This is a genomic window from Miniimonas arenae (assembly GCF_006351005.1).
Lineage (GTDB): Bacteria > Actinomycetota > Actinomycetes > Actinomycetales > Beutenbergiaceae > Miniimonas > Miniimonas arenae.
Genome location: NZ_VENP01000018.1, coordinates 1 through 57,538, shown reverse-complemented (window position 1 = coordinate 57,538; position 57,538 = coordinate 1). Strand labels below are relative to the sequence as shown.

Genomic DNA, 57,538 nt, shown 5'->3' with positions numbered 1-57,538 from the left:
CGTAGCCCGTGGTGTCCCCGCCCCAGAACGGCGAGGACGCCGAGAGCGACTGCAGGTGCGCGAACACCGTGAGCAGCGCGCGCATGATCGGCAGCACCTTGTCGCGGTCCTCGATCCCGACGTGCACGTGCACGCCGTAGATGAGCATCTGCCGGCCCCACCACTGGGTGCGGTCGATGAGCGTGGCGTAGCGCTGCTTGTCGGTGACCTTCTGCTGGTTCCAGCGCGCGAACGGGTGGGTGCCCGCGCACATGAGCTCGACGCGCAGCGGGTCCGTCACCGCGCGGATCTCGCCGATCGCGCGCTCGAGGTCGCGCGCCGCGCCGTCGACCGTCTCGTTGACGCCCGAGACCACCTCGACGGTGTTGAGCAGGAGCTCCTGCTTCACGTAGGGGTGCTCGCTCGCCTCGGGCGGGCGGAGCGCGTCGAGCACGGTCGAGGCGACCTGGCGCAGGTCGCCGGAGTCGACGTCGACGAGCGCGAGCTCCCACTCCAGCCCGATCGTGCCGCGGCGTGAGGACGCGAACGGGATCCGCACGGGCTGAGCCATCAGGCGTCCCCTCTCTCGTCGGCGGGTCGGATGTCGGGCCGTTCGAGCGGCTCGGGGCGATCACCCACGCGCTCCACCACCAGCACGCGCTGCTCGCCCGCGACCCGGGTGAGCACGATCGTGGCGGATGCGCGGCCACGAAGCGAGAGCTGGCCGCGCAGTCTCGCGGGATCGAGCGCGCTGCCGCGCTTCTTGATCTCCAGCGTCCCGACGTCGCGCTCGCGCAGGTAGGCGCGCAGGCGCTTGAGGGAGAACGGCATCGCGTCGAGCACCCGGAACGCCGTGGCCCAGGGCGTGGGACGCAGGTGGTCGCCGGTGAGGAACGCGATGCTCGGGTCGATGAGGTGCGTGCCCGTCTCCTCGGCCACGCGGTGCACCACGCCCGCGCGCAGCACCGAGCCGTCGGGCTCGTACAGGTAGGCGCCGAGCGGACCCGTCGGCGCCGGCGTGACCGGCGCGCTCGGGTCGCCTCGCTCGGCCAGCACGTGCACGCCGTCGACGGCGAGCAGCAGCGCCGTCCGCCCCGGCCCCTCGGGCGCGAGGTCGCCGAACCACAGCCCGGTCTCCACGACGTCGCCCCCGACGCTCACCCACTCCGCGCGCGCGTCGACCGGGATGTCGCGGTGCGCGAGCGCGGGGGAGAGCTTGAGCCCGAGCATGCCCACCGGGTGCGGCCCGGTCGTGCGCAGCGCCAGCAGGCGCTCGACGGCGGGGCTGTAGTCCGCGAGCCGGTGCAGTCGGGCGCCGCTCGTCGTGCGCCGGGCCGGGTCGGCCCAGACGGCGTCGACGCCGGTGAGGTCGGCGTCGAACGCGTCGCCCTGCCAGACCCGCGCCTCGGGCAGGGCGCGCAGGTTGATCCCGGCGACCAGCGCCGTCGCGGGGTCCCGCTCGACGGCGAGCACGCGCAGCTCCATCCCCGCCAGCGCCATCGCGTCGGCGCCGATGCCGCAGCCGAGGTCGGCGACGTACGTCGCGCCGGCCGTGCGGAAGCGGTGTGCGTGCCGCGCCGCGACGGGGAGCCGGGTGGCCTGCTCGAGTCCCTCGGGCGTGAAGAGCATGTCGCGGGCGAGGTCGCCGAACTTGGCCCGTGCCTTCGCACGCAGCCGGGACTGGGTCAGCGCGGCCGCGACGAGGTCGGCGTCCAGGCCCGAGGCCCGCAGCGCGGTGCCGAGCGCGAGGCTCGAGGAGGCGTCGTACGGCGGCAGCTCCGCCAGCAGCGCCCAGCCCGCGGGCTCCAGCAGGGGGGCGATGCTCGCGGGGTCCACGGGGCGATCCTGCCCTACCGCCGGCGCGCGGCGGCACCCGCGGTGTGACACGCGTCTGGCACTCGCCTTGACCGAGTGCTAACGCGTTCCTAGAGTGGACGGCGGCACCGCAACCGCGAGGTTGTGGAACCAGGTGCGACGGACACGCTCGGCCGACCCCCGCGACGGCGGACGGGCCGTGGGCGGCGCGCCTCACCCATCGTCATCTTTCATCACGGAAGGGGAGGTCCGACGTGTCGGTCTCCATCAAGCCGCTCGAGGACCGGATCGTCGTCCAGACGCTCGAGGCCGAGCAGACCACGGCGTCCGGTCTGGTCATCCCGGACAGCGCCAAGGAGAAGCCCCAGGAGGGCAAGGTCCTGGCCGTTGGCCCCGGTCGCGTCGACGACAAGGGCGTCCGGATCCCGGTCGACGTCGCCGTCGGCGACATCGTCATCTACAGCAAGTACGGCGGCACCGAGGTCAAGTACTCGGGCCAGGAGTACCTCATCCTCTCGGCGCGCGACGTGCTCGCCGTCGTGGAGAAGTAGGGCTCGACCCGCACTCGACGGGGCCCCGGACGCATCGCGCGTCCGGGGCCCCGTCGCGTCCGGGTGCGCCCCGTGTGGCCCGCGCCACCCGGGCGTACGAGGGTCGCCGACACGCGGGCGACTACGATGACCAGGTGACGGTCACCGACGCTTCCCCCGCCTCGTCCACCCTCGCCAGTGCGCCGCTCGGCGCCCCCGCCGCCGAGTCCGTCGAGGACAAGTTCTCCTTCGTCGGCCTCACCTACGACGACGTGCTGCTGCTCCCGGGCGAGACGGACGTCATCCCGTCCGACGCCGACACCACCACGCGCCTCACGCGCGAGATCTCGATCCGGATCCCGCTGCTGTCTGCGGCGATGGACACGGTGACCGAGTCCCGGATGGCCATCGCGATGGCACGCCAGGGCGGCATCGGGATCCTGCACCGCAACGTGCCGATCGCCGACCAGGCCGGTCAGGTCGACCTCGTCAAGCGCTCCGAGTCCGGCATGATCACCGACCCCGTCACGGTCGGCCCGGACGCGACGCTCGCCGAGCTCGACACGCTGTGCGGCCAGTACCGGGTCTCGGGCCTGCCCGTCGTGGAGCCCGACGGCACGCTGGTCGGCATCATCACCAACCGCGACCTGCGCTTCGTGCCCCGCGAGCGGTTCGCCGGCACCCGCGTGCGGGACGTCATGACCGCGTCGCCGCTGGTCACCGCACCCGTCGGGATCGCGCGCGAGGATGCCGCCGCGCTGCTGGCCAAGCACCGCGTGGAGAAGCTCCCGCTCGTCGACGAGCACGGCCTGCTCGCGGGCCTCATCACGGTCAAGGACTTCGTGAAGTCCGAGCAGTACCCCATGGCGTCGAAGGACTCCGCCGGCCGCCTGCTCGTCGGTGCGGCGGTCGGGTTCTTCGGGGACGCCTGGGAGCGCGCGACGGCGCTCGTCGAGGCCGGCGCGGACGTGCTCGTCGTCGACACGGCGAACGGCCACGCGCGCCTCATGCTCGACATGGTGCGCCGCCTCAAGTCCGACCCGGCCACCCGCGACGTCCAGGTGATCGGCGGCAACGTCGCGACCCGCGAGGGCGCCGCGGCGCTCGTGGCGGCCGGCGTGGACGCCGTGAAGGTCGGCGTCGGGCCCGGCTCGATCTGCACGACCCGGGTCGTCGCGGGCGTCGGCGTCCCGCAGGTCACCGCGATCTACCAGGCGTGGCTCGCCTGCCGCGAGGCCGCCGTCCCCGTGATCGGCGACGGCGGGCTGCAGTACTCGGGCGACATCGCCAAGGCGCTGGTCGCCGGCGCGGAGTCGGTGATGCTGGGCGGGCTGCTCGCCGGCACCGACGAGAGCCCGGGCGACCTCGTGTTCGTCAACGGCAAGCAGTACAAGCGCTACCGCGGGATGGCGTCGCTGGGCGCGATGCAGTCGCGCGGGGACAGGCGCAGCTTCTCCAAGGACCGCTACTTCCAGGGCGACGTGCCCGACGACGAGGTCATCACCGAGGGCATCGAGGGCCAGGTGCCCTACCGCGGCCCGCTCGCGGCCGTCGCGCACCAGCTCGTCGGCGGACTGCACCAGTCGATGTTCTACGTCGGCGCGCGCACCGTGCCCGAGCTCCAGCGCCGCGGCAAGTTCGTCCGGATCACCCCGGCGGGGCTCAAGGAGTCCCACCCGCACGACGTGCAGATGGTGGCCGACTCGCCGAACTACGCGCGGCGCTGACGCTCCGCGGCGGGTGCTGACCCGCGACCACAAGCTCTGCAGCCTCTCCTTACGACCGCAACGGTGACCTGGCTCACGCCCACGCCCACGCTGGTCACGACCGACGACACGTCGGACCCGTCGGAGAGGACCGGGGAATGACCAGCACCATCACCAGCGCCACTGTCGGCGCTGCCAGCACCAGCACACCCACATCCGCCGCTGCGCCGACGCTCGCGTCGCCGTCGGCCGCCTACACGCTCACGCTGCGCGTGGAGCTCGCGTTCGACCCGGGCACCCTCGGCCGGCTCACCACCGCGATCGGGACGACCGGCGCCAACCTCGGGCGGATCGACGCCCACCATCGCAACGGCCTCGCCGTGACCCGCACGATCGACGTGCTGTGCCGCGACGAGGCGCACGGCACCGAGGTCGTCGAGGCGGTCTGCGCGGTGCGCGGCGTCACGCTGCTCGACGTCGCGGACAAGACGTTCGCGCTGCACGAGGGCGGCAAGATCCGGGTCACGCCGTCGTTCGCGCTAGAGACGCGGGACGACCTGTCCATCGCGTACACGCCGGGCGTGGCCCGCGTGAGCGCCGCGATCGCGACCGACCCCGAGCGCGTCTGGGACTACACGATCAAGCGCAACGCGGTCGCCGTGCTCACCGACGACTCGTCGGCCTCGGCATGCTCTACATCCCGCTCGACGGCGTGCTCTCCGTCCTCACGCCGGGCTACGTGCTGACGTGCGCGGCCGTCGTGCTCACGATGGCCGCGACCGGCTTCTTCGTCGGCCGGTGGCTCGGGATGTACCCCGTGGACGCCTCGCTCGTGACGGTGTGCCACTCCGGGCTCGGCGGCACCGGCGACGTCGCGATCCTCTCGGCCTCGCAGCGCATGGTGCTCATGCCGTTCGCGCAGATCTCGACCCGGCTCGGCGGGGTCACCACGGTCATCGCGGCGTCCTCGCTGCTCGTCATGACGCTCTGAGCCGCCGGTGAGGGCGGCCGCGAGGCCGCCGAGGCCGCCGCGAGCGCTGCGGTGCGGTCACGGGGAGACCCCCGTGACCGCACCGCAGCGCTCGCGTCAGCGCAGGCGGTAGACCAGCTCGGGCCGGCCTGCCCGGCCGTACACCGGCACGCGCTCCACCGACCCGATCTCCACGAGGTGCTCGAGGTAGCGGCGCACCGTGACGCGCGACGCGCCGACCGCGTCCGCGACCGCCTGGGCGCCTGCGCCCTCGGGCGCGTCGCGGAGCGCCTGGCGCACCACGGTGAGCGTCTCGCGCGAGAGACCCTTGGGCAGCACGGACGCGCCCGTGTCGCGCAGCGTCGCGAGCGCGGCGTCGATCTCGCCCTGGTCCGTCACGGCGCCCTCACGGGAGGCGAGCGCGCGGTAGGACGCGTAGTGCTCGAGCTTCTCGCGCAGCGCCGCGAACGTGAACGGCTTGATGAGGTAGTGCACGGCACCGGAGCGGACGCTCTCGCGCACGGCGTCGACGTCGCGCGCGGCGGAGATGACGATGACGTCGGGGGAGGAGGGCTGCGAGCGCATCGCGCGCAGCACGTCGAGCCCGCCCATCGCAGGCATCGACAGGTCCAGGAGCACGAGGTCGACGTCGTCGCGCGCCACCCGGGCCAGCACCGCACGGCCGTCGTGCACGGTGCCGATGCACTCGAACCCGGGCACGCGCGCGAGCAGTGCCGCGTGCGATTGGGCCACCAGGACCTGGTCGTCGGCGACCAGCGTACGGATCACGTGTCCTCCCTCGGGACGGGCAGTCGTACCTCGATGAGCGTGCCGGGTCGGGCGGCGGGTCCGGGGGCCGAGGCGTCTCGACCGGTCCGCTCCGAGGGGGCCTCGGCCGCGCTCAGGTGCCCGACGGCGTCCGTCACCTCGATCGTGCCACCGCACCGGTGCACCGTCCGCTCGACGAGCGAGAGGCCGATCCCGCGCCCGTGCGGCCGGGCGGGCGAGCCGGTCTTCGTGCTGAAGCCCCGCTCGAAGATCCGGGTGCGCAGCGCCGGCGGCACGCCGGGGCCCGAGTCGGCCACGCGCAGCACGAACACGCCGTCGGCCACGTGCCCCGCGATGCTCACGCGACGTGGCGCCGGGGCGTGGGAGGCGGCATCGAGCGCGTTGTCGACGAGGTTGCCCACGATCGTCACGAGGTCCTGCGAGTCGAAGACGCCGGCGGGCACGTCCAGCTCGGCGACGACGACCGCCACGCCGCGCTCGGCGCCCTGCGCCGACTTGCCGAGCACGAGCGCGGCGAGCGCGGAGTCCGCGACCTGGCCGACCACGGTGTCGGTGAGGGCCTGGGAGGACCGGGCGCTCGCCGTCGCGAACTCGATCGCGTCGTCGTAGCGGCCGAGCTCCACGAGCATCGCGACGGTGTGCAGGCGGTTGTCCGCCTCGTGCGAGCGGGCGCGCAGCGAGTCGGTGAACTGGCGCAGGTTGTCCAGCTCGCCGCTCGCCCGGGCGAGCTCCGTGCGGTCGGCGATCGTCGCGATCCAGCCCATCCGGCGCCCCTCGCTGAGCGCCTCGGTCTGGCTCACCACGAGGGTGCGCCCGCCGATCGCGAAGAGCTCGGCGTCGGCCGGACGACCCGAGGCGAGCAGCTCGGTGAGCTCGGCGTCGAGCCCGAGGCCGGCCAGCGCGGTGGCCGGGGTGCCGGGCGGGACGGGAGCGAGGTCCAGCAGCGTGACGGCCTGGTCGTTGGCGACCACGACCGTGGCGTCGTTGGCCATGAGCACCAGGCCCGACCCCACGGACTCGATGAGCGCGTCGTAGTAGCTGTGCAGGCGGGCCAGGCCCTGCGCGCCGAGTCCGAACGTCTGCCGTCGCACCGTCCGCGAGAGCCACCACGCGGCGGCCACGGAGACACCGAGCCCCACGAGGAGCACGACGCCGAGGTCGACGAGCGAGTCCATCACCCGGGCGTGCACCGCGCGCAGCACGACGCCGGTGGAGACCAGGGCGACGATCTCGCCGTCGGAGTCGCGCACCGGGGCGACCACGCGCACCGAGCGCCCGAGGGTGCCCTGCGCGTCCTCGACCGTGACCTCGCCGGCGAGGGCGCCGTCGATGTCGCCGATGAACGTGCCGCCCACCATCGCGGGGTCGGGGTGGGTGTACCGCGTGCCCTGGGTGTCCATCACGACGACGAAGTCGACGCCGGTGTCGCGGCGGATCTGCTCGATGCGTGCGCCGAGCGCGTCCGCGGGGTCCGGCCCGGTGACGCTTTCGAGGACCCAGGGGTCGTCGGCGAGCGTCATCGTGACCGAGCGCGCGACCTCGACGGCGCGGGTACGTTCGGCCGCTCGCGCGTTCTGGACGGCGGCGAGACCGAGCGGGACGAGGGCGACGAGCAGGAGGAGGAGCTGGGCGACGAACACCCGGGTCGCGAGCGAACCGCCCCTCGGCGTGCGCGTCCGGACCCGCTCCGGGCGGACGCCGGACGGGGAGGACGTCGTCGTCATCGGCCCAGTATCGACGCCCGCCCTTGCCGAGGGCAGCCCGGGCGAGTAGGGATGGGGTTGCGGTCGTTGTGGTCACGGGATTCGGGACGTAGGTCCTTCGCCGTCTCGCGGCGTGATCACAAGACTTGCGGTGACAACTCGCTTCATCGAGGAGGATCCATGAGCGCTCCCGCAACGACGCCGGCCGCGCAGGTCGCCCCACCCGCCCGCAAGGGTCTGCCCCGCTGGGCCCTGTTCCTCATCCCGGTGGCGGTGGGCCTGATCATCTGGGCGATCGGCGCACCCGATGCGTTCGTGTCCTTCGTGACCGATGCCGTGGACAAGACGACCGGGGAGCCGAAGTACGACCCGGAGGCGGCCGCGCACGCGTGGGCCCTGCTGGCGATCTTCGTCGCCACGATCCTCGCCATCATCCTCAAACCGCTGCCGATGGGCGCGCTGTGCATGATCGGCATGGCGGTCATCGCGGCCGGCGGGACGCTGAGCATCGGTGACACGCTCTCCGGCTTCGCGAACACCACCATCTGGCTCATCGTGATGGCGTTCTTCATCTCCCGCGGCGTGGTCAAGACGGGGCTGGGCCGGCGGATCGCGCTCTTCTTCGTCGCGAAGCTCGGGCGGCGACCGCTCGGCGTGGCCTACGGGATGGCGCTGACCGACCTCGTGCTCGCGCCGGCGACCCCGTCGAACACCGCCCGCGCGGGCGGCATCATCATGCCGATCCTCACGTCGATCTCTAGGCAGTACGGCTCGGAGCCGAACGGGCCCTCGGCCCGCAAGGTCGGCGCCTACTTCATGCAGACCGCCTACATCGTCAACTGCGTGACCTCGGCGATGTTCCTCACCGCGATGGCGGGCAACCCGCTGGCGCAGGAGCTGGCCGCCGGGCAGGACATCACGATCACGTGGGGCAACTGGGCGCTCGCGGCGATCGTGCCGGGGCTCGTCTCGCTGATCGCCGTGCCGTGGGTGCTGCTCAAGGTCTTCCCGCCCGAGGTCAAGGAGACCCCCGAGGCCGCGGCCGAGGCGCAGCGCCAGCTCACCGAGCTCGGCCCGCTGCACCGCAACGAGTGGATCATGACCGGCACCATCGTCGTGCTCCTGCTGCTGTGGACCCTCGGCGGACCGCTCATGGACATGAGCGCCACGACGGCGGCCCTCATCGGCCTGTCGGTCCTGCTCCTGGTGAACGTGCTCACCTGGGAGGACGTCAAGAAGGAGACGCAGGCCTGGGACACGCTCGTGTGGTTCGCGGCGCTCGTCATGATGGCCACGTTCCTCAACACCCTCGGCCTCATCCCGTGGGTGAGCTCGGAGATGAGCGCGCTCACCGGCGGGCTGCCGTGGATGGTCGCCTTCGCGATCCTCACGATGGTCTACTGGTACAGCCACTACCTGTTCGCCTCGAACACGGCCCACATCTCGGCGATGTACGCGGCGTTCCTCGCCACCGCGGTGGCCACCGGAGCCCCGCCACTGTTCGCGGCCCTCGTGTTCGCCTTCATCTCCAACCTGTTCGCGACGCTCACGCACTACGCGGCGGGTCCCGCGCCCGTGCTGTTCGGCACCGGGTACGTGCCGCTCAACCGGTGGTGGACGAACGGCCTCGTGATGAGCGTCGTGCTCATCGTCATCTGGACCTCGGTCGGCACCGGGTGGATGGCCCTCATCGGGATCCTGTGAGCCCGAGGCTGACACACCTGGACCGCCTGGCACGGGCGCACGTCACCTGACACGATCGAGTCGGACCCGGACCACGAGCCGTCCGGACACGGAGAGGAAGAGGAACAGTGGCGGAGATCGAGTACCGCATCGAGCACGACACCATGGGCGAGGTGCGTGTCCCCAAGGACGCGACGTACGCCGCGCAGACCCAGCGCGCGGTGGAGAACTTCCCGATCTCGGGGACGGGCCTGTCCCGGCACCACATCGCCGCCCTCGCGCAGATCAAGAAGGCGGCCGCCCGCGCCAACGCCGACCTCGGGGTTCTGGACGCCGAGGTCGCGGGGGCGATCGCCGCCGCGGCCGACGAGGTCATCGCAGGCGGCTACGACCGTGACTTCCCGATCGACGTGTTCCAGACGGGCTCGGGCACGTCCTCGAACATGAACACCAACGAGGTCATCGCGACCCTCGCCACGCGCTCGCTCGGTCGCCCCGTGCACCCCAACGACCACGTGAACGCCTCGCAGTCCAGCAACGACGTCTTCCCCTCCTCGGTGCACATCGCGGCGCTCGAGGCCGTGACGACGGTGCTCCTGCCCGGTCTGGAGACCCTCGCGGCCTCGCTGGAGGCCAAGGCCGAGGAGTTCGCCGACGTGGTGAAGTCCGGCCGCACGCACCTCATGGACGCCACGCCGGTCATGCTCGGCCAGGAGTTCGGCGGGTACGCCACCCAGGTGCGCTACGGCGTCGAGCGGGTGCGTGCGACGCTCGGCCGCCTCGCCGAGCTGCCGCAGGGCGGCACGGCGGTGGGCACCGGGATCAACACCCCGGCGGGCTTCCCGCAGAAGGTCATCGCCTACGTGGCCGAGCAGACGGGCCTGCCCGTCGTCGAGGCCACGAACCACTTCGAGGCCCAGGGCGCGATGGACGCGTTCGTGGAGACCTCCGGCGCGCTCAAGACGGTCGCCGTGAGCCTCACCAAGCTGTGCAACGACCTGCGCTGGATGGGCTCGGGACCGCGCGCCGGCCTCGGCGAGATCGCGCTGCCCGACCTCCAGCCGGGCTCCTCGATCATGCCCGGCAAGGTGAACCCGGTCCTGCCCGAGGCCACGCTGCAGGTCTGCGCCCAGGTCATCGGGAACGACGCCGCGATCACCTACGGCGGGGCGTCCGGGCTCTTCGAGCTCAACGTCATGATCCCGATGATGGCGCGCAACCTGCTCGAGTCGATCACGCTGCTCGGCAACGCCTCGCGCGTGCTCGCCGAGCGCTGCGTCGACGGGATCGTCGCGCACGTCGAGCGCTGCCGCGCGCTCGCGGAGTCCTCGCCGTCGATCGTCACGCCGCTCAACCGCCTCATCGGCTACGAGGCGGCCGCGAAGATCGCGAAGAAGTCGGTCGCCGACAACTCGACGATCGCCGACGCCGTCCGCGCGCTCGGCTACGTCGAGCGCGGCGAGCTCACCGAGGAGCAGCTCGCGACGGCGCTCGACGTCGCCGCGATGACCGCACCGCGCAACTAGCACCGCCCACCCCGCGCACCACCCGCCCCACCCCGAAGAGGAGAGCACATGCAGACCGTCAGGGTCGACGTCGCGATCGTCGGAGGTGGTGGGGCGGGCCTGCGCGCCGCCATCGCGGTGGCGGAGCGCTACCCCGACCTGTCGATCGCCCTGATCTCGAAGGTGTACCCCATGCGGTCCCACACGGTGGCCGCCGAGGGTGGCTCCGCGGGTGTGGTGGGGGAGGGCGACTCCCTCGAGAAGCACTTCAACGACACGGTGGCGGGCGGGGACTGGCTGAGCGACCAGGACGTCGTGCAGTACTTCGTCGAGCACGCGACCGAGGAGATGTACCAGCTGGAGAAGTGGGGCATCCCGTGGAGCCGGCGTCCGGACGGCCACGTCAACGTGCGCCGGTTCGGCGGCATGAGCCAGCCGCGGACGTGGTTCGCCGCGGACAAGACCGGCTTCTACATGCTGCACTCGATGTTCCAGACCTCGCTCAAGTACCCGCAGATCGTGCGGTACGACGAGTTCTTCGCACTCGAGGTCGTCACGGACGACGAGGGCGGCACCGAGCGGGCGCGCGGCGTGCTCGCGTACACGATGCGCGACGGCTACCCGGTGCTGTTCGAGGCGGGCGCGGTGGTCATCACCACCGGCGGTGCGGGGCGGATCTACGGCAGCAACACCAACGGGGCGATCTGCACCGCCGACGGCATGGGCATGGCCTACCGCGCCGGGGTGCCGCTGCGCGACATGGAGTTCGTGCAGTACCACCCGACGGCGCTGCCCGGCTCGGGCGTCCTGCTCACCGAGGGCGCCCGCGGCGAGGGCGGCATCCTCGTGAACAAGGACGGCTACCGCTACCTGCAGGACTACGGCCTCGGCCCCGAGACACCGCTGGGCCACCCCGAGAACAAGTTCATGGAGCTCGGGCCGCGCGACCGCGTGTCCCAGGCCTACTGGCACGAGCTGCAGAAGGGCCGCACGCTCGAGACCGCGCACGGCCCCGCCGTCGGGCTCGACCTGCGCCACCTCGGTGCGGCCTACATCCACGAGCGGCTCCCGCTCATCGTCGAGCTCGCCGAGCAGTACCTGGGCCTGGACCCGGTCAAGGACGTCATCCCCGTGCGGCCCGCCGTGCACTACACGATGGGCGGCATCCGGGTCGGGCTCGACGCCTCCTCGTCGCTGCCCGGCCTCTACGCCGCAGGGGAGTGCTCGTCCTCAGGGCTGCACGGGGCGAACCGGCTCGGCTCCAACTCCCTCGCCGAGCTGTGCGTGCTCGGCAAGGTCGCGGGCGAGCAGGCGGGCGCGTTCGCGGTGCTCGACCCGGTGCGGCCCTCGATCGGCGTGCGCTCGCGCGCGGCCGACGTCGCCGACCGGTATGTGGCGATGATGGGCGCCGGCACGGAGGACCCCGCGGCGATCCGCCGCGAGATGAACGCCGCGATGGACGCCGGGCTCGGCATCTACCGCACGGGCGACGGGATGCGCGAGGCGGTGTCGCGGATCGCGGCGCTGCAGGAGCGCTACGCCGACGTCCGCGTGTCGGACACCTGCCCCGTCTACAACACGGACTGGACGCAGGCGATCGAGCTCGGGCACATGCTCGACGTCGCGCACGCCATGGCCGCCTCCGCCCTGGCGCGCGAGGAGTCGCGCGGCGCGCACCAGCGCCTCGACGGCTTCGACAAGCGCGACGACGAACGCTTCCTCGCGCACACGCTCGCCACCCGCGACGCGCAGGGCCACCCGGTCGTGTCCTACGAACCGGTCGTGATCACGACGTCGCAGCCCGCCACCCGCGCGTACGGTGCGGCCGGGCAGGCGCCCGGCAAGGCGGCGACCGCTGAGACCCCGACGATCCCGAAGGAGGCGTGATGGCTCACAGCGAGGCCGGCGGCGTCATGACCGTGGAGGTGCAGCGTTACCGCCCCGACGTCGACGACACCCCGCGGCTCGTGTCCTACGAGGTCCCCTGGACCCAGGACACGTCCGTGCTGGACGCCCTCAACTACATCAAGGACGAGCTGGACTCCTCGATCACGTTCCGGTGGAGCTGCCGGATGGCGATCTGCGGCTCGTGCGGGTTCATGCTCAACGGCGAGCCGAAGCTCGGCTGCGAGCAGTTCTTGCGCACGTACGCGCCCGGCCCGCTGCGGATCGAGCCGTTGGCGAACCACGCCGTCGAGCGCGACCTCGTGGTGGACCTCGAGCCATTCATGACGAAGCTCGCCGCCGTCGAGCCGTACCTGCACCCGGATCCGACGGGGACGCCCGAGCCGGGCAACCTCCAGACGCCCGAGCAGATGACCCGCTACGGCCAGTTCGCGGCGTGCATCAACTGCATGCTCTGCTACGCCGCGTGCCCGCAGGTCGGGCTCGCCACGGACTTCCTCGGCCCGGCGGCCATCACCGCGGCGGTCCGCTACAACAAGGACTCCCGCGACTTCGGCAACGCGCAGCGGCTGCCGCTCCTGGACCAGGAGGACGGCCTGTGGCCGTGCACGTTCGTCGGCGCGTGCTCGACGGCGTGCCCCAAGGGCGTCGACCCGGCCGCCGCCATCCAGCAGGCCAAGTTCGCGGCGACGATGGACTGGGCCACCGAGTTCGTGATGCCGCACCACGGCGCACCCGGAGCGAAGGACGGTGGTCACGCATGACCGGAGCACCGACCTCGAGCCCGACCGGCCCGAGGCCCGAGGACACCCGACCCGCGCCGGCGCGCACCCTGGACGTCGGACGGCTCGCGCAGGCGGACCGCGTGGCCCGGCGGCGCGAGGAGGGCACCGGCGCCGGGGACGGCACGGTGAGCCAGCGCAACCCCTACCGCCCGACCATGAAGCGGACCTGGTTCCTCGCGACCAAGGAGTACCGCGCGTACTTCCTGCGGGAGGGCGCCGCCGTCGTCGTCGGCCTGTTCGTGCTCAACCTCATGCTGGGCATGGTCTCGATCGCCGCGGGACTGGACTCCTGGACGTGGTGGGTGGACCTGCAGCGCAACCCGTTCGTCCTCGTGCTCAACGTGCTCGCGCTCGCCGCCGCCGTGCTGCACACCGTGAGCTGGGACCAGCTCACGCCGTCGATCATCAAGGTGCAGCGAGGCACCCGGTTCCTCGCGGACGGCTGGATCATCGCGCAGCAGGTGCTGCTGCTGGTGATCTTCGCCGCGGTCATGGTGGCCTGGCTGGGAGGTGCGTGGTCATGAGGCGCTGGGCGGGGCGGACGAACGAGCCGCTGTTCTGGGGTCTGTTCGGCGGCGGCGGCATGGTGTCGGTCTTCCTCATGCCGGTGCTCATCGTGATCTTCGCGTTCCTCGTGCCGTTCGGGGTGTTCGGGGGCGCCGAAGGCACCTACGAGACGATGCACGGCGTGCTGACGAACTGGTTCGTGGCGCTCGTGCTGTTCGTCGTGCTCGCGCTCGTGCTGTGGCACGCCGCGCACCGGTTCTTCCACTCCCTGCACGACCTCAAGATCCACCCGCCGGAGATCGTGCGCGTGGTGATCTACGGCGTCGCGCTGCTCGCGCCGGCGATCGGGTACTCGCTGTTCCTCGTCGAGGCCGCCACGTCCTGACGCGGGTGGCGCGTCCCACGCGTAGCGGTGCCGGGCGGCGTGCGCCGGGACCTCCGGCCGTCGTCCGGCGTGGCGCGGCACCGATATCGTCGGACTCATCGTCCGCGACCCAAGGAGGCCCTCGTGTTCGAACGTCGCCGGATCATGGCGGCTCTGGAGGACGCGGTGCTCGCACCCTCCATCCACAACTCCCAGCCGTGGCGGTTCCGGATCGTGGGCGAGGAGGTCCACGTCAGCCTGGACGCGTCGGTGACGCCCCGGTTGGTCGACCCGTCGGGCCGCTGGGCGCTCGCGTCGATCGGCGCCGTCGTCGCCGGTCTCGAGATCGCGCTCGCGGCGCGCACCGGCCACGCCAGCGAGACCACCTTCTTCCCCGAGGGCACCGAGGCGCCCGGCGGACCCACCGCCGGGGGTCAGGCGTGGGACGGCGCGACGCTCGCCGTCGTGCGCACGGGCGACGGCGAGCCCGGCGACGCGAGTCGGCTCGCCGCCGCGATGCCCCAGCGCCACACGACCCGGGAGCCGCTGCGCGCCGGGGGCCCCACGGACGAGGAGTGGGCGTTCGTGCTGGAGTCCGCGGTCCCTCCGAGCGGCCCGGCCGCGCGGTCGGGGCTCCGCGCCGAGCGCGCTGAGAGCGCGCTCACGATCACGCTGGTGGAGCTCACCGCACGCGCGGACGCCGAGCGCGTCGACGACCCGGCGTACCTCGCCGAGGTCCAGGCCTGGATCGACCGCGAGGGCCGCGTCGGGATCCCGCACCAGTCCGCGGGCCCGGCCGACTCCGCCCACCACTACCCGGGGCGCGACTTCGCGCAGAGCCTGTCCGGACGGGCCGGTGAGGCGGGGGAGAAGGAGTTCGAGTTCCCGCCGTCGCTGCTGCTGGTGACCACGAGCGAGGACGGTCCGCTGGACCAGGTTCTCGGCGGGTACGGGATGCTGCGGGCCATGCTCGCGGCGACGTCGCTCGGTCTCGGCACCGGCGTGCTCGGCCAGGCGCTCGAGGAGCCCGCGTCGCACGCCGCGGTGGACGCCGCGGCCTCGGGGTCGCTCGGGCACCGCGCCGTGGTGCACCAGATCCTGCGGCTCGGCCACCCCGACCAGCCGCTGTCGCCGGGGCACACCCAGCGGCGGCCGGTGAGCGAGGTCGTGCTGCGCTGAGGGCGGGGCGGTGGGCGGTTCAGCCCGCGACCAGGTCAGCCACGGGCCGGTCGACGCGGTGGGCCGCGGCGGCCGCGCGAGCCCGCGCCACGATGTCCGCGACGACGTCGGCGGGCAGCGCGTACGCGCCCTGCAGCGGCCAGCTGCCGTCCGCCGGCGGACGCTCGAACCCGTTCTCCAGCAGCCAGGCGTTGAAGCCCTGCGCCCAGCGCCAGTGCGCGCGGACCTGCCGCTCGTGCATCGCGACGAGGTCCACCTCGGCCAGCTCGGGGAAGCGGGCCACGAGCGCGCCCAGCACGTCGAGCGTCGCCTCGACGTCGACGTCAGCGGCGTGCAGGTCGCCCGAGGCGACCACGCCGTAGAACTGCGCGAGGTTCTCCAGGCGCCGCTTGCCGGGCCGGTAGCGGTCCAGCGCGCGGTCGAGCACGAGCGGGTCGATCGCGGGTCCCGGCGTCCGGCCCAGCCGCTCGGTCACGGTGCGCAGGCCGTGCCGCGCGAGCTCGTACTCGAGGATCGTCAGATCGAAGGCGGCGTTGTACGCGACGACGGGCACGCCGTCGGCCATCGCTCCCGAGATCGCGACGGCGAGCTCCTCGAGCACCTCCGCGGGCGGACGGCCGTGGCGGCGTGCGTACTCGGTGGTGATGCCGTGGATGGCGCTCGCGGCCTCGGGGATCTCCACGCCGGGGTCGATCACCCAGGTGCGCGTGCGGGACAGGCCGTGCAGGCCCTCGCGGATGACGAGCGCGGCGGTGACGATCCGGTCGTTCGTCACGTCGACCCCGGTGGTCTCCGTGTCGAACCCGACCAGTCGGCCGGCCGCCCAGCCGACCGCGCGGCCCTCGCGCGCTGCACTCGTCACCGTCATGCCCACACTCTCGCACCGGCCACCGACACCGTGGGGACGACCCGCCCGGTGCGTGCCGGAGCGACCCACTAGCCTGGGTCACCGTGAGCAACGAGATCGAGATCGGTCGCGGCAAGCGCGGACGCCGCGCGTACACCTTCGACGACATCGCCGTCGTCCCGAGCCGGCGCACGCGGACGCCCTCGGACGTCTCGGTCTCGTGGCAGATCGACGCGTACCAGGTGGATCTGCCCGTCGTGGCGGCCCCGATGGACTCCGTCATGAGCCCCAGCACCGCGATCGAGCTCGGTCGCCTCGGCGGCATCGGCGTGCTCGACCTCGAGGGCCTGTGGACCCGGTACGAGGACCCCGAGCCGCTGCTCGAGGAGATCGCGACCATTCCCGCGGGCGACGCGACCCGGCGGATGCAGGAGCTGTACTCCTCGCCGATCGTGCCCGAGCTCGTCACCGAGCGGATCCGGGAGATTCGCGCCGCCGGCGTCACCGTCGCGGGTGCGCTCTCGCCGCAGCGCACGCAGGAGCACTGGCGCACGGTCGTCGGGGCGGGCGTGGACCTGTTCGTCATCCGCGGCACGACCGTCTCGGCGGAGCACGTGTCGACGTCCGCCGAGCCGCTCAACCTCAAGCGCTTCATCTACGAGCTCGACGTCCCCGTGATCGTCGGCGGCGCCTCGACGTACACCGCCGCCCTTCACCTGATGCGCACCGGCGCCGCAGGCGTCCTCGTCGGGTTCGGCGGCGGCGCCGCGATGACGACCCGACTCAGCCTCGGCATCCACGCGCCGATGGCCACCGCCGTCGCGGACGTCGCGGCCGCGCGCCGCGACTACCTCGACGAGTCCGGCGGCCGGTACGTCCACGTGATCGCCGACGGATCGGTCGGCCGGTCCGGCGACCTCGTCAAGGCCATCGCCTGCGGCGCCGACGCCGTGATGCTCGGCGCCGCGCTCGCGCGCTCGACCGAGGCGCCCGGCCGCGGCTGGCACTGGGGGAGCGAGGCCCACCACCCCGACCTGCCGCGCGGCGTGCGGGTGCGGGTCGGCACGGTCGGCACGATGGAGGAGATCCTGCACGGCCCCGGCGGCCGGGCCGACGGCACCCTCAACCTCATCGGCGCGCTGCGCAAGGCGATGGCGACCACGGGCTTCTCCGACGTCAAGGAGTTCCAGCGGGTCGAGGTCGTCGTCTCGCCGTACTCCCCGCGCTGAGACGCGCGGGCGACGCGGCGCGGGGATCGCGTGCCCTGGTGACGGCCGCCGAGGGGTGACTCGCGGCGCAGGGTGCCCGGAAGGTGCAGCTCATGGTGCGCGCCGGCACCCCGCGGCGACGCGCTACGGGCATCTGGGGTACGAACGGCAGGACGTCGAGGTCCACGGCCGCTGACTGGCCGGCTCACGGAGTGATCGCCCCCGACACCGTGGGGCGCTAGCACGGTTCCCTTCCGCGACCGCTGAACCCTGGCCTTGCCCGTTTCTGTCCGAAACGGACCGGACGACCCCACTTTCGCGGGGACTCTTGACGCCTGTGCGCTATACGGGCAGACTCGGACACGCGACAACGAGAGTCGGACCGAATCGGCGCGAAGCAGCGCCAGCCGAAGGAGCCCAGCGATGGACGAGCAGCGATGATCGTCACCCTCACCCCCAACCCGAGCATCGACCGCGCCTACGACCTGGACCACCTGCTCGTCGGTGAGGTCAACCGCGCCGCCGCGGTGCACGTGGACGCGGGCGGCAAGGGCATCAACGTCTCCCGCGCGCTGCACGCCGCGAGCATCCCGACCCGTGCGGTCCTGCCCGTGGGCGGGCCCGACGGCGAGCTCCTCCTCGCGCTCCTCGCGCAGCTCCGCGTGCCCACCGTCCCTGTCCCCGTCGAGGGCGCCACCCGCTCCAACATCACGCTCGTCGCCGGCGACACCACGAAGGTCAACGCGCCTGGCCCGAACCTCGACGACGCTGCTCGCGACCGGCTCCTGCGCGCCGTCGCGGACGCCGTCGCCCCGGGCGACGTAGTCGTCGCCGCGGGCAGCCTGCCCGCGGGCGTGGCCCCCGACCTCTACGTCCGCCTCGGCGGGCTCGTGCGCGAGCGCGGCGCGGGCCTCGTGCTGGACACCTCCGGGCCGGCGCTGCAGCAGGCGGTCGCCGCCGGCGGGCTTGCGCTCATCAAGCCGAACGACGAAGAGCTCGCCGAGCTCGTCGGCCGCGAGCTGCCCACCGTGGGGGACGTCGTGACCGCCGCTCGCGAGCTCGTCGCCACCGGCACCGACCGGGTCCTCGTGAGCCTCGGCGCGCACGGCGCGCTCCTCGTGAGCGCCGACGGCTCGTGGTGGGCCGGCGGACCCGCGCTCGTCGCAGCCTCGACGGTCGGCGCGGGCGACACCACGCTCGCGGGCTACCTCGCGGCCTGCACCAGCGGGCACGGCGCCGACTCGCGCACCGACCTGGCCGCCGACCCCGCCCACGCGCTGCGCACCGCCGTCGCGTGGGGCCGGGCCGCCGTCCAGCTTCCTGGCACCGCGGTGCCGACCCCCGATCTCGTCCGGGCCGACGAGGTCCGGATCCTCACGACCCCCGATCCCACCACCCCCATCAAGGAGATGTGACATGGCAACGCCGCTGATCACCGCCGACCTCGTGGCCGTCGACCTGGACGCGACCGACAAGGAAGCCGTCGTCGCCGTCCTCGCCGACAAGCTCGCCGCCGCCGGGCGCGTGAGCGACGCCGCCGCCTTCGCGGCCGACGTCAAGGCGCGCGAGGCGCAGACCGCCACGGGCATGCCCGGGAAGATCGGTCTCCCGCACGCGAAGTCCGCCGCTGTGCTCGCCCCGAGCCTCGCCGTCGCGACCGTCCCGAACGGCGTCGACTTCGGCGGGCCCGACGGCGCGGCCACCCTGGTCTTCCTCATCGCGGCGCCCGCCGAGGGTGCCAACGAGCACCTGCAGATCCTGGCGAAGCTGGCCCGCAAGCTCGTGAACCCCACGTTCACCGGGTCGCTGCGCGACGCCGGCGACGCCCAGTCCGTGTCCGACATCGTCAACGAGGCGGTCGCCTGATGAAGTTCGTTGCTGTCACCTCCTGCCCCACGGGCATCGCCCACACCTACATGGCGGCCGAGGCCCTCGAGCAGACCGGGAAGGCGGCCGGCCACGAGGTCGTCGTCGAGACCCAGGGCTCGATCGGCTCCGACCCGATCGACCAGGCGGTCATCGACGCGGCCGACGGCGTGATCTTCGCCGCCGACCTCGAGGTCAAGGGTCGCGAGCGGTTCGCCGGCAAGCCCACGATCGACGTGGGCGTCAAGCGCGCCGTGCACGAGCCGGCGAAGGTCGTCGCGGAGGCCGTGGCCGCCGTCGAGTCCGGCGTCGTGACCGCGCCCGCCGCGGGCGCCGTCTCGGGCGGCCCCGGCACCAAGGTCGACAAGAACGCCAGCACGCTCACCAAGGTGCGTCAGTGGCTCATGACGGGCGTGTCCTACATGATTCCGTTCGTCGCCGCGGGCGGCATCCTCATCGCGCTCAGCTTCATGCTCGCCCAGGTCGCGTGGGGTGGTGCGGAGGGCGCCATCGAGGTCACCAAGCTCGACGCCGCCACCGTGTTCGCGAGCTTCGACCCCACCTCGCTGCAGGAGTGGTCGGTGGTGCTGCTCAAGACCGGCCAGCTCGCCTTCGGCTTCCTCGTGCCGGTGCTGTCGGGCTTCATCGCCTACGCGATCGCGGACCGGCCCGGCCTCGTGCCCGGCTTCGTCGGCGGCGCAGCGGCGGGATTCGTCGGGGCCGGCTTCCTCGGCGGTCTCGTCACGGGCTTCGCGGCCGGCTTCCTCGCGCTGTGGATCAGCCGCTGGAAGGTCCCGAAGGGCCTGCGCGGCGTGATGCCGGTGGTCGTCATCCCGCTGCTGTCCTCGTTCGTCATCGGCATCCTCATGCTCGTGGTGATCGGGCGGCCGATCGCGTCCGCGATGGAGGGACTGTCCAGCTGGCTCACCGGTCTGTCCGGCGGCAGCAGCGTGCTGCTCGGCCTGCTGCTCGGCGCCATGATGGGCTTCGACCTCGGCGGCCCGGTGAACAAGGTGGCCTACGCGTTCGCCGTCACCGGCCTGGCGACCGAGGGCCTCGCGGCCGACGCCACGCAGTACAAGATCATGGCTGCGGTCATGGCGGCCGGCATGGTGGCCCCGCTCGCGATGGCGCTCGCCACGACCGTGCGCAAGAACCTCTTCACCGAGATCGAGCGCGAGAACGGCAAGGCGGCCTGGCTGCTCGGTGCGTCGTTCATCTCCGAGGGCGCGATTCCGTTCGCGGCGGCCGACCCGTGGCGCGTCATCGTCTCCTCGGTCGTCGGCTCGGCCGTCACCGGCGGGATCACGATGGCCTTCGGGTCCACTCTCGTCGCCCCGCACGGCGGCATCTGGGTCCTCCCGCTGATCGGGAACGCGTTCGGGTTCCTCGTCGCGCTGGTGATCGGCACCCTCGTCACGGCCGCGATCGTCATCGTGCTCAAGAGCATGCGCGACGCCCGCGCGGTCGCCGAGGAGGAGGTCGTCGACCCGATCGCCGCCACGGCCTGAGCCCAGCGCTCATCGCGACGCCGCCCCTGCTCCGTCGGGGCGGACCCCCGGTCGCGTCGGTGCGTCGACGCGTCAGCCCCCGGGGGAGGAGGGTCCGGGTCCGCAGGTGCGGACCCGGACCCTCGTGCGTCCCGAGCCCTCGTGCCGCCCGCACCCCCCGGGACACGGCGGACCCGGGCCCTAGTGCCCGACCCCCTCGGGTCCGCAGCCCCTACGGTGGACAGTAGGGGTGCACACCACCCCTACGGTGAACAGGGGCGACCGGCGCCCCCAGGCAAGCCAGGTTCGGAGGACCGATGGTCGAGCAGGACCGCATCATCAGCGCCATCGAGGACGCCACGTACGCGTCCTCGATCCACAACAGCCAGCCGTGGCGGTTCACGGTGCTCGGCGACGCCGTGGCCGTGAGCCTCGACCCCGACGCCACCCCCCGCACGGTCGACCCGTCGGGCCGCTGGGCGCTCGCGTCGATCGGGGCCGTGCTCGCCACGCTCGAGATCGCGCTCGTCGCCCGCACCGGGCTCGCTACGAGCACGGAGCTGCGGGTGGGGGACGCGCCGAGCGACGGCGAGCTCGCCGGGGGCCAGGCGTACGGTGGCCGTCCGCTCGCCATCGTGCAGGTCGGCGACGACGCGGCCCCCGCGGCCGTCAAGGCGCAGGCGGAGCGCCTCGCCCCGACCGTCCGCGAGCGCTTCACGACGCGCGCACCGCTCACCGGCGGCGCCCCGACGCAGGCCGAGTGGGCCGCGCTCAGCGCGGCGGCCGGCGCGTCCGAGCTCGTCACCGGCACGCCCGCACCCGAGCCGCTCGTGCGCACCCTGCTCGCCCTCACGGCCGAGGCGGAGGTCGCACGCCAGGACGACCCCGACTACCTCGAGGAGATCGAGCGCTGGGTCGACAACGAGTCCCACACGGGCATCCCCTCGGCGGCCATCGGACTGCCCGACGCGGAGGGCAAGATCCCGCTGCGGGACTTCACGCAGACCCCGATGGGCTCGGCGGCGAGCGGTGAGGCGACCTTCTTCGAGGACCCCGCCGCGCTGCTCGTGCTGACCTCGGCCTCGGACGCCCCGGTGGACCAGCTGCTCGGCGGCTACGCGATGCAGCGCGTCATGCTCGAGGCGACCGCGCTCGGGCTCGGCATCGGCGTGCTGGGCCAGGCGCTCGAGGAGCCCGACTCGCGCGAGAAGGTGGACGCCGCGGTGTCCGAGGCGCTCGCCTCGCCCGAGCCGGTCGTGGTGCACCAGGTGCTGCGGCTCGGCCACCCGGCCGGCGAGCTGGCCCACGTGCGGACCCCGCGTCGGCCGGTCAAGGACGTCATCCTCGGCTGACCGGCGCGCGCCCGGCGGACGCACCCACGAACGTACGACGGCGAGGAGCGCAACCCGCTCCTCGCCGTCGTACGTCTGTGTCCGCGTGTGCGTCTGCAGCGGAACCGCCGCTACACGACCGCGAGCACCTGCCGCGTGATCTCGAGCTCCTCGTTCGTCGGCACGACGGCGACCGTCACCGGAGACCCCTCGCGCGAGATCACGGTCGGCTGCTTCACGCGACCGGCGTTGCGCTCGGGGTCCAGTTCGATGCCGAGGTGCTCGAGCCCCTCGAGCGCTCGCGCGCGCACGACGTCGTCGTTCTCGCCGATGCCGGCCGTGAACACGACGACGTCGAGGCCGCCGAGCTCGGCGAGGTAGGACCCGATGTACTTCTTGAGGCGCTGCGCGTAGACGGCGAGCGTGAGCTCGGCGTCGGCGTCGCCGGACGCGCGCAGCGCGTGCAGCTCGCGCATGTCCGTGACGCCGGACAGGCCGCGCACGCCCGAGCGGCGGTTGAGCAGGTCGTCGATCTCGTCGACCGACATGCCGGCGTTGCGGTGCAGGTGGAACACGACCGCCGGGTCGATGTCGCCCGAGCGGGTGCCCATGACGAGCCCCTCGAGCGGCGTCAGGCCCATCGAGGTGTCGATCGCCGCGCCGCCCCGGACCGCGGACGCGGACGCGCCGTTGCCCAGGTGCAGCACAATCGTGCGCAACTCGGCGAGGTCGCGGCCCAGGAACGCGGCCACCTCGGTCGAGACGAACTTGTGCGACGTGCCGTGCGCGCCGTAGCGGCGGACCTGGTGCTCCCGCGCGACTTCGCGGTCGATCGCGTACGTCGCCGTCTCCGGCGGCAGGCCGGCGAAGAACGCGGTGTCGCAGACCACCGCGTGCGGCACGCCGGGCAGCAGGCGGCGCGCCACCCGCACGCCGGTGAGGTTGGCCGAGTTGTGCAGCGGCGCGAGCGGCACGAGGGACTCGATGGCGGCCTCGACGGCGTCGTCGACCACGGTCGCCCTCGTGAAGAACGTCCCGCCGTGCACCACGCGGTGCCCGACGGCGACGATCCCCGCGTCCTCCAGGTGCGGTCCGAGCTCGGCGAAGAGGCCGAGCACGGTCTCGAGGGCGGCGGTGTGGTCGGCCACCGGCAGGGTCCGGGTCGCCTTGTAGTCGCCGACGACGTGCTGGACGTTCGACCACTCCTCCCCGACCCGGTCGATGATGCCGGAGGCGAGCGCCTCTTCCGAGTCGGCGTCGACGAGCTGGTACTTCAGCGACGAGGAGCCGGAGTTGAGGACGAGAACGGAACGGGCGGTCATGCGGTGGCCTCCTGGAGGGCGGGTGCGTCGGCGGCTGCCTGCGCGGCAGGTTCGCCGGATCCCTGGGCCTGGATCGCGGTGATGGCGACGGTGGTGATGATGTCCTTGACGGTCGCCCCGCGGGACAGGTCGTTGACGGGCTTGTTCAGGCCCTGGAGCACCGGTCCGACGGCGACGGCGCCGGCCGAGCGCTGCACCGCCTTGTACGTGTTGTTACCGGTGTTGAGGTCGGGGAAGATCAGCACGGTGGCCTTGCCGGCGACGGGCGAGCCCGGCATCTTCGAGGCCGCGACGCCCGGGTCGACCGCCGCGTCGTACTGGATCGGCCCCTCGACGACGAGCTCGGGTGAGCGCGTGCGGACGATCTCCGTCGCCTGGCGCACCTTGTCCACGTCCGCGCCGTGCCCGGACTCCCCGGTGGAGTAGGACAGCATCGCGACCCGGGGCTCGACGCCGAACTGCACCGCGGAGCGGGCCGAGGAGATCGCGATGTCCGCGAGCTGCTCGGCGTTCGGGTCGGGGTTGACCGCGCAGTCGGCGTAGACCAGCACCTTGTCCGCGAGGCACATGAAGAAGCACGAGGACACGATCGAGACGCCGGGAGCGGTCTTGATCGTCTCGAACGACGGCTTGATCGTGTGCGCCGTGGTGTGCTGCGCGCCCGAGACCATGCCGTCGGCGAGCCCGAGGTGCACCATGAGCGTGCCGAAGTAGGAGACGTCGACGATGATCTCGCGCGCCCGCTCGACCGTCATGCCCTTGTGGGCCCGCAGCCGGGTGTACTCCTGGGCGAACGGCTCGAGGTGGTCCGACGTCGCGGGGTCGAGCACCGTGGCCGCGGAGATGTCGAGGCCGAGGGCCGAGGCGCGCGTGCGCACCTCGGACTCGACGCCGAGGATCGTCAGGTCGGCCACGCCGCGGGACAGCACGGTGGACGCCGCGCGCAGGACGCGGTCGTCGCCGCCCTCCGGCAGGACGATGTGCCGGCGCTCGGCGCGGGCGCGCTCGTAGAGCGTGTGCTCGAACATGAGCGGCGTGACGACGTCGGACGGTTCGACGTCGAGCGCCTCGAGCACGGCGTCGCCGTTCACGTTCTGCTCGAACGTGCGCCGCGCGAGGTCGACCTTGCGCTGCGAGCCCGAGCTGATGAGGCCACGCGTGCCGGCCACCAGCTTGGCGGCTGTGAACGTGCCGAGCTCGGTCCGCATGATGGGCAGCCGCCGGCCGAGGCTGGCGACCAGACGCTCCACCTGCGGCGCGAGTTCGAAGCCGCCGTTGAGCGCGACCCCGGACAGCGTGGGGAAGTCCCCGGCGCTCTGCGCGGCGAGCAGCGCCACGATGGCGTCGGACCGGTCGGCCGGGGTGAGGACGAACGAGCCCTCCTTGAGCCGGTCGAGCAGGTGGTCGATGCCCATGGCACCGACCAGCATGTGCTCGGCCTCGCGGTCCAGCAGGCCCTCCTCGCCCGAGACGAGCGTGCCGTCCAGGGACTCCATGAGGTCGCGGACCGACGGCGCCGACAGGAGCGGGATCTCCGGGAGCGTCCACACCGGCACGTCGCCGGACAGCTCGTCCGCGACCTGCGCGAGCTCGTCCGGCTCGCACCGGTTCGCGACGATCGCCGCGACGTGGGCGTGGTGCGCGTGCACCTCGCTGCTCGCGACCTCGGCGACCTGGCGGACCTGGCCGGGCGTGCGGCCCTGGCCCCCGACGACGAGCAGCACGGGTGCGCTGAGGTTGGCCGCGATGCGGGCGTTGAACGCCAGCTCGGTGGGCCCGGCGACGTCGGTGTAGTCCGACCCGACCACGACGAGCACCTCGCACCGCTCGCTCAGGGCGCGCGCCTTGGTGAGGATCGTGTCCATGGCGGCGTCGGCGTCGGCGTGCACGTCCTCGTAGCGCACTCCCACGCAGTCGGAGTACGGGAAGTCCACGCCGTCGTGGCGCAGGAGCATCTGCAGCACGGCGTCGTCGTCGGAGGAGACCATCGGGCGGAACACCCCGACGCGCTGCACGCGGGTGCTGAACAGGTCGAGCAGGCCGAGCGCGACGGTCGACTTGCCGACGTTGCCCTCCGGGGAGAGCACGTAGACGGAACGGGCGCTCACTCGTTGTCACCCCCGGTCGCGACGGTGGCGTCGACGGCGCTGGAGTCGGACTGGTCCTGGGCGTCCGGCCAGACCCACTGGGAGACCTCGGGCAGGTCCTCGCCGTGCGTGCGGGTGTAGGCGCGAGCCTCGATCCGCTTGTCCTCCATCCGCTGGCGCAGCGCGGCGTGCCGGTCGGCCAGACCGGGCACCCGGTCGATGACGTCGATGACGAGCTTGAACCGGTCGAGGTCGTTGAGCATGACCATGTCGAACGGCGTGGTCGTGGTGCCCTCCTCCTTGTAGCCGCGCACGTGGATGTTCGCGTGCGTGGTGCGGCGGTAGGTGAGGCGGTGGATGAGCCACGGGTAGCCGTGGTACGCGAAGATCACGGGCACGTCCGTACCGAACACGGCGTCGAAGTCGCGGTGGTTGAGCCCGTGCGGGTGCTCGGTGTCGTCCATGAGACGCATGAGGTCGACGACGTTGACCACGCGGATCTTCAGGTCGGGGATGTTCTTGCGCAGCAGGTCCGCCGCGGCGAGCACCTCGAGCGTGGGCACGTCGCCCGCGCAGCCGAGCACGACGTCGGGCCGCTCGCCGTCGACCTCGCTGCCCGCCCACTCCCAGATGCCGAGGCCGCGCGTGCAGTGCGCGATCGCCTGGTCCATCGTGAGGAACTGCGGCGCGGGCTGCTTGCCCGCCACGACGACGTTGACGTAGTCGCGGCTGCGCAGGCAGTGGTCGTAGGTGGACAGCAGGGTGTTGGCGTCCGCCGGCAGGTAGACGCGCACCACCTCGGGCTTCTTGTTCACGACGTGGTCGATGAAGCCGGGGTCCTGATGGCTGAAGCCGTTGTGGTCCTGACGCCACACGTGGCTGGACAGGAGGTAGTTCAGCGACGGGATGGGTCGGCGCCACGGGATGTCGGACGTGACCTTGAGCCACTTGGCGTGCTGGTTGAACATCGCGTCGATGATGTGGATGAAGGCCTCGTAGCAGCTGAACAGGCCGTGCCGACCGGTCAGCAGGTAGCCCTCGAGCCAGCCCTGGCACTGGTGCTCGGACAGCATCTCCACGACCCGGCCGCGCAGCGCGAGCAGGTCGTCGGTGTCGCCCTCGTGGTAGTCCGCGTTCCAGACCTTCTTCGTCACCTCGAACACGTTCTGCAGGCGGTTGGACGCGGTCTCGTCGGGGCCGAAGATGCGGAAGTTGTCCGGGTTGAGACGGACCACCTCGCGCAGCCACTCGCCGAGCACCTTGGTGTTCTCGTGGATGCCGGAGCCGGGCACGGGGACCGGCACGGCGAAGTCGCGGAAGTCCGGCAGGCGCAGGTCCTTGGTGAGCAGGCCACCATTGGCGTGCGGGTTGGCGCTCATCCGCAGCTCGCCGGCCGGGGCGAGCGCGGCGATGTCCTCATCGAGCACGCCGTTCTCGTCGAACAGCTCCTCGGCCTTGTAGGACTGCAGCCAGTCGGCCAGCACCTGGAGGTGCTCGGGGGTGTCCCGGGCGCTCGCGAGCGGCACCTGGTGCGCGCGCCAGGAGTCCTGCGCCTTCTTGCCGTCGATGTAGGCGGGGCAGGTCCAGCCCTTGGGCGTGCGGAAGATGATCATCGGCCACTCGGGCCGCGTCTCGTCGCCCGCGGCCGCGCGCTCCTTGATCGCGACGATCTCGTCGAGCACCTCGTCCAGCAGCGCGGCGAACCGGCCGTGGATGGACGCGAAGTCCTCGTCGTCGAAGCCGGCGACGAACTCGTGCGGCTTGTGGCCGTACCCCTTCATGAGGGAGTGCAGCTCGTCGTCGGAGATGCGCGCCAGCACCGTCGGGTTGGCGATCTTGTACCCGTTGAGATGCAGCACCGGCAGCACCACGCCGTCGGTGGCGGGGTTGAGGAACTTGTTGGAGTGCCAGCTCGTGGCGAGCGGCCCGGTCTCCGCCTCGCCGTCGCCCACGACGGTGAAGAGCAGCAGGTCCGGGTTGTCGAACGCGGCGCCGTAAGCGTGCGAGAGCGCGTAGCCGAGCTCACCGCCCTCGTGGATCGACCCGGGCGTCTCGGGCGCGACGTGGCTCGGGATGCCGCCGGGGAAGGAGAACTGCTTGAACAGCCGCTGCAGCCCCTCCTCGTCCTGTGTGATGTGGGTGTACGTGTCGCTGTACGTGCCCTCGAGGTAGGAGTTCGCCACCAGGCCGGGGCCGCCGTGCCCGGGGCCGGTGATGTAGACGGTCGACAGCGACCGCTCCGCGATGGCGCGGTTCATGTGCGCGTAGAGGAAGTTCAGGCCGGGCGTGGTGCCCCAGTGGCCCAGCAGACGCGGCTTGACGTCGTCACGCGTCAGCGGCGTGCGCAGCAGCGGGTTGGCGATGAGGTAGATCTGGCCGACCGACAGGTAGTTGGCGGCGCGCCACCACTTGTCGATGCGTTCCAGCGTCGCGGGGTCGAGCTCGGAGTCGGGGCGGCTGTGCCACCCAGAGGTCGTCGTGTCCGAGGGGGGCGTCTGCACCGTAGCCATGGGGCCTAGCCTGCACTGTTTCGCTCCCCGGGGCGAGGGTTGTTCGTCCCGCGCGCGAAACCCGCCGATGCGGTAGCTCCTAGGCGAACGGTGGCGCGGCTCACATCCCGTCGCGTGGCTGCGGCCCAGCGGAGGCACGACGGCGTGGCGCGCCTCACAGCGCCGGGCCGCCCGGCGCCCGGCCGGAACGTAGGCTGGAGGGGTGAGTCAGCCAGCCCCGCCAGGCGCGCCGTCGCGCGAACCGGGGGTGCGCTCACCCCAGCCGCCCAAGCCACCGCGCCCCTCGTGGCGCGAGCTGCTCGCCGCCGCCGGCACCCGGCGGATGCTCGGGCTGCTGGCCCTCCTCGTCGTGGCGGCCGTGGTCTGCGCGCGGCTCGGCGCCTGGCAGATCGACCGTGCGTTCGAGCGCGCCGAGGCCGCCCGGGCGTCGGAGGAGGCCGCGACCAGCGGCGCCGACCCCGTGCCGCTCGCGTCCGTCTTCGAGCCCGGCGCCCACCTCATGGGCGTGCACGTCGGCGTCCCCGTCACCGTGACCGGCACCTACGAGCCGCAGGAGGGGGTCCTCATCCCCGGCCGGGTGGTCGACGGCCAGGAGGGGTACCTCGTGGTGACCCCCCTGCGGACGGACGATCCGGACTCGCCGTGGCTCGCCGTCGTGCGCGGGTTCGTCACCGATCCCGCGGACGTGCCTGCGGCGCCCGACGGCGAGCTCACCCTCGTGGGCGGGCTCGACGCGGGCGAGGCGTACGTGCCGCGGGCCGGCCTCGCGGCCGGCGAGCTCGGCTCGATCTCGCCCGCCTACTTCGCGGGGGAGTGGGGGCTGCCGATCTACAACGCCTACCTCGTGCTCACCGACGCTGACGCCCCGATGGAGACCGTGCCGCGGCCGACGCTGGACGACGGCGGCGGCGTCGATCTGCGCAACCTCGCCTACGCCGTGGAGTGGTACGTCTTCGGCCTGTTCGCGCTCGTGGTCTGGTACCGGCTGGTGCGCGACGAGGCGCTCGCGCGGCGCGAGGACGGCGAGGACGCCCGGCCGTAGGCCCTACTCGCTCTGCCAGGAGTGCCAGAGCCGCGCGTACGCACCCCCGGCCGCCACGAGCTCGTGGTGCGACCCGATCTCCGTGATCCGGCCGCCGTCGACCACGGCCACCCGGTCCGCGTCGTGCGCGGTGTAGAGGCGGTGCGCGATCGCGACCACGGTGCGGCCCTCGAGCACCCCCGCGAGGGAGGACTCCAGGTCGCGCGCTTGGCGCGGGTCGATGAGCGAGGTCGCCTCGTCCAGCACGAGGGTGTGCGGGTCGAGCAGCACCAGCCGCGCGAGCGCGATCTGCTGGGCCTGCGCGGGCGTCAGCTCGTGGCCGCCCGAGCCCACGCCCGTCTCGAGTCCCTCGGGCAGGTCGCGGACCCAGCCGAGAGCGTCGACGGCGAGCAGCGCCTCGTCCATCTCGCGCTCGGTCGCCTGGGCGCGGGCGAGGCGGAGGTTGTCCGCCACGGTGCCGACGAACACGTGGTGCTCCTGCGTGACGAGCGCGACGTGACCGCGCAGGTCCTCCAGCGGCAGGTGCACGAGCGGCACGCCGCCCACCGTCACGCGCCCCGCGGTGGGCGGGTGCACGCCGGCGAGCATGCGGCCGAACGTCGACTTCCCGGCGCCCGAGGGTCCGACGATCGCGAGCCGCTCACCGATCGCGAGGTCGAGGTCGATGCCGTGCAGCACCGGCACGCCCTCGCGGTAGGCGTACTCGACGTCGCGCGCGACCATGTGCTCGTCCTGCGGCTCCTCGTCGGTCGCCGTGCGGTCGGGCGCGACGTCGCTCACGCCGAAGATGCGGGCGAGGGAGACGGTCGCGACCTGGATCTCGTCGACCCAGAAGATGAGCTCCCAGACCGGGCCCATGAGCTGCACGGTGTAGAGCGCCACCGTCGTGACGGCGCCGATCGTGACGTGCCCCTGGGACGCGAGCCAGCCGCCCCACAGCAGCACCACGACGCTCGGGATGCCGAACGCCATGTCGACGGCGGGGAAAAGCACCTGACGCAGCGTGAGCGTCCGGGACTCCTTCTCCACGATGCGGTCGATGTCCGCCTCACCGCGAGCCCGGCGTCGGGCCGCGAGCGCGAGCGCCTCGACGGTGCGCGCCCCCTCGACCGACTCGGTGAACGTGCCGTTCATCGCGGCCCAGGCCGCCGACTCCTCGAGGTAGCGCGGGGTCGCGCGGCGCAGGTACCACCGCACAGCGCCGATGAGCAGCGGCAGCGCGGTGAGCAGCGCGAGCGCCGTGACCCAGCTGACGAGCACGGTGGCGACGACGGTGAGCGCGATGGTCGAGACGGCCACGAGCACCCGGGGGATGCCGAACCGGATCGTGTGCTGCACGCGGTCGACGTCGTTCGTGGTGCGGCTGACGAGGTCGCCCGTGCCGGCCTTCTCCACGGTCGACAGCGGCAGCGACGTCACGGTCTCGATGAACTGCTCGCGCAGCTCGGCGAAGACGCGCTCACCGAGCACCATCGAGGCGCGCTGGGCGTAGCGCACGGTGACGGACTGGGCGACGACGGCGACGACGAGGATCGCCACCGCCTGGTCAAGCGCCGACACCGGGCTGCCCGCCACGACCCCGTCGATGATCCGGCCGAGCAGGAACGGGCCGGCCAGGCCGGCGCACGCGGCGGCGGCCTGGAGCGCGGCCATGCCGACGAAGCCGCGCAGGTGGCGGCGCATCAGCGCCGCCGACTGCGTGCGCAGCTGGGCTGCGTCGGCGACGGGAAGCGTCGTGCTCATCGGGTCTCACCTGCCATCGCGGGGTCGGGTTCGGTCGCGCCGTCGCGGTTGCCCGGCGTCTCGGCCGGGCTGTCGTCGACGCTGCGGTTGACGATCCGGCGGTAGGCCACCGCGGCAGCGGCGGGCTCCCCGGTGAGGTCACCGCGGGCGGCGCGTTCGGCGTCGTGCATGAGGGAGTGGTGGGTGCCGCGGGCGCGCACCCGAGGGCCGTCGAGCAGGACCACCTCGTCGGCCTTGTCCAGCACGAGCGGGCTCGCGGTGACGACCACCGTGGTGCGGCCCTCCCGCGCCTGGTGCAGCGAGGCCGCGATGCGCTCCTCGGTGTGGGCGTCGACGGCGGAGGTCGGCTCCACGAGGACGAGCACGTCCGCCTCGGTGAGCAGGGCGCGGGCCAGCGCGACGCGCTGTCGCTGCCCGCCGGACAGCGACCGGCCCTTCTCCTCCAGCCGGCCGGCGAGGCCGTCCGGCACGGAGTCGAGCACGTCGCCCGCGTCTGCCACCGCGAGCGCGGCCGCGACGCGGTCGAGGTCGGGTGCGCCGGTGGCGCGCACGTCGAGCTCCTCGGCGAGCACGCCGGTGAACAGCGTCGGGGTCGCCTCGGAGACCACGACGCGCTCGCGCACGCGGGACAGCGGCACCTCGCGCAGCCGCACGCCGCCCAACGTGGGCGACGGCGCGGGGTCGGAGTCGTCGAACCGGCCCAGGCGGGTGGCCACCTCGGCGCTCGCGTCCGGGTCGGCGCTCACGAGCGCGACGAACGTCCCGGGTGCGACGGCGAGACCGCTCGCCGGGTCGACGAGATCGCCCCGGCGCGGCAGCGGCCGGTCGGTGGTGCCCTCGTCGCTCGTGCGCGGCGTGACCACCAGGACGCGCTGCACGCGCGCGACGGCGATCCGCGCGCGGGTGAGGATCGAGACCCCCTGCGTGGCCGAGCTGAGCGGGTTGGTGAGGTACGCGGCGTAGCCGTAGAACGCCACGAGCTCGCCGGGCTGGATCTCGCCCGCGACGGCGAGCCGCGCGCCGTACCAGATCACGCCCGCGAGGAAGAGCCCGGGCAGGAGGGTCTGGAGGGAGTCGAGGATCGACTGCGTCCCCGCGACTCGGACGCCCGCCTCGCGCACGCGCTGGCTCTGCTGTGCGTACCGCGCGGTGAAGACGTCCTCGCCGCCGATGCCGCGCAGAACGCGCAGGCCCGCGACGGTGTCGGAGCCGAGCGTGGTGAGCCGGCCGTTCTGCTCGCGGTGCTCCGCCTGGCGCTTCTGCAGCGGTCGCACGACGAGCGCGAGCAGGCCCGCGACGAGCGGGATGCCGAGCAGCACCGCGACGCCGAGCGGCACGGAGCTGGACATGAGGATCGCGGCCACGACGACGTACGCGACGAGGCTGCCGACGAACCGGCCCGCGAAGGCGTAGACCTCCGCGATCCGAGGCGCGTCCGACGCGACGGTCGCGAGCACCTCGCCGGTGGGGACGGTGCGCCGCAGGGACTCTCCGCTGCGGGTCACGGTGCGGTCCAGGAGGCCGACGGTGCCCAGGCACGCGCGCAGCCAGGCGGCGACGTCGGCGCGGTGACTGATCGCGCCGTTGGCAGCGCGGATCACCCACACGCCGAGCAGGACGCCGCACCAGGTCCACAGCTCCGGCCCGAAGCCGTGACCGAGGCCGTCGTCGATGGCCCGGCCGAGGATGTAGGGGGCGATCGCCTGGGTGAGCGCGTTGACGATGCCGAACCCGACGCAGGCCGCGAGCAGCGCGGGTTGCCGGGCCGCGACCCAGCCGAGGTAGCGGCCGGCGCCGCGGGTCGGGGCGCGGTCGGGGAAGGGGCGGTGGAGCTCGAGCACGTGACCACGCTAGGTGGGTCGGGGGCCCCTCACCAAGCCATTTCGAAACGATTCGAGGATTCTGGTGCCCCGATGGTCTTGAGATGGTGCGAGCCACACGTGCGGACGGTCCGGCGTTGACCTGCCCGTGACTCGCTCAGCCGATCGCGACGAGCAACGGGTCCTCCGCCTGCGCCCGGGCGAGGTCCGCGTCGATCGCGGCCTGCGCGACCGCGGCGGCGAGGACCGCCGTCGGCGCGCCGGTGGCGCCGGGCACGGCCGTGGTCAGCGCCTCGCCCAGGGCCGCGTCCTGGGCGGTCCGGGCGGCCTGGATCGCGGAGCGGGCCGCGTCGACGTCGGCCGGCACGCCGCCGCGCAGCGCCTGCGCGTAGGCGTCGTAGAGGTCACCGAGCTCGGTGTTCTGCTGCGCGAGCAGCGCGCACACGTCGGCGAGCGTGGGCACCGGGCAGACGGAGCCGTAGAGCGTGGCGCGCGAGCGCGCGGGTTCGGCGTACGCGGGGCCGATCGCGTCGGCGACCGCGGCCCACTGCGCGGTGTCGGCGGGCAGGCACCCGGTGTCGGCGACCGAGCACGCCCCGAGAAGAGCCTGGTAGGTCGCGAGCCCGGCCTGCTGGTCGAGGGTGACCTGGGCGAGGTCGGGGTGGCCGGCGCACCACGTCGCCTGCGCCGCGGCCGCGTCGGCCACGGCGCCCTGGTAGGTGGTCAGCGCCGCGGCGTCGGAGGTGACCTCGGCCGCGAGCTCGTCGTAGCCCGGCGTGCTCTCGCGCAGGTCCGCGGGCGGGGCGGATGGACCGGCGAGCGCGGCGACGTCGCTCGCCGTCGTCGCGGCGCGGTCGCACTCCGCGCGCAGCGCCGCGACCTGGTCGGCCGTCTCGTTCGCGGCGCCCGTGGCGAGCGGCGCGAGTCGCACCGCGGGATCGGGCAGCGAGGTCACGACGTCGCCGGACCAGGCGGTCACGTCGGAGCGCCACTGCGCCGCGAGGTCGCGCTGCTCGGCCTGGTCCCGGCTGCGGACGACGAGCACGACCGCGAGGACCACGACGAGGAGAGCAGCCACACCGGCGGCGATCCACGTCCATCGGGAGCGGAGCTTGCGAACGCCGTGCGTCGGCTGTGCTGGCACGCGGACATCCTGACAGGCGAGCGCCGGGATCTTGCCACAATGGGTGAACCTCCCGTGGAAGGACCGTGATGACTGCAGTGCCCGCGCCGGCCGACTCGACCGACTCGACCCGCCCCGCTCCTCAGCCCGCCTCGACCGCCCCCAGCACACGCAGCGCGTTCACCCGGTTCAAGGTGATGGCGTTCGTGACCGGCTCGTTCCTCCTGCTGCTGTGCGTGGAGATGCTGCTCAAGTACGTGCTCAAGGTCGACTGGGTCGACTCCGCACTCGGCTGGGTGCCGTTCGTGCACGGCTGGATCTACCTGATCTACGCCGTCACCTGCCTGCAGCTGTGGAGCCAGGCGCGGTGGTCGTTCGGGCGCCTCGTCGTCATGGTGGCGGGCGGCGTCGTTCCGGTGCTGTCGTTCGTCGTCGAGGGCCGCGCCGCGCGCTGGCCCGTCGCGACCCGGCGCGCATGACCGCGCCTATCCTGGACGACGTGACGCAGACCCCCGCGCCCCCCGCGCACCGTCCCGTCCTCGTCGTCGACTTCGGCGCCCAGTACGCCCAGCTCATCGCCCGCCGGGTGCGCGAGGCGCGGGTCTACTCCGAGATCGTGCCGCACTCCACCTCGGCCGAGGCGATGCTCGCGAAGGACCCGGCGGCGATCATCCTGTCCGGCGGGCCCGCCTCGGTGTATGCCGACGGTGCACCGTTCGTCGACCCCGCGCTGTTCGAGGCGGGGGTCCCGGTGCTCGGCATCTGCTACGGCTTCCAGGCGATGGCCAAGGCGCTCGGCGGCGAGGTCGCCCAGACCGGCCTGCGCGAGTACGGCGGCACCGAGGTCGCCGTCTGCGAGGCCGGCGTGCTGCTCTCGGGCACCCCCGAGCACCAGACGGCGTGGATGAGCCACGGCGACGCCGTGCACCGCGCCCCCGACGGCTTCGACGTCCTGGCCACCTCGCCCGGCTCACCGGTCGCGGCGTTCGAGGACACCACGCGGCGCCTCTACGGCGTACAGTGGCACCCCGAGGTCAAGCACTCCGCGCACGGCCAGGCCGTGCTCGAGCACTTCCTGTACGACGGCGCAGGGCTGGCTCCCGACTGGACGCCCGGCAACGTCATCGCCGAGCAGGTCGAGGCGATCCGGGCGCAGGTCGGGGACAAGCGCGTCATCTGCGGCCTGTCCGGCGGCGTGGACTCCTCGGTCGCGGCGGCCCTCGTGCAGCGCGCCGTCGGCGACCAGCTCACGTGCGTCTTCGTCGATCACGGGCTGCTGCGCAGCGGCGAGGCGGAGCAGGTCGAGCAGGACTTCGTGGCCGCGACAGGCGTCAACCTCGTCGTCGTGGACGCGCAGGAGCGCTTCCTCGAGGCGCTCGCGGGCGTGACCGACCCGGAGACCAAGCGCAAGATCATCGGGCGCGAGTTCATCCGCGTGTTCGAGCAGGCCGCGCGCGACGTCGTGACCGCCGCGGGTGCGCACGGCGAGGAGGTGGAGTTCCTCGTGCAGGGCACGCTCTACCCCGACGTCGTGGAGTCCGGCGGCGGCGAGGGTGCGGCCAACATCAAGAGCCATCACAACGTCGGCGGGCTGCCCGAGGACCTGCAGTTCTCGCTCATCGAGCCGCTGCGCACCCTGTTCAAGGACGAGGTGCGCGCCGTCGGCCTCGAGCTCGGCGTGCCCGAGGCGATCGTGTGGCGCCAGCCGTTCCCCGGTCCCGGCCTCGGTATCCGGATCATCGGCGAGGTCACCCGCGAACGGCTGGACACCCTGCGTGCGGCGGACGCGATCGCGCGCGAGGAGCTCACGCTCGCGGGCCTGGACCGCGAGATCTGGCAGTGCCCCGTGGTGCTGCTCGCCGACGTGCGCTCGGTGGGCGTCCAGGGCGACGGCCGCACCTACGGCCACCCGGTCGTGCTGCGGCCGGTGTCGTCCGAGGACGCGATGACCGCGGACTGGACCCGGCTGCCGTACGACGTGCTGGCCCGGATCTCCACCCGCGTGACCAACGAGGTCGCGGACGTGAACCGGGTGACCCTCGACGTCACGAGCAAGCCGCCGGGGACCATCGAGTGGGAGTGAGCGCGCGGCGATGAGGATCGCGCACGTCAGCGACTGCTTCGCGCCCCGGGTGGGTGGCATCGAGACGCAGGTCGGGGACCTCGCGGCGCACCAGGTGGCCGCCGGGCACGAGGTGCACGTGCTCACCGCGACGGCCGCGAGCCCCGGGGCCGCCGCGCGGTGGAGCGGGACGGGCACGGACTCGCGCGGGGTCGTGGTGCACCGGCTGGCGTCGCGCTGGGTCGGGGGCCTGCCCGTCAACCCGCGCGGAACCACGTTGCTGCACGAGGTCATCGAGGAGCTCGCGCCCGACGTGGTGCACGTGCACGCCGGGGTCGTCTCACCCTTCGCGTACCAGGGCGCCCGCGTCGCGCGCGCGCTGCGCCGGCCCCTTGCGATCACGTGGCACTGCATGCTCGACGGCGTGGAGCCCCTCGTGCGCCGCGGCGCCGACGCGTTGGGCTGGGACGGTGAGAGCGCCGCGCTGTCGGCGGTGAGCGAGGTCGCCGCCGAGCGCGTGGCGCGGTCGTTCCCGGTCGAGGGTGCGCCCGCCGAGGTGGGCGTGCTGCCCAACGGGCTCACGATCTCCGACTGGCGTCCCAGCGGTCCACCGCGAGCGGCCGACGGCGTGCTCCGGCTGGTCGCGACGCAGCGGGTCGCGCCGCGCAAGCGCACCCGGGTGCTGGTCGACGTGCTCGCCGACGCGACGGCGGAGCTCGGCCGCGGCGCGGTGTCCCTCACCGTGGCGGGGGACGGGCCCGACGCAGGCGCAGTTCGTCGGCACGCGCGGCGGCGCGGCGTCGCGGACGCGACGACGCTGCTGGGCCGCGTGCCGCGCACCTCGCTGCCGCAGCTCTACGCCGGGCGTGACGTGTTCGTCTCGCCCGCGCGGCTGGAGGCGTTCGGGATCGCCGCGCTCGAGGCGCGCACCGCCGGCCTGCCGATCGTGGCCCGAGCCGGGACCGGGGTCGCCTCGTTCGTCGCGGACGGCACCGACGGTCTCCTGGCCGACGACGACGCGGGGCTCGCGGCCGCCGTCGTACGCCTCGCGCGGGACGACGCGCTGCGCGAGGCGATCCGCGACCACAACCGCACCGTGGCGCCCGCCGCGGACTGGGCGGACGTGCTGTCCGCCGCGGAGCGCGAGTACGCCCGCGCGCGCCGGCTGCTGCCGTTCGTGCCCTGACTGTTTGCCGATGTCCTCGTCGCGGTTGCTGCCCCAGGATGGTGCGACGTCGTCGTGCCAGCCGCTCGCCGTCGAGCGCGCGCGTCGACGGCGACCGGGAGGGACGGCGCGCGTGCACGCGTCGACTCATCGGGCGGTGCGAGCGGCTCGGCGGCCGGCGTGGCTGTCGCTGTCGGTGGTCCTGCTCCTCGTGTCCTGCGCGGCCGTGCCGCTCAACGCGGCGAAGGCCGACTTCGACGACCGTGAGCCTCTGCCCCAGTGCGAGGAGATCCGGGTCGACCTGACCGAGCTGCCCGCGTTCTCCCAGGCGGGCCTCGACTGCCTCGACGACGGTGCGGCGGGCGCGGGCGCCGAGCTCCGCGCGAGCTTCGGGGAGACGGACGGCCCCGTGATCTATCACGTCCGCGCACTGCCCGGCGGCGACGTCGAGGTCTTCGTGCAGCAGAACCCCCATACGAACACCCACGAGTGGAAGCACTGCGCGCTCGATCGGGATGCGCTCTCGTCTCCGGACGCGCTCCTGCGAGGTGTCGAGGGGTGCCGGAGCTGAAGGTCTCCTCCGGCGCGGGACGGTGAGTGCGTTGCCGTGCCGGTCCCGTGCGGTGGGCGGCCTCAGGCGGCGCCGGGGGTGGCTCGGGTCACGTCGCGGTTGGTGGCTGTGATGGTGGTGGCCCAGGCGAGGTTGAGGGGCCCGCCGTTGACGGGGTCGAGGGGCAGGTCGCCGGGTCGGGTGGGCAGGGGGACGGGTGGCAGGGCCGCTGCGAGGTGGCCCTGCTCGCCGTCCTGGTTCTGCTCGGCTCGTGCGGCGGCTGCGCTCATGGCGCCGGCCCAGCCGGTCGCGGTGGTGGGTCCGCTGGTGGCGACGACGCGGCCGTTGGGGTCGGTGAGGGTCACGCCGCGGCCTTGGTGGTGCAGGTGCAGGGCGTAGGTGTCTTCGTGGAGGAGGCGGTGGTGCTGGCTGCAGACGAGGACGAGGTTGTTCAGGGTGGTGGGTCCGCCGTCGGCCCAGTGGATGAGGTGGTGGGCGTGCAGGTAGCGGCGGCGTTCGCAGCCGGGGACGCGGCGGCCGTGGTCTCGTTCCCAGAGGGCTTTGAGCTGGGCGGGGGTGGCCAGGCGGCGGCGTCGTCCGACGTCGATGGTGGCGCCCGGCCTCGCGGCGGGCATGACGGTGAACGCCGCACCACCCGCAGTGCCTGCTGCCGCGGCGCCGGACCCGACGCCGGCGCTGGTGTCGGGTTCGGGTTGGTGGAGCATGAGGGTGATGCCGGTGCCGCAGGTCAGGCGTCGGGCGGTCTCGGGGTGGAGTGCGGGTCCCAGCTCGAGCCTTGGCCCGATCAGCCGGCTCGCGCCGCCCGCTCGTGATGCGCTCGACGTTCCCGCGGGAACGCTGTTCGGCGTGTCGCCCGCCGCGTCAGCCCCGTCGCTTCCGAGCCCCGCGGGAGTATTGGGCGTTCCCGCGGGAACGTGCCCGGCGTGTCGCGCGCCTGGGCGTTCGGTGTGCGCGTGCGGGGTTGTACGGCGGTGGCGAGGTCGTCGAGGGTGACGTGCAGGATGGTCTCGCTGCGGCGGGATCCGAGGGCTTGTTTCCAGGTGCCGGGTTCCTTACCGGGCAGGGTCGCCTCTGCGCACAGCAGCACGAGGGCATCGAGCCGGGAGGCGGCCAGCCGTCCGGCCTTGCCCGGGGCCTGGGCCCTGGTCGCGACCCTGACCCCGGGGTGGGGCTCGGCGGACGCCTGGTCGTCGCTCGCGCCGCTGCCGCCCCCGCCGACCGAACCGGTGCCGCCGCTGTCGGCGGCACACCTGTCCGCGCCGCCGCCGTCCGCGCCGTTCCTGCTGTCCACGCGGCTGTTGGCGCTGGTGGTGGTGAGGTGGTCGTGGGTGTGGTGGATGGCTTCGAGGATGGTGGCGCCGTCTTCGGGGCTGCAGCGCAGGCTGATGAGGATGGATCCGTCGGTGTCGGTGCGCCAGGTCAACGACCTGCGCTGGTGGCGCAGGTTGATGTCGGTGAGGGTTTCGGCGGTGCGCACGCCGGCGACGAACCGGTCGAGCTGGTTCGCGGTCGCGCATAGGGCTACGCCGAGCAGGTCTGCCTCGTCGGTGGGGGTGGCGGTGCGGGTCAGGGCGCGGACTTTGAAGTAGGACAGGCGTCCGGCGGCGAACGCGGCCCGGATCAGGGGCAGGTGGGTGAGGGCGCGGGCGATGCGGACGTGCTCGCGGGCGGTGCCGGTGGTCATGGCGCAGTGCAGGCTCAACCAGTGGGCGCAGGACACGATCCCGGCTTCGGCCCACCCGCCCCGGTGGTCGAGCTCGGCCAGGAGGGTGAGGAACTCGGCCTCTCCCGCGGCCAGACGCGCGGCGAGCATCCCGAGGTCGCGACGCAGCATCCACACCGGCGTCTCACCTGCGTGGTCGCCGCCGGCCTCGCGGGTCTGCTGCTCCTGCCATCGGGCGCGTTCCTCGGCCTCGCTGGGCGGCAGCCTCACCGGCGCCACACCCACCGTGGTGTCCACGGCGTGGGCAGGCCCGTCCGCCCGCCTCACAGCACCGAACCTCGCCGCCATGGTGGTCCCCTTCGCCCGATCCAGACACCTGCTCCAACAGATGTCCGAACCGTAAGCCCCACCACCGACAACGCCCGCGCGATTCGACCGGTCGCGGTGCGTCGCGCGCGGCGCCGTGCGGACGACGCCCCCGCTGGAACGTCACCCGAGGGTCGCGAGGCGTTCCCGCGGGAACGCCCGTCGGCGTGTCGCCCGCCGTGCCGCACCCGGCTCGCGGGCCGAGGGGTGCCGGCGTGAGCTCAGCAGTCGCCCATGACGTAGACCGGCGCGCGCAGCCCGACCACGACGCCGTCCTCGCCGACCACCTCGACGGCCATGTCTTCCGTACCGCCGTCGGTGCTCGTCACGTCGAGGTAGACGAGGTCGTACTGCACCCCCTCGTAGCCGTACGACTCGCTCGGGGCCTCTGGGTGGGCGGCGCGGACGTCGGCGACGCTTTGCCCGACGGTGACGCCGTCGGGCCCGGTCACGCCGGCGACGTCGCTGTCGAGTCCCACCCACCAGCCGCTCGCGGCGGCGTCGGTGCCCTCGTGCGTGAGCCACAGGGCGCCCCACGTCACACGGGTGCGGTCCGCCGAGCAGTAGCCGTCGCCGGGCGTGAGCTCGCTGAAGGAGGCACCGAGCAGGCCGGTGACCGCCTCGATCGCGGCAGCGGCTGACTCCTGGAAGGGGAGCGTCTGCGCGGTCGTCCCGTCCGCCGCGAGCAGCTCGAGCCCGGCGGTGCGGATCCGGACGCTGTCGGCATCGGCATCGGCATCGGCGTCAACCTGGCCGACGGGAGCGGCCGCTGGCGCAGCCGCGCCGGTGCGCAGCAGCGCCACGCTCGTGGTCCACGGGTCGGCCGTCCCGATCCGTTCCCACGTGAGCAGGTCGGTGCTGCGATGGACGCCGCCCCCGGGTGGGGCCGCGTCGGCGGAAGCGGGCACGTAGGCGTCGACGGCGAGCCACGCGCCGCCCCCGGGGTTGAGGCCGGTGAGCACGAGTCCCTCCGGTGACGTGGCGCCGACCGACCAGGTGACGCCGTCGGGGCTGGTGCCGGCGGCGCCGATCGGGAAGTCGATCTCGGCGTTGTTCGCCGGGTCCGGCTTGGCCGTGCCGCCCACGAAAGCCCACTCCTCGCCGTCGTGCGCGAGGTCGACGCGCACGATCCGGTCGTCGAGGGCCGTGCGGGTCCAGATCACGGCGTCGTCGCTCGTGAACAGCACCCGCATGCACGTCCGGTACGCACACTCGGTCGCGCCGGCGATCCACCGACCGTGCCCGTAGGCCACCGAGGTCATGCTCTGGTACAGCATCTCGCCCGACCCGGCGAGCTCGCTGTTCTCGTACGGGTCCGTGGTCGCGACCCGCTCCCACGTCACGGCGTCCTCGCTGCGGTAGATCGCCCCGCTCGAGCCGTCACCCTCACCGCCCTCCTCGGCGAAGGACCGGTTCCCGACGGCGATCCACGTGCCGTCGCCGTACGTCACGGCGGTGAGGGGGTCGACGACGCCGATGGCCGGCGTCCAGGTCTCGCCGTCGGTCGAGGTGTGGATCGCGCCGCCGGACTGCGCGTCCAGCCCGACCGCGACGGCGAGCCCGCCACCCGTGGCGACGTCGAGCATCGGTGTGGTCTCCAGGGCGACGGTCCAGGTCACACCGTCGGGGCTGGTCTGCAGAGTGCCGCGGTACGGCTCGGGCTCGTAGGCGGTCTGTGCGTGGTTGGACGAGGTCGCGACGTACACGTCCGGGGCGAGACCGGCGCCGACCGGGAGGTCCACGAGCTCGCCGGACGACAGGTCCGCGACGGTGAACGCGGAGACGTCCTCGGCCGCGGGCGTGACCGTGACGACGCGCTGCAGGTCCAGACCGTCCCACGCGCTCCCGACCAGCTCGACCTCGGCCAGCGCCGCCGTGAGCTGCGCCGGAAGCAGCGGGTTGCCGCACGCGCACCGCACCACGGGCAGCCCGCGCGCATCCACCAGGACCGCCGTCCCGGCCTGCAGCAGCGACGGGTGCGCCGTGGCGACGCCCGCCTCGAACCCGTGGTTGGTGACCAGGGTGTCCATCGTCAGCACCACCGACGTCAGGCCGGCGACGAACGCCGGGATCGACTCGACCGAGATGCCGAGCACGCCGGCCCACGCGGCCGCCTTGGCGGCATCGGCCGCCAGGAAGTCCGTGAGCGCCTGCGGCTCGCACGAGCTCAGTCGACCGGAACCGCCGTACAGACCGGGCGCCGTCGCCGCCACCTGCGCGGCCCCGGTCGTGCCGTCGGTCGCGGTGTCCTGCGTGATCGCCACGGTGCGGGCGACGATCACCTCGGTGAGCACCGCCCCGGCGTCGTGCTCCGGGCTGACCACCGACGCCGTGAACGGGTCGTCGCCTGCCGACGTCGCCGGATCGAGACGCAGGACGCCAGGTGCTGCCTCGCCGTCCGCCTGCGGCACGGCCAGCGTCGAGCGGAACCAGAGACCGCCGGCGATCACGACGGCGATCACGGTCACCACGACGGCGGCGACGCGCGCGCGAGAGCGGGTGGCTGGGGTAGCGGTGTCCTCGGACATGCGGGGCCTTCCGGTGCTCACGACTCAGGGCCCCCCGACCGGTACGTGCCGTGTGCCCTACCGTAGCGGCTGAGGTCCCTCGCACAGAAGGGGCGACGAGAAGGCAACCGCGGGCGGCTAGCGACGACCGCGGGCCGCGCCCACCACCGCCGCCAGCAGCAGCGCCACGCCGGCGACCACGAGCCCGACGATCGCCGCGAGCTGGAGGTCGATGGCGTATCCGGCCGCGGTCGCGACCACGAGGAGTCCGAGTCCGAGGACGATCACGCCCCATAGGACGGTGCCCGTGCGGGGGACGGAGCGGGCCGGGCGTTCCGGCCGTGCGGCCGGAGTCGTCGGCGGCGTGGTCGGCGGCGTGGTCGGCGGCGTGGTCGGCGGGGTCGGTGCGGTCGCAGGCGCCGCGCCCGCGTCGGGCTCGAGGGGCGAGGTCATGAGGAGGCTCCCTGGATCGTGACGGTACCCGCGCCGACCTGCACGTCGAGGACCAGCTGGGCCTCGCCGTCGTCGGCTGCGGTGGTGCGGTAGGTGAGGGTGCGGCCCACGCCGTCGTCGTCGACGGTGCGCGGGGCTCCCTCGACGTCCCAGACGACCTCGCCGGCGCCGATGGACACGTCGGCACGGACGGCGGCGTCCTCGGGGATCGTCACGACGGCCTCGCCCGCGCCCACCCGGATGGGCACCACGACGGGGTCGCCCGTGAGCGGGACCTCGGTGAGGTCGACGACGGCGTTCCCGGCGATCACGCGCACGCCGTCCTCGGCTGCGGCGCGGGAGGTGGGCGTGAGCTCGGTCGAGGAGAACGACGTGGGACCGTCCCAGTCGACGCCGAGCGCGTCCTGCTGGGCCAGCGACGCGGGGGCGAGGACGAGGCCGACGATCGCGAGCGTGCTGAGCGCGCCCCCGCGGCGGCCGCGGATGCCCGAGACCACGATGCCGAGGCCAAGCACGGCCAGCACGGCACCGATGACGACGGCGCGCGTGACGTCGAGGGCGCCCGTGCGGTCGGCGATGAGCAGGGCCGCCGCGGTGAGGCCCGCCGCGCCGAGCACGAGGGCCACGGTGACGCCGCCGGGGCCGGGGCGCGCCTTCTTCGGGTGCGGCTGCGTCGTCGGTCCCGGCGCCGGTGCCGGGACCGGCGCCGGCGCGGGCGCAGAGGCCGGGGCGGGCGCGTCCGTGACGTCGCCGGCCACGGGGACCGGCGGCTCGGGCGAGCCCCAGGTCGGCGACGTCGTCGCACCGGCGGGTGCGCCCTCGGACGTCGTGCCCGACGGCGAGCTCGCCGTCGCGAACGGCGCCGGCCCGGTCGTGGTCGAGCCGGGCGGTGGGCTCGCGGAGGTGGGCGTGGAGGCAGGCGAGCAGCCGGTGGTGCCGAGCGTCCCGGCACGGTGCTGCTGGACGAGCCAGAGCACCCCGAGCGCCAGGGCCGCCCAGCCGAGGCCCTTGAGCACGCCCCAGAACCAGCCGTCGGCGAGGCCGAACCAGTTCGCCGGGCCGAGCCCCGCGATGACGAACGCGGCGATGCCCCAGACCGCCTGGTCGACGCTCCCGCGCAGGACGCCCTGGGCGTGGATGCGGCCGTCGGGCTCGGGCAGCAGTGCCCACGCCAGGCCGTAGACGAGGAAGCCGATGCCGCCGAGCAGGATCGAGGCGGCGAATGTGCCCCGGACCACGAGCGGGTCGAGGTTCCAGCGGGTGGCGAGCCCGCCGGCGACGCCGCCGATCCAGCGCTCCTGGCTGCGCGTCACCCCGAGGCTGCGCACCCACGCGAAGAACGAGTCGATGTCGGTCACGGCGGGACGGCCGGAAGTGCCGGTCGCGCCGGACGTGCCGGTCGAGTCAGGGGAGGGGCCGGTGGAGGTCATGGCTCCACCCTGCCGGGCGCAGCGACGCGCGACCATCGGGGATGCCCCGGAACTGCGCGGGCCACCGGGCGCCGCGACGGCTCGTCCAACCTGAGGCGGGTGGGGGAGGTCCCTGAGGCCGACCCTGGGATCGCACCGGAGATCACGCCCGCGCCCCTGCGCGCGGTGGGTCGGCATGACACGATCCAGGGGTGACCACCGCCCCGACGCCTGCCCCCGCGGCGCCGGCGTCGACCCGACCGCCGCTGCGCCGACCCGCGCGCGGTCGCTGGGTCGCCGGCGTCGCCGCGGGAGTCGCCGAGCACCTCGGCGCCGACGTGCGGATCGTGCGCGCGGTGTTCGTCGGCGCCGCGCTGCTGGGCGGGGTCGGCGTCCTCGCCTACGTCTTCTGGTGGGTCACGATTCCCGAGGGCACCGGCCGCGCCGAGCGCCCCGCGGTGTGGAGTCGCGTCGCCAAGCCGCTCACCGCGACCCCCGGGCGACGCGGCCTGCGCCTGAGCGACGTCGTCGTCGCGCTCGGCCTGCTCGCCGTCGCGGCCCTGCTGCTCGCCTCGCGGATGGGCGAGGGCCGCACCCAGAGCTGGCTCGTCCCGGTGCTGCTGCTGGTGGCGGGCACGCTGCTCGCCTGGAGCGAGCTCGACGCGCGGCGCGGCGGCTCGAGCGGGCGCGTGCGCACGCTGCGGCTGGTCGGCGGCGCCGCGATCGCGGTCACGGGCGCCGTGCTCCTGGTCACCCAGCGCGCCGACCCGGCCGTCATCGTGCAGTCGGCGCTCGCGGCCGTCGCGGTGCTGTGCGGCGTCGGCCTCGTGCTCGCGCCGTGGTGGCTGCGCCTGGTCCGCGAGCTCGGCGACGCGCGCGCCGAGCGCGAGCGCGAGTCCGAGCGCGCCGACATCGCCGCGCACCTGCACGACTCCGTGCTGCAGACCCTCGCCCTCATCAAGGCCCGGTCCACCGAGCCCGAGGTGGTCCGGCTGGCGCGCGCCCAGGAGCGCGACCTGCGCGCCTGGCTCTACGACGACCGCGCCCCCGCCGCCACCTCCCTGGCGGCCGCGATCGCCGAGGTCGTGGCCGTCATCGAGGACACCCGGACCTTCCCCGACGGCACCGCGCCCGAGATCGAGACCGTCGTCGTCGGCGACGTCGCCCCCGACGACCTCCCCGAGGACGCGGCCACCGCGCTGCTCGCCGCGACGCGTGAGGCCCTGCTCAACGCCGTCGCGCACGGCGCCCCGCCCGTCTCGCTCTACCTCGAGGCCTCACCGCGCGCCGTCGAGGTGTTCGTGCGCGACCACGGCGCGGGGTTCGCGCTCGACGACGTCCCGACCGACCGGTTCGGCGTCCGCGAGTCGATCCTCGGTCGACTCCACCGCCGCGGCGGCGAGGCGAGCGTGACGCGCGTGCCCGACGGCGGCACGGAGGTTCGCCTGTACCTCACCCCAGCCCAGCACCAGGAGGAGACGTGAGCACGGCCCCAGGACCAGGATCAGCACCAGGACCGGACGGGCCGGTCGGGCTGGCGCTGCCCGTCACCGTCGTGCTCGTGGACGACCACGACATGTTCCGCACCGGGGTACGCGCGAGCCTGGACTCGCGCGTGCGGGTGGTCGGCGAGGCGGCCGACGTGCCGACTGCGGTGCGCGTCGTGCACGAGGCGCGGCCCGCCGTCGTGCTCCTCGACGTGCACCTGCCCGGCGGCGACGGCGGGGGCGGGGCCGAGGTGGCGCGGGCCTGCGCCGACCTCGTGCGCACCGAGCCGCGCGTGCGGATGCTCGCGCTGTCCGTGTCCGACGCGGCAGAGGACGTCGTCGCCGTCATCCGGGCCGGCGCACGCGGCTACGTCACGAAGTCGATCAGCCCCGAGGCGCTCTCGGACGCCGTGGTGCGGGTGGCCGGCGGCGACGCCGTGTTCTCTCCCCGCCTGGCGGGCTTCGTGCTCGACGCGTTCGGCGCGACCGGGGCGGGCGCGCAGGAGGCCGTCGACGACCACGAGCTCGACCGCCTCACCGCCCGCGAGCGCGAGGTGATGCGGCTCATCGCGCGCGGGCGGTCCTACCGCGAGGTGGCGGGGGAGCTGTTCATCTCGATCAAGACGGTCGAGACGCACGTCTCGGCGGTGCTGCGCAAGCTGCAGCTCTCCTCGCGGCACGAGCTCACCCGGTGGGCGGCGCAGCGGCGGCTGCTGTGACGGTTAGGGTCGAGCCATGCACGTGCTCGTCGGCATCCTCATCGCCCTCCACCTGATCGGCTGGGCCATCTCCCTCGGCGCCCTCCTCGCCACCATGAAGCAGCCGCGCATCCTGAGCGGTGTGCTGCACGGGCTGTACCTCGCGCTGGCCACGGGCCTCGCGGTGACGGGCATCGGCGGCGCCCAGGGCTGGGACCTCAACTACGTCAAGCTCGGGATCAAGCTCGTGATCGCCGTGGTCGTCCTCGCCCTCGGCATCGTCGGGAAGAACCAGCCCGAGCGCGTGACGAAGGGCTGGCTCGGCGGGATGGCCGGGCTCATCGTCGTCAACGTGTTCCTCGCGGTGCTGTGGTCGGGTGAGAGCTGAGGGCTGACGGTGCCGGTCTGGGGTGACGTCCTCGTCGGGATCGTCATCCTCGTCGGCCTGGTGGGCGTCGTCGTCCAGGTGCTGCCCGGCGCCACGATGGTCGGCGGCGCCGTCGCCGTCTGGGGCGTGGTCACGGGTGGGCGGGTCGGGTGGACCGTGGCGGTGCTCGCCGTCGTGCTCACGCTCGTGGCGATGGTGGTCAAGCTCGTCGTCGCGGGACGCTACCTGCAGCGCCAGGGGGTGCCGAGCTCCTCGACGCTGATCGGCGCAGTTATCGGCGTCGTCGGCTTCTTCGTCATCCCGGTGGTCGGGGTGTTCATCGGCTTCCCGCTCGGTGTGTACCTCGCCGAGCGGGTCCGGCGGCGCCAGCACGCCGCAGCGTGGCGCTCGACGGTGGCGTCCATGAAGGCCAGCGGCCTCACGATCCTCGTCGAGCTCGCCGCCTCGCTGATCGTGGCGACGGCCTGGGTGGCCGGGCTCCTCCTGCGCTGAGTCGCCCGGCCACCTCCGGTCCGCTCCGGCTCACTCCCCGCGCAGGGCGTCGCGCACCTTGACCCGCGCGCCGGTCCGCAGCAGCGACCCGGTGTAGATCCTCGCGGCGACGGCGACCACGGCGAGCGTGCACAGCACGAGAATCGCGAGGGAGGCCAGGGGCTCCCACCACACGGCATCGCCGAAGAACAGCCGGGTCGGCATCGCCACCGGGGCGCTGAACGGGACGTAGCTGAGCACGGTCATCACCGTGGCGTTGGTACCGAAGAAGGCGACCCCGAAGTACGGGATCATGATGAGCATCATCGCCGGGGTCATCACCGAGCCGGCGTCCTCCTGGCGCGAGACGAGCGAGGCGCCCGCCGCGAAGATGCTCGCGACCAGCACGAACCCGAAGACGAAGAACACGACGAACCAGACCATCGGCGCGGTGAGCATGTCCAGCAGCTCGGTCTGACCGGTGACGACGAGCCCGAGCGCGGCGGCGGCCGCCATCACGACGGCGTTGCCGACCCCGATCACGGAGTTGCCCAGGATCTTGCCCGCCAGCAGCGCGCGGGCCGGCACGGCGGCGAGCAGGATCTCGACGATCCGGGACTGCTTCTCCGTGATCGTGTTCTGCATGATCATCGAGCCCGAGCCGAGCGCGGAGATCATGAACACGAGCCCGAACGCCAGCGCCACGAGGTAGCGCAGGCCGTCCGAGGTGGTCTGCGGCTCGAGCAGCTCGACCTGCGGCGCCACCGTGAGCGCGGTGACGACCGAGCCCGGCTCGGAGTCCAGCCCGAGGACCACGAAGCCGCCGGGCGCCTGGGCCGAGGGCACGAGCGCTGCGTCGACGTCGCCGTCGCGCAGGAGCTCCTCGGCTGCCGCGCGGTCGGGCACGTCCTGGGGAGTGAGAGCGCCCGCGTCGGCCGCGGCCTCGTACGCGTCGGTGGGCACGCCGTCGACCACCGCGACGCTCGGGGTGTCCCCGCCGCCGAAGCCGGAGCCGCCGACGAGCTGGGCCGCCACGATCCCACCGAAGATGAGCACCACCGTGATGAGCGTGGAGATGATGAAGGACCTCGAGCGCACCTGCGTGAGGATCTCGCGCTCGGCGACGAGCGTCGTCGCCTGCGCGGTCGTGAGCGGACGCGGGCGCTCGGGCCGGCCCTGGTCGGTCGGCGTCGTCGATCCGCGGGGCGCGCTCTGCCGGTTCGTGCTGACCTGGGTGCTCATGCTGCCGTCTCCTTCTCGCTGCGGGCGTGGTCCACGACGACGTCGCGGAAGATCTCCCCGAGCGTGGGTCGCACGGGGGCGAAGGCGGTGACACCCCCGCGCTCGACGGCGCCGCGCAGGACCTCCTGCGCCGCCGCCTCGGGTGCGCCGAAGGTCACGGCAACGCCGGCGAGCTCCTCGACGCGGACGCCAGGCACGGTGCGCACCCAGCCGGCGTCGGTCGTCGCGGTCATCCGCCAGCGGTCCCCGGCGTACCGCTCGCGCAGCTCCTCGCGGGTGCCGCGAGCGCGGATCGCCCCGCCCGCGATCACGACGACGTCGTCGCACAGGCGCTCGACGACGTCGAGCTGGTGGGAGGAGAACAGCACGGGGATGCCGCGGGCGGCGTGCTCGGCGACCACGGTCACGACCTCGTCGACGGCCAGCGGGTCGAGGCCGGAGAACGGCTCGTCGAGGATGAGCACGTCCGGGTCGTGCACGAGCGCGGCCGCGATCTGGACGCGCTGCTGGTTGCCGAGGGAGAGCGACTCCAGCGCGTCCTTGCGGCGCTCGGCGAGGCCGAGGCGGTCCAGCAGGGCGTCGGCGCGGCGGGTGGCGCCGGCCTTGTCGATGCCGTGCAGGCGCGCGAGGTAGACGAGCTGGTCCAGCACCGTCATCTTCGGGTAGAGGCCGCGCTCCTCGGGCATGTACCCGACGCCGCGCAGGTCCTCGCCCCCGATCGCGTGACCGTCGAGCGAGACCGTGCCGGAGTCGGCGTGCAGCACCCCCAGCACGATCCGCATCGTGGTGGTCTTGCCGGCGCCGTTGCCGCCGACGAAGCCCGTGAGCCGGCCGCGGGCGACGTCGAAGGACACATCGGTGAGGACGCGCCGTTGACCGAAGGACTTGGTGACCTCGCTGATCTGGAGCATGCCTCGACGCTACGCAGGCGCCCCCGGGTGCGGATCCGCCGCGTGGCCGAGATCTTCTCTCGGCCACGCGGCGGATCGGTGCAGCGCGTGCGTGAACGCGCCGGCTCAGGCGAGGTAGCGCGAGTACGCCGGCAGCGTGAGGAAGGACGGGAAGTCCTCCGCGTGGACGAGCTCGCGCATCAGCCGCGCGGCGTCGTCCAGGCGGTCGCCGTCGGTGCGCGGCAGAGCGGCGAGCACGTCGTCGAGCACCGCGTCCAGGTGCGCGTCGTCGACCAGGGTGCCCTCCGCCGTCGTGCACCCCTGGGTGCGCCACTGCCACAGCTGGGAGCGGGAGATCTCGGCGGTGGCCGCGTCCTCCATCAGCCCGTCGATGGCGACGGCGCCCAGCCCGCCCAGCCAGGCGGCCAGGTAGCGCAGCGCGACCGAGGTGTTCGCCCGCACGCCCGCGTCCGTGATGGCGCCGGGGCAGTCGAGGGAGAGCAGGTCGCTCGCGCCCACGTGGACGTCGGGGCGCTGCCGGTCCAGCTGGTTGGGCCGGTCGCCGAGCACCGCGTCGAGCTCGGCGCGCGCCGTCTCGATGAGGTCCGGGTGCGCCACCCAGGTGCCGTCGAAGCCGTCGCCGGCCTCGCGCCGCTTGTCCGCGGCGACGGCGGCCAGTGCGCGGGCGGTCGCCTCGGGGTCGCGCCGGTTGGGGATGAAGGCGCTCATGCCGCCGATCGCCATCGCGCCGCGCTTGTGGCACGTCTGCACGAGCAGCTCGGTGTAGGCCCGCATGAAGGGCACGGTCATGGTGAGGGCGGACCGGTCGGGCAGGATCCACCGGCCACCGCGGTCGCGGAAGGTCTTGATGATGGAGAACAGGTAGTCCCAGCGCCCCGCGTTGAGCCCCGAGCAGTGCTCGCGCAGCTCGTAGAGGATCTCCTCCATGCAGAACGCGGCATGGATCGTCTCGATGAGCACCGTGGCGCGGATCGTGCCGCGTGGCAGCCCGAGCTCCTCCTGCGCGAGGACAAAGACGTCGTTCCACAGCCGCGCCTCGGCCGGGGACTCGAGCTTGGGCAGGTAGAAGTACGGTCCGCGGCCGGCGTCGACGAGAGCGCGGGCGTTGTGGAAGGCGTACAGGCCGAAGTCGACGAGCGAGCCCGAGGCCGGGCGGCGCACGCCGTCCGCGTCGAGGTGGACGAGGTGCTTCTCGACCAGGTGCCAGCCGCGGGGCCGCATGACGATCGTGGGCGTCTGCTCCGCCGGCACGGTGACGCGGTACTCCTTGCCCTCGGGCGAGGTGTACTCGAGGTCGCCCCGCAGGAAGTCGCGCAGCGTGAGCTGACCCTCGACGACGCCCGACCACGTGGGGCTGGTCGCGTCCTCCTGGTCCGCGAGCCAGACCTTCGCGCCGGAGTTGAGGGCGTTGATGGCCATCTTCCGGTCGGTCGGGCCCGTGATCTCCACGCGGCGGTCCACCAGGCCGGGCGCGGGCGGCGCGACGCGCCACGTCGGGTCCGTGCGGATGTGCTCGGTGGCGGGGTCGAAGTGCGGGTTGGCGCCGCCGGCGATCTTGGCGCGCCGGGCCTGCCGGGCGCCGAGCACCTCGCACCGGCGGTAGGCGAACCGCGCGTGCAGCAGGGCGAGGAAGTCCAGCGCCGCCGGGGTGAGGATCTCCTCGTAGCGCTCGCCGAGCTCGCCGGCGATCTCGATCCGGTCGCGGTAGGTGTCCGCGTCCGGCGGGGTGAGGCCCTCGCACTCCGGCGGGACGGCGCGGGTCGTCGGGCTTGCCGTCGGGCGGGTTGCCGACGCAGGGCCGGGGCCCGAGCGGGTCATCGTCGTGGTCATGGTGGGTGTCCTTCGCGGTGTGGTGGCAGTGGTGTCGGAGGTGGCAGAGGTGGCAGAGGTGGCAGAGGTGGCAGGGAGGAGATGTCCCGTGCGGGTCAGTGCTGGAACTGCTCCTCCTCGGTCGAGCCGACGAGCGCGAGCGTGGCGCTGGCGGGGTTGAGCGCCGTCGCGATCGCGTCGAAGTAGCCCGTGCCGACCTCGCGCTGGTGGCGCGTGGCCGTGTAGCCGAAGGGCTCGGAGGCGAACTCGGCCTCCTGCAGCTCGACGTACGCCGACATCTGGCGGTCCCGGTAGCCGCGGGCGAGCTCGAACATCGAGTGGTTGAGCGCGTGGAAGCCCGCGAGGGTGATGAACTGGAACGCGTAGCCCATCGCGGCGAGCTCGCGCTGGAACCGCGCGATCGTCGCGTCGTCCAGGTGCGCGCGCCAGTTGAACGACGGCGAGCAGTTGTACGCCATCTGCTTGCCCGGGAAGCGGGCCTGGATGGCCTCGGCGAACTGGCGCGCGGCGTCGAGGTCGGGCGTTCCGGTCTCGACCCAGATGAGGTCGGCGTACTCGGCGTAGGCGAGCCCGCGCGCGATCACCGGCTCCAGCCCGTTGCGCACCTTGTAGAAGCCCTCGGCCGTGCGCTCGCCCGTGACGAAGGGCGCGTCGCGCTCGTCGTGGTCGGACGTGATCAGGGTCGCGGCGAGCGCGTCGGTGCGAGCGATGACGATGGTTGGCACGCCGGCGACGTCGGCCGCGAGGCGCGCCGCGTTCAGCGTGCGCACGTGCTGCGACGTCGGCACGAGGACCTTGCCGCCCATGTGACCGCACTTCTTCTCGCTCGCGAGCTGGTCCTCGAAGTGCACGCCCGCGGCGCCCGCCTCGATCATCTGGTGCATGAGCTCGTAGGCGTTCAGCGGGCCGCCGAAGCCGGCCTCGGCGTCGGCGACGATCGGCGCCATCCAGTCGGCGACGTCGCCGTCGGTGCCCTCGATCTGGCCGGCCCGCAGCAGCGCGTTGTTGATCCGGCGCACGACGGCGGGCACCGAGTTCGCGGGGTACAGGGACTGGTCGGGGTAGGTCTGGCCGGACAGGTTGGCATCGGCGGCGACCTGCCAGCCGGAGAGGTAGATCGCCTGCAGGCCGGCCCGGACCTGCTGCACCGCCTGGTTGCCGGTGAGCGCGCCGAGCGCGGCCGTCCAGGTCGGCTCGGCCATGGGGGAGGCCGCCTGGCCGGAGTTGCGGCGCAGCTGCCGCCAGAGCCGTTCGGCGCCGCGGCGCGCCAGCGTGCGCTCCTCGCGGACCGGCCCGCGCAGGTCGACGACGTCCTGCGCGGTGTAGTCGCGGCGGATGCCCTCCCAGCGGGCGTCGGCGCGCCACTCCAGCTCGAGCTCGGCCGCGGTCTGGGACTGGTCGCCGGGGTGGTTCGTGCTCATGGCTCCTCCTTCATCGGTGGGAGCTCCAGCCTCGAGCGTGTGACGCCTGTCACGCCCGGGGGGCGGTGGGGAAGGTTCGACGTGGTTCTCGCGAGACGAAGAAGCGTGGTCCTGCTCGGCCCTCCGTCGCACCCGACGGCGAAGCGCGCCTCGAGGCGGTCGGGCGGCGGGAAGAATCGTGGTTCTTCGGCTGGACGGGAACCGGGGCCCGTGTGATCCTCGAGTCATGGTCACCGTGGACCGCAGGATCGCGAGAGTTTCCCGGCCGCAGACGGCGACGACAGCCGCGCCGGCACGCACCGGCTCGGGCCGCCCGCCCGCCGCCACCAACCCCCGGGCGGGCCTGCCGCGTCCGCTGCCCTCGCCGTCGGCCACCGATCCCGACGACGTCGACGCCCTCACGATCGGCGCTCGGATCCGGGACCGGCGCACCCGCGCCGGTCTCACGCTGAGCCAGCTCGCGGAGGCGGTCGACCGCGCGCCGTCGCAGCTGTCCGCGATCGAGAACGGACACCGCGAGCCCAAGCTCTCGATGCTCCGGTCCATCGCGCAGGCGCTCGGCACCACGGTCGACGACCTCATGAAGCCCCAGGCCCCCAACGCCCGGGCGCGCCTGGAGATCGAGGTCGAGCGCGCGCAGCGCGGCGGCGTGTTCGCGGCGCTCGGGGTGCGGCCGTTCCGCGTGGGCAAGGGCACGAGCGACGAGGTGCTGCGCGCGATGCTCGCCCTGCACCGCGAGATCGTGCACCTGCACTCCGAGCGCGCGGCGACGCCCGAGGAGGCGCGCCGCGCGAACGCCGTGCTGCGCGCGGAGATGCGCGAGCGGGGCAACTACTTCGCCGACCTCGAGCGCGTGGCGGGCGAGCTGCTCGACGCCGTGGGGCACACCGGAGGACCCGTCTCGCACCAGCTCGTCGCGGACATCGCCCACCACCTCGGCTACTCGCTGCACTACGTGAGCGACCTGCCGCACTCCACCCGGTCGGTGACCGACCGCGAGCACGGGCGGATCTACCTGCCGACCGAGAACTCGCCGGCGCGCGACTCGCGCTCGCCGATCCTGCAGGCGCTCGCGAGCCGGATCCTCGAGCACGCCGAGCCGGCCGACTACCCGGAGTTCCTGCGCCAGCGCATCCAGACGAACTACCTCACGGCCGCGATCCTGCTGCCGGAGACGGTCACGGTGCGGTACCTCACGGAGGCCAAGGCGGCGCGGCGCATCTCGATGGAGGAGCTGCGCGACCACTTCGCCGTGTCGTACGAGACCGCCGCGCACCGGTTCACCAACCTCGCGACCTCGCACCTGGGCATCCCGGTGCACTTCATGAAGGTCCACGAGTCCGGCACGATCATCAAGGCGTACGAGAACGACGCCGTCCGGTTCCCCTCGGACGCGCTCGGCGCGATCGAGGGCACCACGGTGTGCCGGTTCTGGACGGCGCGCACGGTGTTCGACGTCGACGACCGGTACAGCCCCTGGTACCAGTACACCGACACCCCGACCGGCACCTACTGGTGCACCTCGCGGGTGGAGAAGGCCAAGGAGGGGGAGTACTCGGTCTCGGTCGGGGTGCCGTTCGACCAGGTCAAGTGGTTCCGCGGCCGTGAGACGCCGCACCGGACGAAGTCGCGCTGCCCCGACGAGGCGTGCTGCCGCCGACCGCCCGAGCAGCTCGAGCGCCGCTGGCGCGACGCGGCCTGGCCCTCGGCGCGCACGCCGACGAGCCTGCTCGCGGCACTGCCGACCGGGTCGTTCCCGGGCGTCGACACGACCGAGGTGTACCAGTTCCTCGAGGCGCACGCGCCGCGGGAGTGAGCGGCTCGGGTCAGTCGGCGAGGCCGGCGCGGAACGCGTAGGCCACGGCCTGGACGCGGTCGCGCAACCCGAGCTTGGCGAGCAGGTTCGACACGTGCGTCTTGACCGTCGCCCGGCCCACCACGAGCTCGGCGGCGATCTCCTCGTTCGACAGCCCGCGCGCCACGAGGCGCAGCACCTCGAGCTCGCGCTCGGTGAGCGGGACGACCAGCGCCTGCGGGCTCAGCGCGGACGGCAGCGCGGACGACGGCGAGCCGACCTCCCGAGGTGCGCTCGCCGTCGTGCGCTCGGCCGCGACCGCGCGCTCGATCACCGCGCGCGTGACCTCCGGGGACAGCAGCGCCTCGCCCGCCGCGACCGCGCGGATGCCGTCGGCGAGCTGCTCCGGCCGGGAGTTCTTGAGCAGGAAGCCGCTCGCCCCGGCCCGAAGGGCCGCGAGCAGGTAGTCCTCACGCTCGAAGGTGGTCAGGACGAGGATGCGGGCGTCGACGTCGGGGTCGGCGACGAGTCGTCGGGTCGCCTCGAGCCCGCCCATGCCGGGCATCTCCACGTCCATGCAGACGACGTCGGGGCGGGTGCGGCGCACCACCGCGAGGGCCTCCTCGCCGGTGCCGGCCTGCCCCACGACGTCGAGGTCGCCCTGCGCCTGCAGGATCGTGCGGATGCCCTCGCGCATGAGCGCGTGGTCGTCGACGAGGACCACGGTGACGCGATCGCGGGGGGTGGGCTCGCCGTCGTGCGTCGCGGGGGTGGTCACGGCCGGCTCCCCTCGAGCGGGACGCGGGCGCGCACGACGTAGCCCGAGCCCGAGCGCGGCTCGGCGAGGAGCTCGCCGCGCATGCTGGCGACGCGTTCGCGCATGCCGCGCTGGCCGAGCCCGCCGCCGGCGGGCGGGGGACCGGGGCGGCCGCGGCCGTCGTCGCTGACCTCGAGCTCGACCGCGCCGGGCAGGTAGCGCACCGCGATCCGCGTCCGGGTGCCGGGGCCGGCGTGCTTGGCGACGTTCGTGAGCGACTCCTGCGCGATGCGGAAGAGGTTGAGACCGACGAGCGGCGGCAGCGGGCGTGGCTCGCCGACCTCGGTCACGGACACGTGCAGGCCGGCGGCCTCGGCGTCGGCGACGAGCGGGGCGAGGTCGGCCAGGGAGAGGGAGGCGGAGGCGGAGTCGCCCGCGGCGTCGTGCTCGGCCTCCTCGTCCCGCAGGGTCCCGAGCAGCTGGTAGAGCTCGGCGACGGCGGAGCGTGCGGAGTCCTCGAGCGCCGTGAGCTGGTCTCTGGAGGCCTGCGTCGACTGCGCCGGGGCGTCGCGGGGGAGCAGGGCACGCGCCGCCGCGGCCTGGACGCCCATGAGGGAGACGTGGTGGGCGACGGCGTCGTGCAGCTCGCGCGCGATCCGGAGCCGTTCGATCGTGACGGCCTGACGGGCCGCGCGGGCCTGCGCCTGCGCGAGCTGCTCGGTGCGGTGCTCGATGAGGGCGCGCTGCCGCGCGGAGCTCCACGCGGTGTTGCCGAACCACCATGCGCCGGCGAAGTACAGGACGTTGATGAGCACCTGCTGGAGCCAGAACGCCGCGGTCGGGGTCAGCGCGCCGAGGGCGCTGCCGGGCAGGCCGAGGTCCACGTCCTGGGTCGTGGCCCGGAAGAACGAGAGGAACAACCACACGGCCATGACGGCGACGATGCCGCCGCGCGTCCAGGTGGCGCGCCGGCGGTCCGGCTCCCACGCGCCCACGGTGTAGAGCGCGCAGAACAGCGCGACGTTGAGGATGAGGGTCTCCGGGACGGAGAGCTCGCCCGCCGCGATGAACACCGCCGCGACGGCGACCGCGACGGCGCTCGGCCACCGGCGGCGCACCGCGAGCGGCGCGATCGCTGCCAGCACGAGGGGGGCCGCGAGCGCGAGCGGTGCGGCGTCCTGCCCGTACAGCCCGTACGTGCGGGTGAGCAGGAGCGAGAGGATCCCGACGGCGCACAGCAGGCCCGCGGCGAGGGCGTCGCTGTGGCGCTCCTCGGGCGACGCGGGCGGACGGCGCCACGCCGCTGACTCCGGGTCGGCGGCGGGTGGGGGATCGGTCGCGGGACGCGGGCGTGCGGGCGGCGGGGTCGGGGCCGGGCTGCGCACGTCAGGCCCCGCCTGCGCGGCGTGGGCGTCGACGGTGGGCACGAGCCCAACCTAGCCAGCCGACGGCGGGCGGGACCTCCCCCGCGCGGCGGAGGCCGGGGCGGCCGCGCGGGGGAGGAGACGGACGCACCGCGGAGGTGAGTGGCTTCGCGATGGCGGGCTCGCCGTCGTGCGGCTAGGAGAGCTTCGCGCCGTAGCTCTCGGGGTAGAACGCCGCCTCGAGGTAGGCCGGGGTGACGTAGGCGAAGCCGTGCGCGCCCCAGCCGGTGCCCCAGGAGTTGCGCACGACGAACGTGCCGTCCTTGCGGTACCCGACGATGCACACCGCGTGCCCGCCGTAGATGTGGGAGCCGGCGTAGGCGTCGAGCTTGCCGCGGGCGCCCAGGCGCATCCAGTTCTCGTCCACGGAGAGCCCGGCGAGGATCGGGCCGTTCTGGTGCAGCCAGTCCTTCCACTTCTCCAGGTCGCGGTCGAGGTTGACGTAGCTGACCCGGCGCTGCGCCGCGGCCGCGTAGAACGCGTTCTCCTGACCGAGGTACATGGTCGTGGCGATGGCGAAGGGGAGATCGGTCTCGAGCGCGAAGCCGAACTTGCGCGCCACGTCCATCGCGGACTTGAGCGAGGTGCCCGAGCCCTCGACGAAGGACGTCGGACGGGAGTCGAACTCGTCCGTCTCCTTCGAGGACATCCAGATGAACCGGGGCGAGAGGCGCTGGTCGGAGGCGAGGCGTCCGCCGGTGACCATGAGGTAGCGCCCGACGCCGTCCGCCGTGGCCCAGCCGACGCACGAGCCGGTGGAGCCCTGGTCGCCGACGGTCCACCAGTCTTGGCGCAGATCGACGGCGTCGGGGCGGCGGACGGCGGTGAGGAGGCCGGCCTCGAGCGCGTCGTCGGCGCTCCAGTCGGTCTCGGTGCCGGTGGACGGGACCACGTTGAGGATGCGCGGGACGCCGCCGGGGTGGACCCGCTCGGGGTCGGTGGCCTTGACCGTCGTGTCGGGCTTCGTGAGCCTCGTGGCCTTGCCTGCCTTGTGGGGCTTGGTGGTCGTCGCGGTGGTGGCGGTGTGAAGCGCCCCGGGTTCGGTGGAGGCTCTCAACTCACGGAGGATGAGAGTCATGGCAGCACCGAAGAAGTACCCGGACGAGTTG

49 protein-coding genes (1 of these 49 cut by a window edge) are annotated in these 57,538 nt (G+C 73.5%); 26 read left to right on the top strand and 23 right to left on the bottom strand.

What is annotated here, in order from left to right; translation table 11 throughout:
* Positions 1 to 550, bottom strand: the beginning of a protein-coding gene (locus FH969_RS06665) for a glutamate--cysteine ligase (protein ID WP_108719236.1). The gene continues 599 nt to the left of window position 1, outside the view; only the first 550 of its 1,149 coding nucleotides appear in the window; the start codon lies at positions 548 to 550; the stop codon falls past the left edge of the window.
* A complete protein-coding gene (locus FH969_RS06660) occupies positions 550 to 1,815 on the bottom strand; it encodes a THUMP-like domain-containing protein (RefSeq protein ID WP_180359703.1) in 1,266 nt (421 codons plus the stop codon). Before FH969_RS06660 ends, FH969_RS06665 begins: the two co-directional genes overlap by 1 nt.
* 233 nt (positions 1,816 to 2,048) lie before the next feature.
* Here FH969_RS06660 and groES point away from each other — a divergent pair, with 233 nt between their 5' ends.
* From groES to FH969_RS06640, 4 genes are all read left to right on the top strand, one after another.
* A complete protein-coding gene (gene groES, locus FH969_RS06655) occupies positions 2,049 to 2,345 on the top strand; it encodes a co-chaperone GroES (RefSeq protein WP_108719237.1) in 297 nt (98 codons plus the stop codon).
* A gap of 134 nt (positions 2,346 to 2,479) precedes the next feature.
* A complete protein-coding gene (gene guaB, locus FH969_RS06650; protein ID WP_139986559.1) occupies positions 2,480 to 4,051 on the top strand; it encodes an IMP dehydrogenase in 1,572 nt (523 codons plus the stop codon).
* A 137-nt stretch (positions 4,052 to 4,188) separates the two neighbouring features.
* Positions 4,189 to 4,776, top strand: a complete 588-nt coding sequence (locus FH969_RS06645; protein ID WP_139986558.1) for an ACT domain-containing protein — start codon at positions 4,189 to 4,191, stop codon at positions 4,774 to 4,776.
* A complete protein-coding gene (locus tag FH969_RS06640) occupies positions 4,719 to 5,021 on the top strand; it encodes a 2-hydroxycarboxylate transporter family protein (protein ID WP_139986557.1) in 303 nt (100 codons plus the stop codon). The genes FH969_RS06645 and FH969_RS06640 overlap by 58 nt, the downstream gene beginning before the upstream one ends.
* 96 nt (positions 5,022 to 5,117) lie before the next feature.
* Here FH969_RS06640 and FH969_RS06635 read toward each other — a convergent pair whose 3' ends face one another.
* Together FH969_RS06635 and FH969_RS06630 are read right to left on the bottom strand one after the other, a co-directional pair.
* Positions 5,118 to 5,789, bottom strand: coding sequence for a response regulator (locus FH969_RS06635; protein WP_139986556.1), 672 nt, complete (start codon positions 5,787 to 5,789; stop codon positions 5,118 to 5,120).
* Positions 5,786 to 7,513 (bottom strand): sensor histidine kinase, encoded by a 1,728-nt coding sequence (locus tag FH969_RS06630; RefSeq protein ID WP_139986555.1) that lies wholly within the window; start codon positions 7,511 to 7,513, stop codon positions 5,786 to 5,788. Before FH969_RS06630 ends, FH969_RS06635 begins: the two co-directional genes overlap by 4 nt.
* Before the next feature lie 159 nt (positions 7,514 to 7,672).
* Here FH969_RS06630 and FH969_RS06625 point away from each other — a divergent pair, with 159 nt between their 5' ends.
* From FH969_RS06625 to FH969_RS06595, 7 genes are all read left to right on the top strand, one after another.
* On the top strand, positions 7,673 to 9,196 hold the full coding sequence (locus tag FH969_RS06625; RefSeq protein ID WP_139986554.1) for a DASS family sodium-coupled anion symporter: 1,524 nt from the start codon (positions 7,673 to 7,675) through the stop codon (positions 9,194 to 9,196).
* Positions 9,197 to 9,303: 107 nt separating this feature from the next.
* Complete coding sequence (locus tag FH969_RS06620; RefSeq protein ID WP_139986553.1) at positions 9,304 to 10,701, top strand: class II fumarate hydratase; 1,398 nt, start codon at positions 9,304 to 9,306, stop codon at positions 10,699 to 10,701.
* Positions 10,702 to 10,749: 48 nt separating this feature from the next.
* Positions 10,750 to 12,567: a fumarate reductase (quinol) flavoprotein subunit gene (gene frdA, locus FH969_RS06615; RefSeq protein ID WP_139986552.1), complete on the top strand. Its 1,818-nt coding sequence runs from the start codon at positions 10,750 to 10,752 to the stop codon at positions 12,565 to 12,567.
* Positions 12,567 to 13,349, top strand: coding sequence for a succinate dehydrogenase/fumarate reductase iron-sulfur subunit (locus FH969_RS06610; protein ID WP_342776997.1), 783 nt, complete (start codon positions 12,567 to 12,569; stop codon positions 13,347 to 13,349). The genes frdA and FH969_RS06610 overlap by 1 nt, the downstream gene beginning before the upstream one ends.
* On the top strand, positions 13,346 to 13,894 hold the full coding sequence (locus tag FH969_RS06605; RefSeq protein WP_139986551.1) for a fumarate reductase subunit C: 549 nt from the start codon (positions 13,346 to 13,348) through the stop codon (positions 13,892 to 13,894). The genes FH969_RS06610 and FH969_RS06605 overlap by 4 nt, the downstream gene beginning before the upstream one ends.
* Positions 13,891 to 14,262, top strand: a complete 372-nt coding sequence (gene frdD / locus FH969_RS06600) for a fumarate reductase subunit FrdD (RefSeq protein WP_108719247.1) — start codon at positions 13,891 to 13,893, stop codon at positions 14,260 to 14,262. Before FH969_RS06605 ends, frdD begins: the two co-directional genes overlap by 4 nt.
* Positions 14,263 to 14,385: 123 nt before the next feature.
* Positions 14,386 to 15,420: a nitroreductase family protein gene (locus FH969_RS06595; protein WP_139986550.1), complete on the top strand. Its 1,035-nt coding sequence runs from the start codon at positions 14,386 to 14,388 to the stop codon at positions 15,418 to 15,420.
* Between the two features lie 19 nt (positions 15,421 to 15,439).
* Here the strand turns inward: FH969_RS06595 and FH969_RS06590 are convergent, their stop codons facing one another.
* Complete coding sequence (locus tag FH969_RS06590; RefSeq protein WP_108720200.1) at positions 15,440 to 16,288, bottom strand: exonuclease domain-containing protein; 849 nt, start codon at positions 16,286 to 16,288, stop codon at positions 15,440 to 15,442.
* 83 nt (positions 16,289 to 16,371) lie between these two features.
* Between FH969_RS06590 and FH969_RS06585 the strand changes: the two genes are divergently transcribed.
* From FH969_RS06585 to FH969_RS06565, 5 genes are all read left to right on the top strand, one after another.
* The gene (locus FH969_RS06585) at positions 16,372 to 17,496 is read left to right on the top strand and encodes a GuaB3 family IMP dehydrogenase-related protein (protein ID WP_139986549.1); all 1,125 of its coding nucleotides are present in this window, start codon (positions 16,372 to 16,374) and stop codon (positions 17,494 to 17,496) included.
* A 416-nt stretch (positions 17,497 to 17,912) separates the two neighbouring features.
* The gene (gene pfkB, locus FH969_RS06580) at positions 17,913 to 18,890 is read left to right on the top strand and encodes a 1-phosphofructokinase (RefSeq protein WP_139986548.1); all 978 of its coding nucleotides are present in this window, start codon (positions 17,913 to 17,915) and stop codon (positions 18,888 to 18,890) included.
* A gap of 1 nt (position 18,891) precedes the next feature.
* Complete coding sequence (locus FH969_RS16035) at positions 18,892 to 19,341, top strand: PTS sugar transporter subunit IIA (RefSeq protein ID WP_108719251.1); 450 nt, start codon at positions 18,892 to 18,894, stop codon at positions 19,339 to 19,341.
* A complete protein-coding gene (locus FH969_RS06570; RefSeq protein ID WP_139986547.1) occupies positions 19,341 to 20,852 on the top strand; it encodes a PTS fructose transporter subunit IIC in 1,512 nt (503 codons plus the stop codon). The genes FH969_RS16035 and FH969_RS06570 overlap by 1 nt, the downstream gene beginning before the upstream one ends.
* 296 nt (positions 20,853 to 21,148) lie before the next feature.
* The gene (locus FH969_RS06565; RefSeq protein ID WP_108719253.1) at positions 21,149 to 22,183 is read left to right on the top strand and encodes an Acg family FMN-binding oxidoreductase; all 1,035 of its coding nucleotides are present in this window, start codon (positions 21,149 to 21,151) and stop codon (positions 22,181 to 22,183) included.
* Positions 22,184 to 22,293: 110 nt separating this feature from the next.
* On the opposite strand, the gene FH969_RS06560 is transcribed toward FH969_RS06565, so the two are convergent.
* Genes FH969_RS06560 through FH969_RS06550 form a run of 3 tightly spaced genes read right to left on the bottom strand, consistent with a single transcriptional unit; the run spans position 22,294 to position 28,081 of the window.
* On the bottom strand, positions 22,294 to 23,484 hold the full coding sequence (locus tag FH969_RS06560; protein ID WP_108719254.1) for an acetate/propionate family kinase: 1,191 nt from the start codon (positions 23,482 to 23,484) through the stop codon (positions 22,294 to 22,296).
* The gene (gene pta / locus FH969_RS06555) at positions 23,481 to 25,592 is read right to left on the bottom strand and encodes a phosphate acetyltransferase (protein WP_108719255.1); all 2,112 of its coding nucleotides are present in this window, start codon (positions 25,590 to 25,592) and stop codon (positions 23,481 to 23,483) included. Before pta ends, FH969_RS06560 begins: the two co-directional genes overlap by 4 nt.
* On the bottom strand, positions 25,589 to 28,081 hold the full coding sequence (locus tag FH969_RS06550; RefSeq protein ID WP_108719256.1) for a phosphoketolase family protein: 2,493 nt from the start codon (positions 28,079 to 28,081) through the stop codon (positions 25,589 to 25,591). The genes pta and FH969_RS06550 overlap by 4 nt, the downstream gene beginning before the upstream one ends.
* A 202-nt stretch (positions 28,082 to 28,283) precedes the next feature.
* On the opposite strand from FH969_RS06550, the gene FH969_RS06545 reads away from it, so the two are divergent.
* Positions 28,284 to 29,123, top strand: coding sequence for an SURF1 family protein (locus FH969_RS06545; protein WP_139986546.1), 840 nt, complete (start codon positions 28,284 to 28,286; stop codon positions 29,121 to 29,123).
* A gap of 3 nt (positions 29,124 to 29,126) precedes the next feature.
* Here the strand turns inward: FH969_RS06545 and FH969_RS06540 are convergent, their stop codons facing one another.
* The 3 genes from FH969_RS06540 to FH969_RS06530 form a co-directional block, all read right to left on the bottom strand.
* Complete coding sequence (locus FH969_RS06540) at positions 29,127 to 30,866, bottom strand: ABC transporter ATP-binding protein (protein WP_139986545.1); 1,740 nt, start codon at positions 30,864 to 30,866, stop codon at positions 29,127 to 29,129.
* On the bottom strand, positions 30,863 to 32,707 hold the full coding sequence (locus FH969_RS06535) for an ABC transporter ATP-binding protein (RefSeq protein WP_139986544.1): 1,845 nt from the start codon (positions 32,705 to 32,707) through the stop codon (positions 30,863 to 30,865). The genes FH969_RS06540 and FH969_RS06535 overlap by 4 nt, the downstream gene beginning before the upstream one ends.
* A gap of 136 nt (positions 32,708 to 32,843) precedes the next feature.
* Entirely contained in the window at positions 32,844 to 33,830 is a 987-nt protein-coding gene (locus tag FH969_RS06530) for a hypothetical protein (protein WP_139986543.1), read from the bottom strand.
* Positions 33,831 to 33,898: 68 nt separating this feature from the next.
* Here FH969_RS06530 and FH969_RS06525 point away from each other — a divergent pair, with 68 nt between their 5' ends.
* The 4 genes from FH969_RS06525 (at position 33,899) to FH969_RS06510 (ending at position 37,607) form a co-directional block, all read left to right on the top strand.
* Positions 33,899 to 34,288: a DUF3817 domain-containing protein gene (locus FH969_RS06525; protein WP_108719261.1), complete on the top strand. Its 390-nt coding sequence runs from the start codon at positions 33,899 to 33,901 to the stop codon at positions 34,286 to 34,288.
* Complete coding sequence (gene guaA / locus FH969_RS06520; protein ID WP_108719262.1) at positions 34,285 to 35,892, top strand: glutamine-hydrolyzing GMP synthase; 1,608 nt, start codon at positions 34,285 to 34,287, stop codon at positions 35,890 to 35,892. The genes FH969_RS06525 and guaA overlap by 4 nt, the downstream gene beginning before the upstream one ends.
* Before the next feature lie 10 nt (positions 35,893 to 35,902).
* Positions 35,903 to 37,057 carry a glycosyltransferase family 4 protein gene (locus FH969_RS06515; protein ID WP_108719263.1) on the top strand — a complete coding sequence of 385 codons (1,155 nt, stop codon included), beginning with the start codon at positions 35,903 to 35,905 and terminating at the stop codon, positions 37,055 to 37,057.
* Positions 37,058 to 37,193: 136 nt separating this feature from the next.
* Complete coding sequence (locus FH969_RS06510; protein WP_180359702.1) at positions 37,194 to 37,607, top strand: hypothetical protein; 414 nt, start codon at positions 37,194 to 37,196, stop codon at positions 37,605 to 37,607.
* A 62-nt stretch (positions 37,608 to 37,669) separates the two neighbouring features.
* On the opposite strand, the gene FH969_RS06505 is transcribed toward FH969_RS06510, so the two are convergent.
* The 5 genes from FH969_RS06505 to FH969_RS06490 form a co-directional block, all read right to left on the bottom strand.
* The gene (locus FH969_RS06505; RefSeq protein WP_139986541.1) at positions 37,670 to 38,311 is read right to left on the bottom strand and encodes an HNH endonuclease signature motif containing protein; all 642 of its coding nucleotides are present in this window, start codon (positions 38,309 to 38,311) and stop codon (positions 37,670 to 37,672) included.
* Between the two features lie 80 nt (positions 38,312 to 38,391).
* Positions 38,392 to 39,420, bottom strand: a complete 1,029-nt coding sequence (locus FH969_RS06500) for a DUF222 domain-containing protein (RefSeq protein WP_139986540.1) — start codon at positions 39,418 to 39,420, stop codon at positions 38,392 to 38,394.
* Between the two features lie 437 nt (positions 39,421 to 39,857).
* Positions 39,858 to 42,164: a DUF6777 domain-containing protein gene (locus FH969_RS06495; protein WP_139986539.1), complete on the bottom strand. Its 2,307-nt coding sequence runs from the start codon at positions 42,162 to 42,164 to the stop codon at positions 39,858 to 39,860.
* A 117-nt stretch (positions 42,165 to 42,281) separates the two neighbouring features.
* Positions 42,282 to 42,596, bottom strand: coding sequence for a hypothetical protein (locus FH969_RS15195; protein ID WP_180359701.1), 315 nt, complete (start codon positions 42,594 to 42,596; stop codon positions 42,282 to 42,284).
* Positions 42,593 to 44,026, bottom strand: a complete 1,434-nt coding sequence (locus FH969_RS06490; protein WP_139986538.1) for a PspC domain-containing protein — start codon at positions 44,024 to 44,026, stop codon at positions 42,593 to 42,595. The genes FH969_RS15195 and FH969_RS06490 overlap by 4 nt, the downstream gene beginning before the upstream one ends.
* Before the next feature lie 191 nt (positions 44,027 to 44,217).
* Here FH969_RS06490 and FH969_RS06485 point away from each other — a divergent pair, with 191 nt between their 5' ends.
* The 4 genes from FH969_RS06485 to FH969_RS06470 are packed head-to-tail and all read left to right on the top strand — an operon-like array spanning position 44,218 to position 47,070.
* Positions 44,218 to 45,489 carry an ATP-binding protein gene (locus FH969_RS06485; protein ID WP_139986537.1) on the top strand — a complete coding sequence of 424 codons (1,272 nt, stop codon included), beginning with the start codon at positions 44,218 to 44,220 and terminating at the stop codon, positions 45,487 to 45,489.
* Between the two features lie 50 nt (positions 45,490 to 45,539).
* A complete protein-coding gene (locus FH969_RS06480) occupies positions 45,540 to 46,211 on the top strand; it encodes a response regulator (RefSeq protein WP_139986562.1) in 672 nt (223 codons plus the stop codon).
* Between the two features lie 16 nt (positions 46,212 to 46,227).
* Complete coding sequence (locus FH969_RS06475) at positions 46,228 to 46,578, top strand: hypothetical protein (protein WP_108719271.1); 351 nt, start codon at positions 46,228 to 46,230, stop codon at positions 46,576 to 46,578.
* A gap of 9 nt (positions 46,579 to 46,587) precedes the next feature.
* Entirely contained in the window at positions 46,588 to 47,070 is a 483-nt protein-coding gene (locus tag FH969_RS06470) for a DUF456 domain-containing protein (protein WP_108719272.1), read from the top strand.
* Positions 47,071 to 47,100: 30 nt separating this feature from the next.
* Here FH969_RS06470 and FH969_RS06465 read toward each other — a convergent pair whose 3' ends face one another.
* From FH969_RS06465 to aceA, 4 genes are all read right to left on the bottom strand, one after another.
* The gene (locus FH969_RS06465; RefSeq protein WP_108719273.1) at positions 47,101 to 48,291 is read right to left on the bottom strand and encodes an ABC transporter permease; all 1,191 of its coding nucleotides are present in this window, start codon (positions 48,289 to 48,291) and stop codon (positions 47,101 to 47,103) included.
* Positions 48,288 to 49,202, bottom strand: coding sequence for an ABC transporter ATP-binding protein (locus FH969_RS06460; protein ID WP_139986536.1), 915 nt, complete (start codon positions 49,200 to 49,202; stop codon positions 48,288 to 48,290). Before FH969_RS06460 ends, FH969_RS06465 begins: the two co-directional genes overlap by 4 nt.
* A 105-nt stretch (positions 49,203 to 49,307) precedes the next feature.
* Entirely contained in the window at positions 49,308 to 51,032 is a 1,725-nt protein-coding gene (gene aceB, locus FH969_RS06455) for a malate synthase A (RefSeq protein WP_246071741.1), read from the bottom strand.
* Between the two features lie 95 nt (positions 51,033 to 51,127).
* Complete coding sequence (gene aceA / locus FH969_RS06450; RefSeq protein ID WP_139986535.1) at positions 51,128 to 52,453, bottom strand: isocitrate lyase; 1,326 nt, start codon at positions 52,451 to 52,453, stop codon at positions 51,128 to 51,130.
* Positions 52,454 to 52,679: 226 nt separating this feature from the next.
* Here aceA and FH969_RS06445 point away from each other — a divergent pair, with 226 nt between their 5' ends.
* Positions 52,680 to 54,269 carry a helix-turn-helix domain-containing protein gene (locus FH969_RS06445; RefSeq protein ID WP_139986534.1) on the top strand — a complete coding sequence of 530 codons (1,590 nt, stop codon included), beginning with the start codon at positions 52,680 to 52,682 and terminating at the stop codon, positions 54,267 to 54,269.
* A gap of 10 nt (positions 54,270 to 54,279) precedes the next feature.
* On the opposite strand, the gene FH969_RS06440 is transcribed toward FH969_RS06445, so the two are convergent.
* The 3 genes from FH969_RS06440 to FH969_RS06430 all read right to left on the bottom strand — a co-directional run.
* Positions 54,280 to 54,945 (bottom strand): response regulator, encoded by a 666-nt coding sequence (locus FH969_RS06440; protein ID WP_108720201.1) that lies wholly within the window; start codon positions 54,943 to 54,945, stop codon positions 54,280 to 54,282.
* Positions 54,946 to 55,022: 77 nt separating this feature from the next.
* The gene (locus tag FH969_RS06435; protein ID WP_246071740.1) at positions 55,023 to 56,432 is read right to left on the bottom strand and encodes a sensor histidine kinase; all 1,410 of its coding nucleotides are present in this window, start codon (positions 56,430 to 56,432) and stop codon (positions 55,023 to 55,025) included.
* 133 nt (positions 56,433 to 56,565) lie between these two features.
* A partial coding sequence (locus tag FH969_RS06430) for a C1 family peptidase (protein WP_218975273.1) occupies positions 56,566 to 57,538 on the bottom strand: 973 nt, incomplete at its 5' end.

Coding starts and splice junctions, on each gene's coding strand:
- FH969_RS06645 (WP_139986558.1), top strand. CDS start 4,189: ATGACCAGCACCATCACCAGCGCCACTGTCGGCGCTGCCAGCACCAGC.
- FH969_RS06640 (WP_139986557.1), top strand. CDS start 4,719: ATGCTCTACATCCCGCTCGACGGCGTGCTCTCCGTCCTCACGCCGGGC.
- FH969_RS06630 (WP_139986555.1), bottom strand. CDS start 7,513: ATGACGACGACGTCCTCCCCGTCCGGCGTCCGCCCGGAGCGGGTCCGG.
- FH969_RS06625 (WP_139986554.1), top strand. CDS start 7,673: ATGAGCGCTCCCGCAACGACGCCGGCCGCGCAGGTCGCCCCACCCGCC.
- frdA (WP_139986552.1), top strand. CDS start 10,750: ATGCAGACCGTCAGGGTCGACGTCGCGATCGTCGGAGGTGGTGGGGCG.
- FH969_RS06610 (WP_342776997.1), top strand. CDS start 12,567: ATGGCTCACAGCGAGGCCGGCGGCGTCATGACCGTGGAGGTGCAGCGT.
- FH969_RS06605 (WP_139986551.1), top strand. CDS start 13,346: ATGACCGGAGCACCGACCTCGAGCCCGACCGGCCCGAGGCCCGAGGAC.
- frdD (WP_108719247.1), top strand. CDS start 13,891: ATGAGGCGCTGGGCGGGGCGGACGAACGAGCCGCTGTTCTGGGGTCTG.
- FH969_RS06590 (WP_108720200.1), bottom strand. CDS start 16,288: ATGACGGTGACGAGTGCAGCGCGCGAGGGCCGCGCGGTCGGCTGGGCG.
- pfkB (WP_139986548.1), top strand. CDS start 17,913: ATGATCGTCACCCTCACCCCCAACCCGAGCATCGACCGCGCCTACGAC.
- FH969_RS16035 (WP_108719251.1), top strand. CDS start 18,892: ATGGCAACGCCGCTGATCACCGCCGACCTCGTGGCCGTCGACCTGGAC.
- FH969_RS06570 (WP_139986547.1), top strand. CDS start 19,341: ATGAAGTTCGTTGCTGTCACCTCCTGCCCCACGGGCATCGCCCACACC.
- FH969_RS06565 (WP_108719253.1), top strand. CDS start 21,149: ATGGTCGAGCAGGACCGCATCATCAGCGCCATCGAGGACGCCACGTAC.
- FH969_RS06560 (WP_108719254.1), bottom strand. CDS start 23,484: ATGACCGCCCGTTCCGTTCTCGTCCTCAACTCCGGCTCCTCGTCGCTG.
- FH969_RS06550 (WP_108719256.1), bottom strand. CDS start 28,081: ATGGCTACGGTGCAGACGCCCCCCTCGGACACGACGACCTCTGGGTGG.
- FH969_RS06540 (WP_139986545.1), bottom strand. CDS start 30,866: ATGAGCACGACGCTTCCCGTCGCCGACGCAGCCCAGCTGCGCACGCAG.
- FH969_RS06525 (WP_108719261.1), top strand. CDS start 33,899: ATGACTGCAGTGCCCGCGCCGGCCGACTCGACCGACTCGACCCGCCCC.
- guaA (WP_108719262.1), top strand. CDS start 34,285: ATGACCGCGCCTATCCTGGACGACGTGACGCAGACCCCCGCGCCCCCC.
- FH969_RS06515 (WP_108719263.1), top strand. CDS start 35,903: ATGAGGATCGCGCACGTCAGCGACTGCTTCGCGCCCCGGGTGGGTGGC.
- FH969_RS06505 (WP_139986541.1), bottom strand. CDS start 38,311: ATGCTCCACCAACCCGAACCCGACACCAGCGCCGGCGTCGGGTCCGGC.
- FH969_RS06500 (WP_139986540.1), bottom strand. CDS start 39,420: ATGCTCGCCGCGCGTCTGGCCGCGGGAGAGGCCGAGTTCCTCACCCTC.
- FH969_RS06495 (WP_139986539.1), bottom strand. CDS start 42,164: ATGTCCGAGGACACCGCTACCCCAGCCACCCGCTCTCGCGCGCGCGTC.
- FH969_RS15195 (WP_180359701.1), bottom strand. CDS start 42,596: ATGACCTCGCCCCTCGAGCCCGACGCGGGCGCGGCGCCTGCGACCGCA.
- FH969_RS06490 (WP_139986538.1), bottom strand. CDS start 44,026: ATGACCTCCACCGGCCCCTCCCCTGACTCGACCGGCACGTCCGGCGCG.
- FH969_RS06475 (WP_108719271.1), top strand. CDS start 46,228: ATGCACGTGCTCGTCGGCATCCTCATCGCCCTCCACCTGATCGGCTGG.
- FH969_RS06465 (WP_108719273.1), bottom strand. CDS start 48,291: ATGAGCACCCAGGTCAGCACGAACCGGCAGAGCGCGCCCCGCGGATCG.
- FH969_RS06460 (WP_139986536.1), bottom strand. CDS start 49,202: ATGCTCCAGATCAGCGAGGTCACCAAGTCCTTCGGTCAACGGCGCGTC.
- aceB (WP_246071741.1), bottom strand. CDS start 51,032: ATGACCACGACGATGACCCGCTCGGGCCCCGGCCCTGCGTCGGCAACC.
- aceA (WP_139986535.1), bottom strand. CDS start 52,453: ATGAGCACGAACCACCCCGGCGACCAGTCCCAGACCGCGGCCGAGCTC.
- FH969_RS06445 (WP_139986534.1), top strand. CDS start 52,680: ATGGTCACCGTGGACCGCAGGATCGCGAGAGTTTCCCGGCCGCAGACG.
- FH969_RS06440 (WP_108720201.1), bottom strand. CDS start 54,945: ATGCGCGAGGGCATCCGCACGATCCTGCAGGCGCAGGGCGACCTCGAC.